A 49,505-nucleotide genomic window follows, 5' to 3' on the forward strand; every position below is an offset into this window, starting at 1 on the left:
GCTATTTGTGCTTGGCAAATCAGATACTGAAGTATACAACAACAAACAGGCAAGGATACAGAGAATACAAAAGCGATGGGAAAAAATGTGCAGACTGTCCATATTTATCCCAATGTACGCAAAGCAAAAATCATGTAAAAGTAGTGACTCGACATATATGGGAAGAGTATATGGAGATTTGCGAAGATATTAGACATAGCCGAAGTATGAAAGATATCTATGGACAAAGGAAAGAAACCATAGAGAGAATCTTTGGAACTACCAAAGAGCACCATGCAATGAGATATACTAATTTAGTAGGGAAAGAGAAAATGTCCATGAAAGTTGGACTAACCTTTGCGTGTCTGAACATGAAAAAATTGGTTAAACTTCTTGAATACAGGAAGCATATGGGGCAGAAAGTCCCTCATCGCACTCCGTTTTTGGTTAAATTGCGTAAAGTGATTTGGGGAAAACATATCTTTTTAGAAGGGATACTATGAGCATAGAAAAAGCTCAAACCTTGCACTGTGGTCTGAGCTTTTATCTACAGTCTGAGAAATAGTGATAATGTGTTGGTTTGGAAACAAAGTAACTTTTATGTGATGAGGAGGAAAAAGATGAAGAAGCGTTTAAACTTTATGCTGATATTTGGACTTGCTGGTATTTTAATTTTTTCTACTACAGTCATGGGATATGCGGCGGATGCGGTACAGTTTGATCAAAATTCACAGATGAAAGATGAAGCGTATTGGAATGAGATTAAGGAATTGAAAGTTAAAGCTGAAAGTTATGTAGACTCTGTGGTTTCACCAGCTAGAGTGGGAGGACATAAAAGTTTAACCATACCTACTAAAAAGCAGATAAATTACTATTATTGCGGACCTGCTTCGCTTCGTATGGTACTGTTGTATCATGGTATTGACCAAACGCAATCGTATATTGCTGGAAAAATAGGAACAACGGAGGCTGGATCAGATGTTGCCCCGATGAGAACTTACTTAAATAGCCAAGTTGGAAGTGGGACATATACTTATGTCAATGTTTCGGAGCTGGCTTTTTCGGATGGGTTAGTATATAGCATTGACAAAAGAAAACCGCTGATTTGTATGATTCAAACAAGTAAACTCGAATATTATAAAGGGCATAAGTCAGTTCATTTTGTTGTTGCAAAAGGCTATGACTGGGATATGAATGGTTCGGCCAGCTACTCGACAGTGACTCTTAACGACCCGAACAATAACAACGATTATTATGGAGAGAGGACTTGCAAATGGACAGAGATGAGCCAGGCGCTTAATGCAAGTAATGGATGGTATATAATGGCAAAATAATTCTTAACAGCATTTCACAATGCTGGGGGAGGAAACATGAAGACCTACCAAAAGGCGGTGACTTTATTACTTCTAATTGTGCTAGTTTTATCCAGCTATGGTTGTAAGGAAACGCTAAATAAGCCTGAAAAGGATATGCTGACCTTGAAGTATAAATTGACAGAGGATGAAGAACTGGAACCCTTTTATGTTTCAGACACAAAAGTATATGCTGCGGTAAATAAACTTGAACCTTCTAGTATGTCAGCACCAAGCTTTGGCGCTACGACGGAGAGATTTATTGTTTATGATCTTCTGGCCGAAAAGGAAGAGACATGTTATGATCTGGGTGAGGATGATGTCTACATCTATCATGCGATGCCATTTGAAAATGGTATTATTTATGCAGTGTATACACCGCTGGGGCCGGAGGCGTCGTTGGATGAAAGGATTCAATGGCACATCAAATATATCTCGGATGAGGGGAGCAAGGTTCTTGACTCCGGTCGCTGCAGCAGTATGTTTGATATGCTGCCCGGATTTACTATGTTAGATGGAGAAGTGTACTATCTGTATGAAGATTTTGATGAAAAAACCGGATATGGTTTCGGAATCAACAAAGCTGATTTGGACAATCCGAAAACCGTGGTGCGGGAAACAGATTACAGCCTCTCGGAAACCGAATTTTACTCCAATGGGACTGATTGGGCGATACATGTTGACGGAAAGCTTTTAATCGGTAATGTGAAGGGAATTTACAGGGAGTACGATTTGCCGGAAAAAATGTCGGACTTTGGAATCTGTAAAGATTACCTGTTCTGCTGCACCACATCAGATGGGAATAAGTGGACAGCAAGGAGCATCTCGTTGGAAACAGGTGAAGAGTATACAGCAGAAATCGGAATGCCTCTTTATCGGATTTGCAGCATGAGCGGGGATGAACTTTCTTGCATAAGCACGGGTTTTAGTATGTATGTTTTTCGTCCAGGCGAGGAATTTGAAATACTACCTGTAGAAGATACACTGGAGATTATTGAAAATAGGGAGTATGTCCGGTATTATCCATATGGTGAAACAAAAACGCTGGCACAGCTTAATGAAACAAAGTTCTGCAGGATAACCTGGTAGCCGCAAGGGTGTGCGGTCAGAAGTGCAAAACCACAGGGAACCAGTTTGGCGAGCCACCGTGCACTAGCCTGCAGATAGCACGTCCTAAACTCGTCAGACTGACGCAAAAACAAAAATTGTGGAAAGTGCACAAAAAAATACAAAAAAGTTGTGAAAAAGCACTTGATTTATCTAAGAACCTGTGTTAGAGTAATAACATCAGAGTTTATGAAAGGAAACAAAAGTTATGAGAAACTTCATCTTTGCAGCTGCATATTACTTTTATTACTTTTTCTTTACTAACAAGGAAGAGTCGGTTGTGCTGCACAGAAAAGTTTTGAGTAATTGCTATAATTAAATCCTAAAATAATGACAAATTACTTGAGAAACTCCGCAGTCTACTGGCTGGCGGAGTTTTTCGCATTTTAAAAAGATTAACCCAACTAGAATAAAAACATAACGGAGGTAAGAAAGAAATGATTACAGTACTGAAGCCGGGCACCGGTGATGAACAGAGAGAGCAGCTGATACAATGGTTTGAAGAGCAGGGTGTGCAGGTGCATTCCTATATCGGAGAAAATCAGATGGCAGTGCTTGGGCTCATCGGTGATACACATGATATTGATGTGGAAATGCTGGAGCTTCTGGACATCGTAGAAAAGGTTGCGCGGATTTCAGATCCGTTTAAAAGTGCAAATAGACAATTTCACCCGGAGGATTCAGTCATCGACGTCATGGGTGCTAAATGCGGCGGCGGACATTTTGCAGTCATTGCAGGTCCTTGCTCTGTAGAAAATCCGGAGCAGATCAAGGAAGTTGCAGAGGGTGTAAAGGCAGCGGGCGCCACCATGCTGCGCGGCGGAGCTTTTAAGCCTAGAACTTCTCCATACGATTTCCAAGGCATGAAAGCAGAAGGTATCGAACTTCTGCTGGAAGCGAAGAAAGCAACAGGTCTTCCAATTGTAACAGAAATTATGAACGCCAACCATCTTCCGCTCTTCGAAGAGGTAGATGTCATTCAGGTCGGCGCTAGAAATATGCAGAACTTTGAACTGTTAAAGGAACTGGGAAAAACCAGAAAGACCATTTTGCTCAAGAGGGGGCTTGCAAATACGATCAAAGAGCTGCTCATGAGTGCAGAGTACATCATGGCAGGCGGAAATGAAAATATCATTCTCTGCGAAAGAGGTGTGAGGACCTTTGAAACCTACACCAGAAATACTCTTGATTTATCGGCAGTACCGGTGCTGCACAATTTGACCCACCTTCCGGTAGTCATCGACCCAAGTCATGCAACCGGTCATGCAAACTTAGTAAAGCCGATGGCACTTGCAGCGACAGCTTGCGGTGCTGACGGACTGATGATAGAGGTTCACAACAATCCGGCGAAAGCTCTTTGCGATGGACCGCAGTCCTTGACACCGGCACAGTTTGCAGATGTGATGGAAACCGTAAATAAAATCAGAGGGGTTATTTAAATGAAAATTGGAATTGTGGGACTGGGGCTCATCGGAGGCTCTCTTGCAAAGGCATATAAGAAAGCCGGTGCAACAGTTTTCGGCTTTGATAAAGATAGACTGATTACTGCCTTTGCAAAGCTGGCAGAAGCCATCGATGATGAACTCAGTGAAGATAGATTTGAAGAATGCGATTTGATATTGGTGGCAATTCCACCGGTACCGGCAGCAGCGTGGCTTTCTGAAAATGCACCGAAGCTGCCAAAGACAGCCCTGGTCATTGACTGTTGCGGAACAAAACGAAATATCTGCGAGGAAGGCTTTAAACTGGCGAAAGAATACGGCTTTACCTATGCAGGAGGTCACCCTATGGCAGGAAATCAGTTCGGCGGCTTTAAAAACAGCAGAGCGGATCTTTATGAAGGTGCTATCTTTGCGCTGGTTCCGCCTGACCACAACGACATTCACTTTATGGAGCGAGCAAAGAAACTGATTTTGCCGGCAGGATTTACAAAGCTTGTTATCACTTCGGCAGAAGAACATGACAAGATGATTGCCTTTACATCGCAGATGGCACACGTGGTATCCAATGCGTTTATCAAAAGTGATACAGCACTGGAAATGGGTGTGGCAGTGTCTGCGGGAAGCTATAGAGACTTTACAAGAGTTGCTTATCTTGACGCGGAGATGTGGACAGAACTGTTTTTAGAAAACAGAGACAACTTGAAATATGAATTAGATGTTCTCATCGCAGAACTTTCCAAATACAGCAAGGCCCTTTCTGATTGTGATGAGCAGGAAATGCTCAGACTTTTGAAAGAGGGCAGAGATAGAAAGGTAGAGGTAGAGAAAAAATGCAGTTAGAGGAGGTTGGCTATCAGGCCAAAACCGTAGTAAAAGGAAACAGCATTGTCGTTGTTACAGACGAAAACGTAGAAAAGCTTTATTTAAATCGATGCATGCAAAGTCTCAAATGCGAAGGCTTTGATGTATATAGCTTTGTGGTTCCTCCGGGAGAGGAATCCAAAAGCGGGATGCAGTATCTGGAACTAATGAATGCACTTGCAGAAATACCGCTGACTAGGACCGATGCCCTGGTAGCACTGGGAGGCGGCGTTGTGGGCGATCTTGCGGGATTCGCAGCGGCTACATATCTGAGAGGCATTCCAGTCATTCAGGTACCTACAACCCTCCTTGCGGCAGTTGACTCTTCCATTGGCGGCAAGACGGCAATCAATATACCTGCTGGTAAAAATCTTGTCGGTGCATTTCACAGACCAGCCCTAATCTTGCGGGATGCGAGCCTTTTGGAGAGCCTGCCGAAAACAATCTACCAAGACGGTATGGCAGAGGTCATTAAGTACGGAGTTTTAGCGGATTCTGATTTGTTCAACCTGCTCTGTGACAAAGCGGCGGCTTCTTCGCAGATGAACGAAATCATCGACCGCTGCGCGGAAATCAAAACCCGCATTGTGGAAGAAGACGAGTTCGATACAGGGGTCAGACAGCTGCTGAACTTCGGCCATACCATTGGTCACGCCATTGAAAAGGCGGCGGATTTTACCGTCAGTCACGGAAAAGCCGTTGCAAAAGGCATGACCATGATTGCAGAGATTTCAAAAAAGCAGGGCTGGTGCAGCGAAGAAACTGCAGACCGCATTGTAGAAATTTTAAATCTCTATGAGTTTGACCTTTCTATTGCGCAATCGAAAGATGTGCTTTATGATATAATGAAGACAGACAAAAAAAGGAAAGGCGGCTATATTGACTTAGTTGTGCCGGAAGAAATCGGCTGTTGCCGTCTTCAGAGAGTAACCATAGAAGAACTGGGAGAAATTTTATGAGGGAGATTACGGCTATTGCCTCAAAGTCTGACGCGCACAGAGCTATGATCTGTGCAGCGTTGTCGCAGCTGACATCGGGCAGAACCTGTCAGATCCACGTAGACAGTGGATCTAAAGATATCGAGGCAACAGCTGCTTGCTTATCTGCATTCCTTGCAGGAGAAGAAACCATGCACTGCGGCGAAAGCGGTTCCACCCTCAGATTTCTATTGCCAGTGATGGGGGCACTGGGACATAGGGCTTCTTTTTACGGGGAAGGACGTCTTCCGGAAAGACCGCTGTCTCCTCTTTATGAAGAGTTGACAGCTCACGGTTGCGTTTTAAGTCCAAAGGGAAGCAGACCACTTGTCATTAGCGGAAAACTTAAGGCAGGAACCTATACCATGCCGGGCAATGTATCCAGCCAATATATCAGCGGACTTTTGTTCGCACTGCCGCTTCTTACGGGAGACAGTAAAATTCTGCTCGAAGGAAAGTTGGAATCACGCGGATATGTGGATATGACTCTGCAGGTAATTAGAAAATTTGGCATACAAATAGAAGAAAGCGATACAGGATTTACAGTTCCCGGCGGTCAAACGTATCAAGCACCGCAAAGTTATGTGGTGGAAGGCGATTGGTCTAACAGCTGCTTTTTCCTAGTGGCAGGCGCGCTGGCAGAAGGCGGTATTTGCGTCAAAGGGCTTTCCCAGCAGTCACTGCAGGGCGATAAGAAGATTCTCGATTTGCTGAAAAATTTTGGCGCAGAGGTTTGCCAGAGAGAAAGTGAAGTCGTTGTAAAGCCAGGAAAACTTAGGGGCATTACCATAGATGCGTCTCAGATTCCCGATATGGTGCCGATACTGGCGGTGTTGGCATGTGCGGCGGAAGGCAGAACCGTCATTGAAAATGCAGGCAGACTGCGAATCAAAGAAAGCGATCGCCTTACCACTGTGTCGCAGGTTTTAAATGGTCTCGGTGCAAAGGTTAAGGAACTTCCGGAAGGTCTTATCATAGAGGGGCTTGCGGGAGAGCAGATGAGTGGCGGAACTGCAGATGGTGCAAATGACCACAGAATCGTCATGATGGCAGCTATTTCCTCGCTTCTTTGCAAAGAGCCGGTTATCATTACCGGTGCGGAGGCGGTAAGCAAGTCCTATCCGGATTTTTTCTGGGATTTAAAGAAACTAGAGCTTGATGGAAACGTCAGGATTTAGAAATAGATCAGTTATTGTTTGTAGGGAGAAAGGAAAAGACATGTCTTCTTCTTATGGAAATCATGTAAAAATTACTATTTTCGGACAGTCCCATTCTGCGGCCATCGGCGTAACCATTGAGGGACTTCCGGCAGGTTTTTCCATCGACATGGAAAAGCTTCAAGTCTTTATGAACCGGCGTGCCCCTGGACGGAGCAAATACAGTACGCCCCGAAAAGAGGCCGATATGCCGGCATTTTTAAGCGGTCTTGTAGGAAATACTACCTGCGGCGCACCGCTGACAGCGATGATAGAAAATACCAATACCAGGTCAGGGGATTACGACAATATCAGAGATATTCCAAGACCAGGTCATGCAGATTATACAGCACACGTAAAATACGGCGGTTTTGAAGATGTCAGCGGAGGCGGGCATTTTTCAGGACGTCTGACTGCGCCTCTTTGCATTGCAGGCGGCATTATGAAGCAGATTCTGGAAAAAGAAGGAATCGAGATTTCCGCTAAAATTAAAGAAATCGGCGGAAACGCCGTGCAGCCTACCAAGGCAATCGAAGAGGCTATGGAGCGAGGCGACTCTGTAGGCGGCATTATCGAATGCACCATCACCGGCGTTCCTGCAGGCGTTGGAGAGCCGATGTTTGACGGACTGGAAAACAAAATTGCCCAGGCGGTCTTCGGAATCCCTGCTGTCAAGGGAATTGAGTTTGGCAGGGGATTTGAGGCGGCAAAAATCTGCGGCAGTGAAAATAACGATGCGTTTTATTTTGAAGGTGATACGGTGAAGACGAAGACCAATAATCACGGCGGTATTCTGGGTGGAATCAGCTCTGGCATGCCAATCGTTTTTCGTGTTGCAGTCAAGCCGACTCCTTCCATATCTACAGAGCAGCACAGTATCAGCTACGAAAAGGGCGAGAATGCGATGCTAAAAGTAGAGGGAAGACACGACCCTTGTATCGTGCCAAGAGCAGTGCCGTGTGTAGAAGCAGCGGCAGCTGTTGCAATTTATGAATTATATCAATATCGATACCGATACTATGAGAAATAAAGGAGATTGAAAAAAATGAGTATGGACGACTATAGAAGCAAAATTGATGCGATTGACGAAGAAATCGTAAAAAAACTGGAAGAGCGAATGAGAGTGGCGGAAGAAATCGCACGTTACAAGAAAAATAATGAACTTCCGGTGCTGGATGCTATGAGAGAAAGAGAAAAAATTGACAAACTTACAGATTTAGCCTCAGAAGATATGGCATCTTACACCAGAGTGTTATATAATACAATTATGGAGATGAGCAAAGATCACCAGAGAAAGATTACCCAGAAGGAATCACCTCTGGCAAAATCTATCGCTGATGCACTGGAAAACACACCTAAGGTATTTCCTGCAAAGGCCAGCGTAGCTTGCCAGGGAGTGACCGGCGCTTATTCTCAGGAGGCCTGCGAGAGACTGTTTAAAATGCCGAAGATTATGTATGTGAAGAATTTCAACGGTGTATTTGCAGCTATCGATAAGGGGCTGTGCCAGTACGGCATTCTGCCTGTCGAAAACAGTACGGCAGGTTCAGTGAACCAGATTTACGATTTGATGATGAAGTACAACTTCTACATTGTCAGAAGTATCAAGCTGAAGATCGACCATAGTCTTTTAGCCAAGAGAGGAACAAAGAAAGAGGACATCAAGGAGATTTTTTCTCATGAACAGGCAATTATGCAGTGTGATGACTATCTGAAACATTTCCCTCACGCAAAGATTACCATTTGCGAAAATACTGCAGAAGCGGCTAAGATGGTAGCCGAATCCGACAGAACGGACGTTGCTGCGCTGGCGGCCTATGAGTGTGGACAGCTTTACAGCTTGGAGTGTCTGGAAGAAGGAGTACAGGATAATGGAAACAACTATACCAGATTTATCTGCATCAGCAAGAATTTAGAGATTTATCCCGGCGCTGACAAGACGAGTCTGAAACTGGTGGTTTCCCATAAACCGGGTTCTTTGTACAATGTACTGGCTAGATTTAATGCACTTGGTATTCAGATTTTTAAACTGGAGAGTCGTCCGATTCCAGAAAGAGATTTCGACTACATGTTCTATTTTGACATCGTATCCGAGGTTTACTCTGAGGAATTTGTCAGACTGATGAACCAGCTTGAAGATCTGACACAGGAGTTCAAGTACTTAGGAAGTTATATGGAGATTTAACATGAAAAAATTTGGACTGATTGGCGGAAAGCTGGGGCACAGCTATTCGCCGCTGATTCACAGTAAGTTTGGGGACTATACCTTTGAACTTTGCGAGACGAAACCAGAGGATTTGGAAAACATGCTGCATGATGAAAGCTACGGCGGCTTCAATGTGACTATTCCGTATAAGAAAGTAGCCATGGAGATGTGCGATGAACTTTCCGATACGGCAAAAGCCGTCGGTTGTGTCAACACAGTGATCCGAGATGAAGAAGGAAGACTGCATGGCTATAATACAGACTATTTTGGGTTCAAGTATATGCTTGAAAAGAACAAAATCGAAGTGAAAGGCATGAAGTGTCTGGTTCTTGGAAGCGGCGGGGCGTCTCTGACCGCAAGAGCAGTCCTAAAGGATTTGAACGCTGCTGAAATTCTCATAATTTCACGCAGTGGTGAACATAATTATGAGAATATCAGTCAGCATTTTGATGCGGAAATTATTGTCAACACAACGCCTGTAGGAATGTATCCGAACAACGGGAAATCACCGGTCAACTTAGATGATTTTAAAAACTGCTGCGGTGTTGTGGATGTGATATATAACCCTAACAGAACCAAGCTGGTGCTGGACGCCATAGAGAAATCTATTCCGGCAACCGGCGGGCTGGAAATGCTGGTAGCGCAGGGAAAGCAGGCCAGCGAGCTGTTCCAGCATAAAGAAATTGAAGACGAAGAAATCGACAGCGCGATTGATGAAGTTCGCAGCGAGACGATGAATATGATTCTAATCGGCATGCCGGGCGCAGGAAAGACCCTGATTGGCGGCGAAATCGCGAATAGAATGGGGCGTAAATTCGTGGATATCGATGATATGATTGTCGAACACGAAGGCATGTCTATTCCGGAAATTTTTGACCAGAAAGGCGAAGCATATTTCCGAAAGGTGGAAACTGAAATGCTGGAAAAGGCCTGTGTGCAGACCGGTCTTGTCATTGCGACCGGCGGCGGTGTTGTCAAGAAAAAAGTCAACTACAACATTTTGAAACAAAACGGAATCGTGATTTGGATTAAGCGCGACCTTGATAAATTGGAAACCGAAGGGAGACCTCTTTCGAAATCCATGCCGCTTGCGCAGATGTATGAGGAGCGAAAGGACGCTTATTCCTACTGGAGCGATTTTTACATCAATAATAATGAGGAGAGAGAATGATGAAGATTCTGGTAATCAATGGACCCAACATCAATATGCTGGGAATCAGAGAGCCGGAAATTTACGGAAAAGCGACTTACTCCGATTTGGTGGAATATGTTGAAAAGGCGGCTTCCCGGCTCAACGTGGAAGTCGCTTTTTTTCAGTCCAATCATGAAGGCTCCATGGTGGATGCTATTCAGGAGGCTTACGGTAAATTTGACGGCATTGTAATCAATCCGGCGGCGTACACCCACACCAGTGTGGCGCTGTTGGACGCCCTGAAGTCTGTAGGCATACCTGCTGTGGAGGTACACATTTCCGATGTGCGTCAGCGGGAGGATTTCAGGCAGGTGTCCTTTGTCAGGGCTGCCTGTGTTGCGACGGTCATGGGCAAGGGTTTTGACGGCTACGTAGAGGCTATGGAGGTACTGCGTGGAAAACAAAAAGAAAGTTAAGGCAAAGCTAGTGTCGACGCTGCCTTATATCGTTGGTATGATTTGCGGCGGCCTTTTGGGATATTTTGGCATGGAGATCTTTAGTGGTCATGGACTGGAGATTCCGCTTTTGATACTCAGCTTTGCAGTGATTGTGTATGTGCTTATCATCACTCACGAAGCGGGGCATCTGGTCTGCGGGCTGCTTTCTGGCTATAAGTTCGTATCTTTTCGGATCGGCAGTCTTATCTTTGTCAAGCAAGAGGACAAAATCCTTCGCAAAAAGTTCAGTATTCCGGGAACCGGCGGTCAGTGTCTTTTGGATCCTCCTGACAAGGACGAGGATGGAGGATATCCGGCTGTTTTATACAATTTAGGCGGCGGTCTTTCCAATCTGTTGTTCAGTGCAGCAGGATTTATAGGTATGTCGCTGTGCCCACAGGAAACGACTGGGCGTATGATATGTTTGATACTGGGATTGATGGGGCTTTACTTTGCAGTAACCAATCTGGTTCCCCTAAAGGTGGGCGGTATTGCTAACGACGGCTATAATATCAAGACATTTCGCAGCGATAAAGAAAGTGCAGATGCGTTTTGGCGACAGATGAGGATTAATAAGCTGCAGCAGACGGACGGCAAGCGGCTTGCTGAAATGCCGGAAGAATATTTTGTAGTGCCGGAAGGGGATTTTTCGGGTAATCCTCTGGTAGAGGCCATTGCTTTCGCAGAAATGCAAAGGCGCATGGATGAGGGAAGATTTGATGAGGCACAGGCGGCAGGATACAAGTTATTCAGTTCACCAAAACTGCTGCCCTTCTATAAGAATTTTGTTCAAATGGAACTTCTTTTTTTTGAGCTCATCGGCCAATGTAGGAAAGAAGAAGTGGACAGGCTGTATACGAAACAGCTGAAAAAGTTTATGAAGTCAATAAAGGGGTATCCAAATACCCAAAGGACGCTTTATGCCTATGCAGTTCGGTTCAGCAAAGATGAAGAGGCGGCAAAGAAGGCGAAAGCGAATTTTGAGAAAGTCCTGAAGACTTACCCGACGCCGGGTGAAATCAGGACAGAACAGAAACTGATGGAGGTTGTGTAGATGAAAGTATATTGTTATCCAAAATGTTCCACCTGCAAGAAAGCTCTCGCGTGGCTTGATGAAAATGGTGCAGAGTATGAACTCTTTGATATTAAGACGCAGAATCCAGATTCGCAGCAGATTCGCAGCTGGTATGAGATGAGCGGTCTTCCGCTGAAAAAGTTTTTCAATACCAGTGGGATGATCTACAGGGAGATGGAACTTTCGAAAAAATTGCCGAATATGAGTGAAGAGGAGCAGATTATCCTGCTTGCCAGCGATGGTATGCTGGTAAAGCGTCCCCTTGTAATTGGAGAAAATTATGTGCTCACAGGCTTTAAGGAAGCGGAATGGGCAGAAAAGATACTTAAGTAATGATTGGAGGGTAAAAATGGATAGGGCACAGCAACTGCGGGAAATCAGGGAAGCGATTGATACAGGCAGACTGACTCTGCAGTACTTAAATCGCGCAAGAGATGAACTGAGTGCAGCCTCCGGCTTTGGAATTGCTGATATGTTGGGCTTTGACCTGATTGGAGGAATCGGCAAACACATGAAGATGGGGAGTGCAAAGCGGGAATTGGAATCAGCAAAACGGCAGGTAATGGTCTTTCAGAGAGAATTGAAAGACGTCAGTGGAATATTGGATTTCCAGATTGATATTGGAGGATTTCTAACTTTTGCCGATTTTTTCTTCGACGGAATTTTGGCAGATGTGTTTGTCCAGTCTAAGATCAGCCAGGCGAAGGAGCAGGTGGATCAGGCGATTTGGCAAGTGAACAGAATTATAGAGGATTTGCTGCGCATGGAGCAACAGGCTCTGTAAAAGGACATCAGGGGGACATATGATGGTATATTTGAAAAACTTCAAACTGCCGGAAATGATAGCGGAAGAACTTTTTCTTAACGATATAAGGCAGACTTGTTATGACAGTTTTTACCCCTTTGGCATTTTTCCGCAGAAGGGGTTTTCTGCTGTAGATTTTGAACCGATTACCATATTTTATGGCAGCAATGGTTCGGGTAAGACGACCTTGCTCAATGTTATCGCTGAAGCCATAGGCGCACAGCGCAGCGCACCTTATAACAATAGCAGTTTTTTTGCGGATTTTTCCAGAATGTGTCAAGCAGAGTGGGAGTCTTACTATCAGGACAGCACCATTATCACCAGTGATGATGTTTTTGACTATCTCTTTGATCTGCGAGCCCTTAACCATGGTGTGGACACAAAACGAGAAGATCTGATGGAGGCATACAGACAGCTGCGGTGTGAGAAATTTCAGCTGAAAAGTCTTGACGACTATGAGAAACTGAAACAGGTTAATTCCGCTCGGAGAAATACAAAGTCGGAGTTTATCAGGCAGAATATGCCGGGAAATGCCCGTGGGCGTTCCAATGGAGAAAGTGCATTTATGTACTTTACAGAAAAGATAGAGGCAAACCAAATTTATCTTTTGGACGAGCCAGAAAACAGTTTGTCGGCAGCATATCAGCAGGAACTGACTGGATTTATTGAAGATTCAGCCAGGTTCTTTAATTGTCAGTTTATTATAGCGAGCCATTCGCCCTTTATTTTGGCGACCAAACAGAGCAAGATCTATGATCTTGATGCTCTGCCAGTTACTGAGCGCAGATGGACTGAACTTGAGAATGTACGCAGATATTTCGAGTTTTTTAAGTCCCATGAAGAAGAGCTATTAGCAGAAACTTGACAACGACTTCCTGCGGGTGTAGAATAAAAATGATTTTTGATGAAAAAGAATGAAGCGAAGGAAGAGTTTGATATAGCGCTCCATCGCTTCTTACCATTCAAAAGTCTATTAACTTAAGAAAGAAGTAAGAACTTACCAAAACGAAAAAGGGAGGCAAACCAAATGAAACATTACAACAAGAAGCTTTTAGCTCGCATGTTGTGTCTGTTTTTCGTTTTCTCAGCATTCGGTGGTGGCTTGCTTTCTTCCGGAAAATGGCTGGGGGGGGGGTCAGTCCTATGCGACTGAGGCACCTTTAACTGAAGCCGAGCACGAAGTGCAGCCGGAAGGCAGTGAAATACCGGATGAAAATGTTGATGCAGAGGGCGGCATTGTAGATGGCGCCGATGTTGACGTTGACAAAGAAACGGAAGATGTAGATGTGGCAGAAGTGGGTGAAGAGGAAGAAAATCAGACTGAGAGCGGTAAACGCATGGTTGCATTTTCTGATGACGGCATTGATCCACAGTCAAATGACACTGGTGCATTTAATGTAACCGGCGGTACATATGGCGTGGATTATGAGTATAAAGAAACTGTATATAATACGCAGGGATATGGAAATGCAGAAAACACTGCTGATCAGTATGTGCCTACAGTAGGTAGTGTAGTGCCGCGAACATTTCAGGCACTTGTTATTAAAAAAGGCACACCATTGACGATATCCACTAGTGGTACGTCAAATGCAGGGATTTTTATTGAGGCAGGTGTGCATGCGGATTTAACCTTTGCAGGTGTAGATATTAATGCATACTATCCGGTAAATATCGTGACAAATAAAGAGGATTTGAGTAATCCGACTTCTTTGCATTTGACCCTTGCCGATGGCAGTACGAATAGGCTCACTTGTAATAATAGCAATGGAAATATTCAGTCTCCGGGTATTCGCTGCGGAGAAGGTTCTAAATTGACCATTGACGATAGTCGTAGAAATGTAGATCAGAATGGACAATTTGTAGCGCCGAAAGATGGCAAAGTATCCAGAGATGCAGTTCTTGCTGATGGCACTGTGGTTAAGGCAGGCGATCGATTGACAATGCTGGATAGTGCCAATCCAGGTACTTTAGAAGTCAACGGCGGCCTTCGCGCATCAGCAATTGGAGGCGGTCCGATTGAAAACAGTGGAGATATGACCTTTAACGGCGGCGAGATTAAAGCATATGCCAACGGTCCGACAGAAAGCCGATATGGAGCGGGATGCGGCATCGGCGGCGGGCATGCCGGTGGTAGTACAGTGACTACGTTTAACGGCGGAGACATTGATGCAAAGGGTTCTTTTCATGGCGCGGGCGTTGGTGGCGGCTGCACCTATATAGGTGGGATGTCCAATGGAGCAGAAACCACCTATGCGTTTACAGATGCGATTTTATGTGAAACACCGAAGAGTACCATTGCTGGTGATATCAATATCAACGGTGGATTCCTCAAATCGGAGGGATTTGAGCATAGTAATGCGTTTGGTCAGGGATGCTCTGGAACCAATACTGGCAAGACCATTACGATTACTGGGGGCACATTGTTGCCGAAATCGCAGGCAGGCTGGTATGATATCGGTGGAGCAGGCGGTGACGTGGTTGTTACCGGCGGTTCGATTCGATTATCTGCACCGGGAAAATTCCAATGTAATGGTGGTACGGCTTATGGAGACTTAACGAAGAAAACAAGGGTCTTTGTAACAACTGTGAACTTATCTGGCGAAAAGATTAAGCACGAAATGGCAGATGGTACGACAAAGGAAGAGCTTATCGAAAATCATGCGATTACAGATTGGGAGTTATCGATTGGTGGTCAAAAATACGAATATGGTGCACCGTCTTTCTTTGATAACGGCAAACTATATCTATGGCTCCCATACGAATTTCAGGGAAAACCGGTTGCAGGGCAGGAAGTAAAAGTAAGCTTGAAGCCTGTAACAGTAGATGAAAATGGTAATGAAATCGTAATGGAGATAGAACCGCTTTTCATTAGTTCCGTTAAACCTACGGAGGATCCTAATGCAGCAGCACCTTTGAAACGATATGTAGACTTTGAATTGCCAGATGAATATAGTCAGGAGAAGATGACCAAAGATTACGATGGCTTACCGTTTAATGCCATTGACGTATCAACGATTGAAAACGAAATCACAGATGCTTCTGGTAATGTCATCGATACGAAGATCGGACTTTATACCGGAGAAATAGACAATAAATATTTAGATAATCCTTCAAAGGTGTCGTATAAGGCGCAGCGTTATGATAAACAGAATGGGAAACCGATTGAGCAAGAACAGCTGCTTGGAAATAAGCTGCCGGAAGACGCAGGTATTTTGAAATTTACGATGACCTCGACCCAATATTCTGACGGTACGCTTGCAGGCTATGAGAACTTTGCACAAAGTTACTGGGGGCATCGTGCAACAGGCTGGGCAATTATCAATAAGATTCCATCAGAAATTGCAGACGCGACTTATGATATCGAATATGGAGAAGACCCGGCTACCCATGAAACCATTGTAACGAAGATGACCTTTAAAGCCAAGGCAAAACAGGGGGCAGCAAAGAGAAAACCTACCTGCAAAGCGCCAGATGGATATATTCAGTTTTATGTCAACGGTGTAAAAGTTGGAGAGCCGATTAAAGCGAATGCAAAAACAGCAACGGAAGAAATCAACGGAGAAGAGTATGCATATGGCGTGATTGATAAAGTGATTTCTTTTAATACAGGTGCTTATCCAGCTATTCCGAAACTGGAATCCGGCAAGTTTGTAGTAGAAGCAAAATATACAGAAGGTTATAACTACGAAGAATCTTATTCTCTTGTCAAACCGGAAGAAAAGCCGGGTACACCAGGTGGCTCTGATACAGATGAGCCGACCAACTTCCCATTTGTAAATCCGCCAACTCCAGTGATTCCAAGTGCTGGCAGTGACCCGGATCATCCGGATGAAGAGCCGAAGGGAACTATCCTGGAGCCAGGTGAGATCGAGAGAATCGAAGACGATGGTGATATTTTTAGATTGCATGGAAAAGTCAATGACAAAGTAAACCGGAAGACGGAAAAAGGTAAGACCGTTTTGAAGACTGAGTTGGTAAAATTTTTCAACGATAGGTATGTATTTATCGGCATTGACGGGCGTTTGCTGAAAGATGAAAAAGGAAATCCTTTAAAAGTTGCAGACGTTACAATTAGGGATGCAGATGGCAATGAAATTCAAGAGATTGATTTGTCTAAGCCTGGGAAATATGTAGTTACTACAACTGTTACCGATGCACAGGGAAACAAGACGACGATTAATCTGGCGTACAATGTAATAAAGCCGATTATTCAGGATCCTGATCTTAATAAGGATACCAATGACGATGGAATTCCAGACATCAATATTGATACGGATGACGATGGACTCCCTGATATTAACATTGATACCGATGGCGATGATAAGCCGGATATCAATATTGATACCGATGATGATGGTAAACCGGACGTCGACATTGATACCGATGGAGACGGCAAACCAGATATCAATAAAGACACCGATGGAGATGGCAAACCGGATGTAGATATTGACACCAACGGAGACGGCAAACCGGATATCAATAAAGATACTGACGGAGACGGCAAACCGGATTTAGACATCGACACCAACGGAGATGGCAAACCGGATGTGAACGTTGATACCGATGGCGATGGAAAGCCAGATATTAACAAAGATACCGATGGAGACGGTAAACCGGATTTGGATATTGACACCAACGGAGATGGTAAACCGGATGTAAATGTAGATACCAATGGCGATGGAAAGCCAGACATTAACATCGATAAGGATGGGGACGGAAAGCCAGACATCAACATCGATAAAGATGGAGACGGAAAGCCAGACATCAACATTGATAAAGATGGGGACGGCAAACCGGACATTAACATCGATAAGGATGGAGACGGAAAGCCAGACATCAACATCGATAAAGATGGAGACGGAAAGCCAGACATCAACATCGATAAGGATGGAGATGGCAAACCGGATATCAACATTGACACCAATGGAGATGGCAAACCGGATATCAACATCGATATTGATGGAGACGGTATTCCAGATATCAACATTGACACCGATGGAGATGGCATCCCAGATTTGAACGTGGATACGGATGGAGATGGTAAACCGGATGTCAATATCGACACTGATGGAGATGGCAAGCCAGATAAAAATATCAAATCTCCAGAAGATATTAAGAACATTATCAAGGAACAGAATCCTGAAACAGACGAGCTACCTTGGTGGATTCCAAGAACTGGAGATACAGCTAATATGCTGCTCTGGGTTGCAGGACTTGCTGCTGCAGTGCTGGCACTTTGCGGCATGGTATTTGGAATCAGAAGAAAAAACGGTGTAAAATAAATCATTTATAACCTAAAGCTGCTGCACAGAAGTTGTGCGGCAGCTTTTTAAATGAAGAAAAACTACTTGACCTGTCGTAGTAGTTGTGCTATGATTGGAACATAAAAGTACTACGACAGACGTAATACTGGAAAGGAGGTCTGCCAGGTGATTAGCAGTGATGTGATTCGGGGCTATAATGATACCATGATTTTGTATCTTTTACGAGAGGCACCCTCTTATGGCTATGAGATTTCCAAACGGATTAAGGAACTGACCGAGGAGAAATATATTATCAAAGAAACTACCCTTTATTCGGCATTTACCAGGCTTGAGAGGAACGGCTATGTAGAAGTTTTTGCAGGAAACAGCGCTAGCGGAGGAAAGCCCCGCACCTACTACCGCATTACAGAAGAAGGCAGAGCTTATTACAACGAAAAATGTCGGGAATGGCAGGTTACTAAAGAGGTTGTGGAGAAATTTATAATAGAGGAGGATGTGTAGTGGAAATTATTTTGAATTATTTAGAGAGCATGTTTGCTGAACTTGCGGATACAGGTGAAGTCAGAAGGGTAAAGCAAGAAATGGCTTTTATGATGGAGGAAAAATATACAGCATTGAAAGCTGAAGGTAAAAGTGAAAATGAAGCGATAGGCACAGTTATTGCAGAATTTGGCAGTGTAGATGAGCTGATTTGTGAGCTGGGCATTGATAAAAGCAAGAAGTCGCAGGAAAGTTGTTATTCGCATACTGAGGGAACATTTTCCGGGCGCAGAGTAACGAAAGAGGAGTGCAGAACTTATATTGCTTCCATGGAACGCTTGTCTCAGGGAATCGGGGCAGGAGTTATGCTAATCTTAGTATCTCTGATTTTTCCTGTCATGGGAGAAGAAATTTTCGGAGAGGAAAGAGGCAGCGCGCTGGGTGTGGTACTGATGTTTGTTCTGATTGCGGCTGCCGTAGTGCTGTTTATTATAAATGGTGTAGCTATGAGCAGGTTTGATTATCTGAAGAAAGAGAACCTTTCCTTAGATGAAAGTGCGATTCGTATGCTGGAGGATATGCAGCAGAAAGACAGACCGCAGTTTGCATCGAAAATTGCTGTCGGCGTACTCCTCTGTATTCTTTCTGTGATTCCGGTAATTCTCAACGAGTCGGTGCTTCACTTAGCAGAGAATATTCCGCCGTGCATTTTGTTTGTTATGGTTGGCAGCGGTGTTTACCTGCTTATTACTACAGGCGTTCCTTATGGCTGCTATAATGTGCTGATGCAGAGAGAAGACTATTCGCCGCAAATGAAAAAAGGGATGCGAAAAGGGGAGGACTTTGCAAACAGAATCGGCGGAATTTACTGGCCGTGTATTGTACTGATTTATCTAGTCTATAGTCTTCTCACCCACGATTGGGGCAGAAGCTGGATTATATGGCCGGCGGCGGGACTGTTTTTTGTAGTCATTATAGCTACTTACAGTGCTTTTTGTTCTGGCAAGGATAAGGACTTCTAAAAAGGCGACCATAGGGAGCACAGATGGAACAGGCTGCAAAAAAGAGAAGCAGCAGAATCAGTACGGTGCCAGAAAGGAGCCTGATGGAAACCTTTCCTAAAAACTCCAGAGTCATGAGAGCGTGGGAGGAACTAAAGGCGATTACCACAGAAGCTGCAAAGATGCCGATATCTGCAGGAAGAAAATTTCTGCCACAGATGGCGGTATAGCTGTAAAAACATAATACGATGAATACGATCCCTGCAAGAAGCCCTATGGTTTTAGCAGGGATAAAATTTTGCGTAAACTGACCGTAATGAACGTACTCATTGAGGCTCCAAAGCAGAAACGGAGTCAGCAAAAGCTTTAAATGTTCGAAGACGCTTTCGTTTGTTGGAGCAAGAAAGGAAATCAGCAGACTGCGACCGGACCACTCATAGGTAAAGTGGAGAAGTACACCCAGTCCGAAGGTAAAAAATATCCCGTAAATTTCAATCAAAATCAGTCACCTCTTTTTTATTATGTAGGAAATATCCATTTTTCGATATTTCCGGAATATCAAGAAAGTCTACCTATGGATAGAATCGGCGCAGCCGACTTTCTTATTATATATTTGATTTTATGCTGGGATTGGTATAAAATAGAAGGCAAATATGTTTATTAAAGGAGTGAAATTATGTCGGAGTATAAATTCAATACAAGCTGTATTCACAGCGGATATAAGGCAGAGAGTGGGAAACCGCAAGTATTGCCGATTGTCCAGAATAGCACTTACAGATACTATGATGCAGAAGATGTGGCTAAGCTTTTTGATTTAGAAAGTGCAGACTTTATGTATACCAGACTGGGAAGTCCAACCGTTAATGCGCTGGAAGAAAAGATGGCAGCGCTGGAGGGTGGAACCGCGGGTATTGCAACTAGTGCAGGACAGGCTGCAAACCTGATTACCATGCTGAATATTTGTGAAGCAGGCGATCATATTATCGCATGCGGAAATATTTATGGAGGCACATTTAACCTGTTTAACGTTACTTTGAGAAAGATGGGGATTGAAACTACTTTCATCGATTACAACCTTTCCAAGGAAGAAATCGTAGCACAGGCAAAGCCTAATACTAAGGCAATTTTTGGCGAATCTTTAGGAAATCCTGCATTGACCGTTCTAGATATTGAAAAGTTTGCTGAGGCTGCTGGCGAGGTTGGCGTGCCTCTCGTGGTGGATAATACTCTGGCATCTCCATACCTGTGTCAGCCATTGAAGCATGGTGCAAATTTTGTAACCCACTCTACAACCAAGTGGGCAGACGGACATGCAACCAGTGTAGGGGGCATGGTAATTGAAGGCGGTAATTTCGACTGGAATAAATATGCAGACAAGTATCCTGGCATGGTAGAACCGGATGAGAGCTATCACGGTTTGAAATACTTTGAGAAGTTTGGAAATCAGGCATTTTGTGTAAAGCTGAGAGCGCAGATGCTTAGAGATTTGGGCTGCACTATGGCACCTATGAATGCGTTTCTTACCTTCCAGGGACTGGATACTCTGCATCTTCGAATGGACAGACACAGCAGCAACGCTTTAGCTCTGGCACAGTTCCTTAAGAATCATCCAATGGTTGATTGGGTGAAATATCCGGGGCTGCCTGGTGATGAGGATTATGAAAGAGCACAGAAATATTTGCCAAAAGGTGCCAGCGGCGTACTTGCTTTTGGCGCAAAGGGCGGCAAGGCCGGCGGTGAAGAGGTGTTGAAAAATTTAAAACTGGCAAGTATCGTGGTGCATGTAGGCGATATTAGAACCAGTGTGCTGCATCCTGCGTCCACGACCCACAGACAGCTTAGCGAAGAAGATCAGCTGGCTGGCGGTATCAAACCAGAGCTGATTCGTGTATCTGTAGGCTGCGAAGATATCGAGGATATCATTGCAGACTTTGATCAGGCGTTGAATGCACTGAAATAATGTTGACAGCTGACGGGCTTTAGTACCGAATATTGATTTTTGAAAAAAAGGTATCAAAAGTGTGATAAAAATTCAAGTGAATCTTAAAAATAGCGGCAAATTGTCGCTATTTTTTTGTGAAGAAGGGTAGCAATTTGTCTGGATATAGGATATAATGGATAAAATGTAATAATTTGTAACATAGCTTGAGCAAATTGTGAAATTTTGTTGTGATTTTGGCTAAAGAATTAGTACCTTATTTCAAAAAATCTTAAATAGGTACGAAAGGACAATATGGAAGACATTAGAGGAATCATTGAAAATGAAAAACGTCTGCAGGAAATGCAGAAACAGACTTTTGAGCATCGACTACGTAAGCTGCCGAAGGGAAAGCTGGTAATGAAAAATGGCTACTACTATAAGAGAGACTATAATGCTAATGGGAGAGAGGAATTTTATATCCCAGGCAGCAAGCAGCTTTTAATTGACCAGTTAAAGGAGCGAGGCTACCTTGAGAAAAGCATTAGACAGATTGAGACGAATCTTTTAGCAATGGAGCGCTTACTTGAAAAATATCAGAATTATGATCCGCTTTCAGTTTTGCCTAAGTTAGGTAAAGCATATCAGATGCTGCCGGAGGAATGTTATGCTCTGTGCGGAATATCATCTCCGGAAAACTTTGAGAATGAAAATCAGGAAAGAAACTTCTATTTGCAGGAACATTTGAAAATGACAACAATCAAGGGTCATAAGGTCAGGTCGAAGTCCGAATTGGATATAGCTAATCAGCTGTTTTTGAATCAGATTACTTATCGCTATGAGCCACAGATTCTGATTGGTGGGAAAGTTTTTTATCCAGATTTTGAGATTTTGAAAGTACCAGAACAGAAAATATTTTATTGGGAGCATTTAGGTATGATGGGTCAGCCGGAATACCGTGAACATGCAGAGTACAAACTTGAAGAGTATCGTAAGGCGGGAATCGTGCCATGGAAAAATCTTATAATTACGTATGATGATGAGAACGGCGGATTGGACTCGAAAACTATATCAAAAATTATAGACGTTTTTTTGAAATCATAGTAAAATAGAAGCAATAAGGAGGTAGCAGCATGGACTATCAGCGGGCATAAAAAGATCGGATGGAGGCATATTATCAGATTACTGCTTCCTATCGTGCAACTACGATACACGCTGCAAAGGCGGCAAGAGGACCGGAGCTATGTGCGGGCAGGTGCAGCTTGAGAACTGAAAAAACTAGAAGCCGCATATAAAGAGTACTTCGCAGACGATTTTGCCTGTCAGTAAAGAAATCATAAGACTTCCTAGCCAGATACATATGGCACCGGGAAGTCTTTGTTGTTTTACCAGAAGGACTGCGGAGTTAAAGCAAGGCACAGAAAAGGTCATCATTACCACGCAGCTCAAAAGCTGGGCAGCGCTGAATATGCCGCTTCCTGCAAGGGAGAGTAAAGATGCTGCACCGAAATCCCGTTTTAGAATGTTTAAAAGCAGCAAAGATGCAGCTTCGGAAGGCAAGTGAAACACATTCTCAAGTATTGGTGCACAGAGAGAAGATAATGCATCTAAGGTGCCGAAGTAAAGAAGAATACTGATAATAACACTGCCAGCGCAGAATGCTGGTGCGGTATCAGATACTGATCGAAAGGCTTCTCTTAGGATTTGCAGAATAGAAAAGTTTCCGTTTGCGCTTTCCGGCTTTACCATGGTATCTGTCAGTGGAAACAGCATCCCCAGCCCTAAGTATAAAACCCCGGCGAACAGAACAAAAAACAGAAAAAACACTAAAAAGACTCGTAAGGTAACCATGGATGCAAAGGCGGCAAGGAGGGTAAGCTGGGCAGAACATGGAACCAGCAAAATGAGGATCAGTGCCATGCGGCTGCGGCTTTTGGAATCGGTCAATGGTGTCAGCGCAGCTAAGGCACAAGTGGTGCAGCCCAGTCCTATAAATCCGTAGAAAAGTTGATTGATCAGAGGAGAAGTGGTTTTAAGAAATGGGATTTTGGGGAGAATCTGTCCTAGTATTCCAAGAAATACCATGACGGGAAATAGAACTAGAAGCAGATATCTGGGGGTGAGGGTGAAAAGTCCGAATTCACCGAAAAAAATACAGTCTAAAAGTGATAGGAGATTACACATTTCTACTTTTGAATCCTTTCAAAAAATGGTATACTATATATGTATGAGTAAAAGAAACTTTAATGAAAGAAAGAGGTAAGGCAAAATGATGGATATCGCATTGGTGATACTGGGCGTTATCATTCTGATCCTTCTCATTGCAGTGCTGGGCAAGTTTTCGGCGGTGCAGAAAGAAATCAAGGAATCCAGAGTGGAGACCATTCAATACATAAATAATTCTTTTAAGAACTTTGGGGATATGGTGAGTGGAAATCAGAAAGAGGTAACTCAAATGCAGGACAAGCGTCTTGCGGAGCTGAGTGAGAGATTTCGCTATATGACCATGGAAAATGAGCAGAAGCTGGAAAATATTCGCAGCACCATGTCGCAGAAAATTGGTGAGCTTACGGAAGATAATAACAAGCAACTTGAGCAAATGCGCCAGACTGTAGATGAGAAGCTGCAGAAAACTTTAGAGGATCGCATTGGGCAGTCCTTTAAGCTGGTCAGCGAGAGACTGGAGCAGGTTTATAAAGGTCTCGGCGAAATGCAGACTCTGGCAACGGGGGTAGGCGATTTGAAGAAGGTTCTTTCCAATGTAAAGACTAGAGGAATTCTCGGTGAAATTCAGCTGGGAGCCATTTTGGAACAGATATTGTCACCTGATCAGTATGAGGAAAATGTGACGACCAGAAGCACTGGCTCTGAGCGTGTCGAATATGCAGTGAAGCTGCCGGGTGAGGACGATAGAACTGTTTACCTCCCTATCGATGCAAAATTTCCTGCAGATGCATATGCAAAGCTGGTTGACGCATATGATGAGGGAGACAGTGCAGCCATCGAAGCAGCAGGAAAGAACTTGGAACGTATTATCAAATCCGAAGCAAAGGATATTCGTGATAAATACGTAGAACCGCCAAATACAACGGACTTTGGCATTATGTTCCTGCCTTTTGAGGGACTTTATGCGGAAGTGGTGCGGCGCGGACTTGTGGAGACGCTGCAGAGAGACTATAAGGTCAATATCGCAGGTCCGACTACCATGGCAGCGCTGCTCAACAGTCTGCAGATGGGCTTTAAGACTTTGGCAATCCAGAAACATTCCAGTGAGGTATGGGATATTTTGGGTGCTGTAAAAAATGAATTTGAAAAATTTGAAAGCGTTCTTGCGGCAGCGCAGAAAAAAATCAATCAGGCAAACGACGATCTTGACAAGCTGGTGGGCACTCGCTCGCGGATGATTCGCAGCAAGCTGCGCAAGGTGACGACCTTAAACGACGATGAATCTGCAGTTTTGCTTGATTTAGAGGAGAAATAAAAGGTGAAGATATTTGCAATTGCTGATTTACATTTGTCCATGGATGCACGCATTGAAAAACCGATGGATATTTTTGGAAGCAGATGGCAAAACCATGCAGAAAATGTGGCGAACCACTGGAATCGTCTTGTTACAAGAGAAGATGTGGTAATTCTACCGGGAGATATTTCCTGGGGACTCAGGCAGGAGGAAGCTATGGCTGACCTTGCGTGGATTCACCAGCTGCCGGGCAGAAAGGTGATTACCAAGGGAAACCACGATTTGTGGTGGACCTCTGTCAGCAAGCTGAATAAACTATTTGATGACATTACGTTCCTGCAGAACAAATGTTATATGGCTGGCAGCGTAGCAGTTTGTGGTAGCCGCGGATGGGTGTGCCCCGGAAGTGATGGCTTTTCCGCCCACGATAAAAAGATCTACGAAAGGGAACTGATTCGTCTTGGACTGTCTTTGGATGAAGCAAAGAGGCAGGGCGCAGAGCATATCGTTGCGGCTTTGCATTTTCCGCCTACTAACGACAAATTGCAGCCGTCAGGATTTACCGCTTTGATGGCAGAACATGGGGTGAAAACCTGTGTTTATGGGCACCTTCATGGAAAGGACGCATTTAAAAACGGACTAAAAGGACGACTTGACGGTGTAGAATATAGATTGGTTTCTCTCGATTTTCTGGAGGGAAAACCGGAACTTATTTATCAGTCAGAAGAATAGAAAGCAGGTGATTAGGAAATGAGAAGAGTAATTTTGATGGTGACAGACAGTGTGGGTGTAGGGGCACTTCCTGATGCAGCCAGCTATGGAGATATGGGAGCAAATACCTTTGCCCATGCGGCGGCAAATACGCCCGGCTTTGCGGTGCCAAATCTGAAAAAACTGGGCTTTGGTAATATTGAAGGTGTCCTTGAAGGTGCGCTTAGGGAAGATGCACCCAAAGGCGCTTTCGGCAGACTGGCAGAGGTTTCTAAAGGAAAGGATACTATTACAGGTCATTGGGAAATTGCCGGAATTGAAACAAGGACACCCTTTAAGACTTATCCGGACGGATTTCCGAAGGCGTTTATGGATACTTTCGAGGAAAAAATCGGAATTTCCTGTCTGGGTAATTATCCGGCTTCCGGCACAGAAATTATCGAGACGTTAGGACCGGAGCATGAAGCCAGCGGCAAGCCTATCGTCTATACATCGGCTGACAGCGTTTTTCAGATTGCTGCAAATACGGCGGTGATTCCGTTGCCAAGGCTCTACGAAATTTGTCAGGCTGCGAGAGAACTTCTCACCGGAGAGTTTGCTTGTGGCAGAGTTATCGCAAGACCTTATGTAATGGAAGACGGAAAGCGGGTCAGGACCTCAGACAGAAAGGACTATGCCGTTTCACCGCCGCAGAAAACGCTCCTGGATTTTGTCAGTGAAGCGGGACAGAACGTTTATGCTGTCGGTAAAATCAGCGATATTTTCAACGGCAGCGGTGTTACCACCTCGATACATACAGAGAGCAATATGGACGGAGTGGATCAGACCATCAAGGCGCTGGCTGATGATTTTGGCGGTCTAATTTTTACAAACCTTGTGGATTTTGACTCTAAATTCGGTCACAGAAGAGACGCGGAAGGCTACGGCAGAGCGATTATGGAGTTTGACAGAAGACTTCCTGAAATCACAGCAGCTATGGGTGAGGACGATATTCTAATGATTTGTGCTGATCACGGCAACGATCCGGTACACGCTGGATGGGATCACACTAGAGAGTACATTCCGCTGGTGGTCTATGGAAAGCATGTCAAAGCAGGCACCGATTTAGGTACGCGCAAATCCTTTGCTGATATCGGGGCGAGCATTGCGGCATACTTAGGTGCTGAAAAAACTGCAATTGGAGAGAGCTTCTTAGAGGAGATTTTAAAATGAATATGAACGATATCATCGTAAAGAAACGGGACGGCGGTAAACTGACAACAGAGGAAATCGGATTTTTTGTCAAGGGCTATGCGCAGGGCGACATTCCTGATTATCAGGCGGCGGCACTTTTGATGGCGATTTATTTCCAGAAGATGGATAAGGAAGAGACCTTTGCGCTGACTGACGCTATGCGATATTCCGGCGATACGGTGGATTTGTCTGGAATTTTCGGCATCAAGGTAGATAAGCATTCCACCGGCGGCGTGGGAGATAAAACCACGCTGATTTGTGCGCCCCTTGCTGCAGCATGCGGCATTCCTATCGCAAAGATGAGCGGCAGAGGCCTTGGATTTACAGGTGGAACTGTGGATAAGCTGGAGGCCATTCCTGGATTTCAGACCACCCTTGAGCCAGCAGCTTTCCTGAAACAGGTCAATGAGGCGGGCATTGCCGTCATCGGTCAGACCGCCCATATCACGCCGGCTGATAAAAAAATCTATGCACTGCGGGATGTGACGGGCACGGTGGAAAATCTCAGCTTGATTGCCTCCAGCATTATGAGCAAAAAGCTTGCTGCAGGCAGCGATGCCATTGTACTAGATGTAAAATGTGGCAGCGGCGCTTTTATGGAAAATCAGGCGGCGGCAGAGGAGCTGGGCAGTCTGATGTGCGAAATCGGCAGCGCAGCGGGCAAGAAAACTGTAGCGGTAGTGACCGATATGAATCAGCCGCTGGGCCACGCTGTAGGAAACAGTTTGGAAGTCATCGAGGCCATCGAGACCCTTAAAGGCAATGGTCCTGCGGATATCACAGAACTTTCTCTGAAACTGGCAGGCGTGATGATTTTCCTCGGTGCAAGAGCAAAAACTGCGGCAGAAGGAGAAATGATGGCGAAACAGGCGCTGTACAGCGGGGCGGCATTGGCAAAGCTGAAAACGCTGATTACCAGACAGGGTGGAAATCCGGCGGTCATAGAGGACTACGATTTGCTTCCGTCGGCTGCGTACAGCATGGAACTCACTGCGCCTGAAGCTGGCTTTATTACGTCTATTGACGCCAGGGCAATTGGGCTTGCTTCGCAGCATACCGGCGCCGGCAGACAGTCGAAGGAAGATTCCGTGGATTTGGCGGCGGGCATTTACCTTCATTGCAAAGTTGGCGACAAGGCAGCCAAAGGAGAAGTTTTGGCTACCCTTTACGGCAGCAGTAAAGGAAAGCTGGCGGCTGCTGTAAAGGAAGCGGAGAAGGCTTTTGTGATAGGAAAAGAAAAACCGGAAAGACCGGAGCTAATAAAAGAAATTTTGGGACTGTAATACACAGTCTCTTTTTTATTGGAAATGAGTTGTACGGGCAGCAGTGCCTGCATAAGATAGAAGATGTGAGTAAAATGTGAAAACAATTTAAGAACAATTATACATATTCTATTGACAAACAAGATGAAAACAATTATACTTGTATACAGATAATCGAATGCGTTAATGCACAAAAGCGGATGAAGGAAAAAGGAGGTAGAAATATGATAGAGATATCGAGGAAATCTAATCTGTTGGAACAACCAACCTATAAATATGACTTGCAGGATATTCCGCAGCCCAATTTATATAGAGATATGTACAATTATTCTGAGGTGCCGAAGGTGGTGTTTAACCATAGGCGGGTGCCGATGAACATGCCCGAAGATATTTGGATTACAGATACTTCCTTTCGAGACGGACAGCAATCTATGGCTCCTTATACTGTAGAGCAGATTGTAGATCTATACAAATTGCTTTCCAGACTGGGCGGACCATATGGACTGATTCGTCAGTCTGAGTTTTTTATTTATACGAAAAAAGACCGCCAGGCAGTAGAAAAATGCATGGAACTGGATTTGAAATTCCCGGAAATCACTACATGGATTCGTGCGAAACGAGAGGATTTTCGTCTGGTAAAAGAACTGGGGATTAAGGAAACCGGAATTTTGGTATCCTGCAGTGATTACCACATTTTTAAGAAGATGAACATGACGAGAAGACAGGCGGTGGACTACTATCTTGAAACGATTCGAGAAGCCTTTGAGGAGGGTGTAGTGCCTAGATGTCACCTGGAGGATATCACCAGGGCAGATTTTTATGGCTTTGTAGTGCCTTTTGTCAATGAGATTATGAAGCTTTCCAGGGAGGCTGGCGTGCCGGTAAAAATCAGAGCCTGTGATACTATGGGTTATGGCGTTCCGTATAATGGAGCGGCGCTGCCAAGGAGTGTATCTGGAATTATTTACGGATTGCAGCAGTACTCCGGTGTTCCCAGCGAGATGCTGGAGTGGCACGGGCATAATGACTTTTATAAGTCTGTGGCGAATGCTTCTACAGCGTGGCTCTACGGTGCCTGCGCTGTAAACTGCTCTCTGCTGGGTATTGGAGAACGTACAGGAAATGTCCCGCTTGAGGCTATGGTCTTTGAATATGCCTCTCTGAAAGGTTCCATGGACGGTATGGATCCGACAGCAATTACTGAAATCGGAAGATATTTCAGAGATAAGATGGGATACAATATTCCACCGATGACGCCGTTTGTTGGTGAGAATTTCAATGTGACGAAGGCAGGCATTCATGCCGACGGGCTAATGAAGGACGAGGAAATTTACAATATCTTTGACACGAAGAAACTTCTTGGAAGAACGCCGGGGGTTGCGGTCAGCAAGACCAGCGGTCTTGCGGGCATTGCATACTGGATGAACGAGCATTACGGCCTTTGCGGCGAGGAGAAAATGTCCAAGGATACGCCTATTGTGCACACCCTGAAGGAATGGGTTGATGAGATGTATGCAGACGGACGAACCACCAGCTTATCTAACAAAGAGCTGGAAGATAAGGTTCGGGAATTAACGTCTGAGAGTGAACAGTAAGGAGGCTTACCATGATTGAATATAAGACTATTTCTCTTGCAAATCAGGTTTATGATAGATTAGAATACAACATTTTGAGCGGCACTTATGCGCCAGGGGAAATCATCAGTGAGACCAGACTTTCTGAGGAACTGGGTGTCAGCAGAACGCCAATCAGAGAGGCTATGGCAAAGCTGGCCCACGAGAAGCTGATTAAAGATTCTCCCCAGGGGACTGTAGTTGTAGGTGTGACAGAAAATGATGTCAAAGACTTGTTTGAAGTGAAACGCAGAATCGAAATCATCGCAACGAGAAGAGCGGCAGAGAATATCAGCGAAGAGGGGCTTGCAGCGCTGAAAGAAAATGTAGAGCAGCAGGAATTTTTTGCCCAGAAAGGTGACGTCATCAAGGTGAGGGACCTGGATACGGAGTTTCACGATATCCTTTATAGAGAATGCGGCAGTGTGACTTTTGAGACGATCCTGTCTCCAATCCATCACAAGATGATGAAGTTTAGACGGCTTTCTCTGGAAAAATCCCACAGGATTGTGGCGTCTGTAGCAGAGCACAAATCTCTTTATAATGCCATTGCAGATAAAGATGGTGATAAGATTGAAACTATTATGCTTTTGCATATTGACCACGCATACAACAATATCATGGAGGTGAACGAACAGTATGGGACTGACAATAGCACAGAAGATCATTAAAGAACATTTAATCAGCGGAGATATGACACCAGGCAGTGAAATAGCACTGAAAATAGACCAGACTCTGACGCAGGACGCAACTGGCACCATGGCTTATCTGGAATTTGAGACCATGGGCATTCCCAGAGTCAGAACGGAGCTTTCTGTTGCCTATATTGACCATAACACGTTGCAGTCTGGTTTTGAAAATGCTGACGATCATAGATTCATTCAGTCTATGGCAAAGAAGTACGGCTTGTACTTTTCAAGACCGGGCAACGGCATTTGTCATCAGGTGCACCTGGAGCGCTTTGGCAAACCGGGCAAGACTCTGATTGGATCTGACAGCCACACGCCGACAGGCGGAGGTATCGGCATGCTCGCCATGGGTGCGGGCGGCCTTGATGTGGCAGTTGCTATGGGCGGCGGCGCTTATTATATCACCATGCCAAAGATGTACAAGGTGAATTTGACCGGAAAGCTGAATCCTTTTGTGACTGCAAAGGATATTAGTCTGGAAATTCTGCGTATTCTGTCCGTAAAGGGCGGCGTAGGCGCCATCATTGAGTGGGCAGGTCCAGGCGTAGAAACTCTGTCTGTACCGGAAAGAGCTACTATTACCAATATGGGCACAGAACTAGGCGCAACCACATCTATCTTCCCGTCTGATGAGGTAACCCGCGCATTTTTGGCGGCGGAGGGCAGAGAAGAAGATTATATGCCTCTTTCCAGCGATTCTGACGCAGTGTACGACCGTATCATCGACATTAATTTGTCTGCGCTGCAGCCGATGATTGCATGTCCTCACAGTCCGGATAATGTAGTGCCGGTACATACTCTGAAAGGTACCAAGGTGGATCAGGTCTGCATTGGCTCCTGCACTAACTCTTCACTGTATGACATGCTGAAAGTGGCTGCTATGCTGAAAGGCAAGACTATCAAACCGGAGGTAAGTCTGTCTATTTCACCAGGCTCCAAGCAGGTGCTGACAATGTTGGCTGACTGCGGCGCTTTGTCGGATATTTTAGCCAGCGGTGCAAGAGTACTGGAGTGTGCCTGCGGACCATGTATCGGCATGGGATTTTCGCCAAATTCCGGCGGCGTATCTCTTAGAACTTTTAATAGAAACTTTGAAGGGCGTTCCGGCACAGCCGATGGAAAAGTATATCTGGTTTCTCCGGAAACCGCCGTTGCAGCGGCACTGACCGGCGAGATTACAGATCCTATGCTTCTTGGGGAGATGCCGGAAGTTGTTATGCCGGATGCCTTTAAAATTGATGATAGTGCGATTATTGCACCTGCACCAGTTGAGGAGGCAAAGGAACTTCCGATTCTACGAGGACCGAACATCAAGGCTTTTCCAAGCAGCAAACCTCAGGAGGACAGTCTGGAAGCAGAGTTGGTGCTTAAAGTTAGCGATAACATCACCACAGACCACATTATGCCGGCAGGCGCAAAGATTCTGCCGTACCGCTCCAACATTCCGCACCTGTCTCAGTACTGCTTCGGTGTGTGCGATGAAACCTTCCCGGAAAGAGCAAAGGCGGCGGGAGAGAGTATCATCGTAGGCGGAAACAACTATGGGCAGGGTTCTTCCAGAGAGCATGCTGCGCTGGTTCCACTTTATCTGGGGGTTCGCACTGTCATTACTAAGAGTTTTGCTCGAATTCACGCTGCGAATCTCATTAATGCCGGTATTATGCCGCTGACCTTTCAAAATCCTGAGGATTACGATAAAGTGTCTCAAGGGGATAAGCTGAAACTTTCGGATATCTATGCAGGTATGGACAGCGGAAAGATTACACTGACGAACCTGTCTACCGGTGAGGAAATTCCGCTGGAATGCAATTTTACACAGAGACAGAAAGAAATTCTAAAGGCAGGGAGCCTTTTGAAATACGTAGCAAAAGAGGGAAAATAAGATGGATACATATATTGAAAAAGCCTGCGAGCAGTTTCGTACACTGCTTTTGGAACAGCTTGCGCGAACAGAAAAAATGGAAACCAGCAGTGTACCTAAGGATTTTACGTCTATGGAGAAAATAACCATTGGCATTGTTGGTGGTGATGGAATAGGACCTATTATCATGGAGCAGGCAGATAGACTTCTGAACAAGGTGCTGGCTGAGGAAATCGCAGAAGGACGTATTGTGCTGAAAAAAATTGACGGCCTGACTATTGAGAACAGAATGGCTCTTGGAAAAGCTGTGCCGGAAGATGTCCTTGCAGAAATTAAATCCTGCGATGTGCTGCTCAAAGGACCGACTACTACACCAAAGGGCGGCACTTTGGAAAGTGCCAATGTTACTCTTCGCAGAGAATTAGATTTATATGCTAACGTTCGCCCAGTGCAAGTACCAGAAGAAGGGATTGACTGGATTTTCTACAGAGAAAATACGGAGGGCGAGTACGTTTTGGGAAGCCGGGGCGTTGAAGTGCCTGGCAAGCTTTCGATGGATTTTAAAGTAACTACAGAGCCTGGAACCCGCAGAATTGCAAAGGCTGCCTTTGAATATGCCAAGGCAAATGGAAAAGACCGTGTAGCAATTGTGACCAAGGCAAATATCATGAAAAAGACGGACGGCAATTTTACTAGAATATGTCATGAGGTGGCGGCAGAATATCCAGGCATCAAAGCGGACGACTGGTACATCGATATTATGACTGCTAACTTAGTGAACAAGGATATCAGAAATCAGTTTCAGGTATTTGTGCTGCCAAATCTTTACGGTGACATCATCACCGATGAAGCAGCAGAAATTCAAGGAGGCGTAGGTACTGCAGGAAGCGCAAATATGGGCGACCAATATGCTATGTTTGAAGCTATTCATGGCAGCGCACCGAGAATGATAGAGGAGGGTCTTGGCGATTATGCCAATCCGTCCAGTATTTTCAAGGCTGCAGAAATGATGATTCGGCACATCGGATTGACAGCTAAGGCAGACAGGCTGGCAGCCGTACTGGAAGAATGCAGCGAAAAAGAGAAGAAAGTAGTGGTAACTGGCTTTGCTTCTGGGGCTACCTGCAAAGAGTTTGCCGATTACGTCATGAGCAAGCTGTAAAATATCTTGCAAAATTCTTATAAACGTTTTAAAATATAGTGAAATAAAATAATGAAAATGACGAAACACGATATGGAGAAACGGAATGGAAGAATTAAAGCTATTTAAAGAGCAGCTAAAGAATATGCGTCCTGAGGGCTGGGACCAGATTCCGGATATTGATCTTTATATGGATCAGGTCATCAGCTATATGAGCAGGCAACATATCGGGCTTGAGCCTTTAGGCGATGAGAGTTTGACTGCAGCTATGATTAATAATTATGTGAAACATGGGCTGCTTCCAAGGGCAAAGGGAAAGCGGTACAGCAGAGAACATCTTGCCTATCTGACGGCAATCTGTCTTTTAAAACAGGTGCTCAGTGTCAGTGAGACGGGAGCCCTTTTGGAGAAGGAGATGGAGCACAGCGATATCCGAACATTTTACGACCAATATCTTGAGATTTTAGATGAAACTTTTACGGAGACAGCAAGCAGGCTTTGCGAAGAAGAAAGCAAGGAAAGTCTTGCTGAGCTGGCACTGACCATGGCGGTAGAAAGCTATGCAAAAATGCTGGCATGTAAAAAGATTCTGAAGGAGATTGCTCCTGCACCTGAAGCGAAAAAATAGTCACAAAAGAAGAATCCCTGACATAGTATAAAGTATCTTACTGTGAAAGGGGTTTTTCTTTTGAATAAAATGGAGCCTTATATTGGTATGCCGATTATTTTAGGCGAATCGGACCTTTGCGGCACTTGTGACTGCGATAAACCGGCTTGCGATGAAACGCCGCCGACGCCGCCGCAGGGACCTGTTGCGCCATCACCACAACCACCGCAGCCGTCAGAGCCGTCACAGCCATCGAGACCGCCGCAGACATCTGCATGTATGCCATGTCTGTACGATGACAGCTGTCAGAACTGCAGTGTGCAGCCGCCGCAGCAGAAAATGATGCTTGCTATGGCATATGTGCCTTGGCAGAGATGGCAGAATCCGTATGAATACGAAGAGGGTCTGAAGGCAGGAACGATTTTCCCTGACCTGAATTTACCGTTTCTGGGCGCACAGGGAGGTATGAGAAGATGACGAGAGAAGAAGCAATGAGACAGGTGCAGATGTATGACTTTGCACTGATTGATACAGGACTGTTCCTTGATACCCACCCGACCAACAGGGAAGCACTGGATTTTTATGCGAGTACAAGAATGCGGTATCTGCAGGCTGTGGAAGAGTATGAGCAGCAGTTTGGTCCTTTGACTGCGCAGGATACCAACACCGATAACGGCTGGGCATGGGTAGAAACACCTTGGCCGTGGGAAATGGAGGATTAGTATGTGGACTTATGAGAAGAAATTAGAATACCCTGTAAAAATCAAAAATCCAAATCCGGCCATGGCGAAGTTTATTATCAGCCAATATGGCGGACCCGATGGTGAAATCGCTGCGTCGCTCAGATATCTGTCCCAGCGTTACTCTATGCCGTACAGAAAAGTTGCAGCGGTGCTTACCGACATCGGCAGTGAAGAAATCGGGCATTATGAAATGGTAGCCACTATTGTGCATCAGCTGACCAAGAATATGACCATGGATCAGATAAAAGAAGCTGGATTTCAGGAATATTTCGTAGACCATACTTCTGGCGTTTATGCCCAGGCAGCGGCAGGATTCCCTTTTGATGCATTGTGCTTTGCATCAAAGGGTGATGCCATTACGGATTTACATGAAGATATGGCGGCAGAACAGAAAGCCAGAACAACTTATGACAATATCCTGAGAATGGTAGATGATCCTGACGTACTGGATCCAATTCGTTTCCTGCGCCAGAGAGAAATTGTACATTATCAGCGGTTCGGTGAAGCGCTGAGAATTGTTCAGGATAATCTGGATTCTAAAAATTTCTATGCAATTAATCCGGAGTTTGATTTGAGATAGGAAAGCTGTAAAAGTAAATATGTATTGAAACAGCGCACCCGGCGATAATTGGGTGCGCTGTTTAAGTATGAAAATCCAATGTTCTTGACATTTTACGCTCTTTAGGCATTTTATGCTCTTACTCTAGTTGCTGTAATTTTTGCTGTTGAATTTTACAGCAAAATAGTGTATGATGAAAGCGATGAAAGGAGCTGATTTATATGCCAAATATTAAACCGATTTCCGACTTGCGAAACTACAGTGAAGTACTGCGAGACGTTTCGGTTGGCGCGCCTGTTTTTCTTACCAAAAATGGCAGAGGCCGCTATGCGATTGTGGATATGCGGGACTTTGAAAAAATGCAGGCAACCATAGCTTTGATGAACGAGCTTGCGCGGGGTAAGAATTCGGGAGAGGAAAAGGGATGGCTTTCGGCCGATGATGTGAAAGCACATTTCAAGATGAGAGCAAATGGGAAATAAACTGCACTATTCACCAGAAGCATTGAAAGATCTTGATGAGATTTGGGATTATATCAGTTTTGATTTATGTAGCGTGGATGCGGCAGCAAAAACGGTTGATAAAATTATTAATAAAGTGAGTAGGTTAGAGGACTTTGCAGAAATTGGCGCATCTTTGTCATCTATCATTGATACAGAAAGTGAATACCGTTTTTTAGTAATCGGCATGTATTTAATCTTTTATCGCATTTCAGGGCAGGACATTTACATTGACCGTATTTTATATGCACGGCGGAATTATATGCGAATCCTATTTCCTGACGAAGAAAACTCAGACATGTGAAATACGTTAGATAGACTGAAACCACTGTACAACTTCAAAGCGGGAGAATGATGTAATAAAAAATACAAAACAGTATTGATGATTTTGATGAAACAGGTTATATTGTTTTAGAGGTCTGAGAGATTGACTATTTTATTTTACACGGAGGAAAAAACATGAAATTTGTAATTCAGCGTGTCACGGAGGCGGCGGTGACTATAGATAATCAGATAAAGGGAAAAATTGACAAAGGGTTTCTGGTGCTAATCGGCGTAGGGAAAGAAGATACCAAAGAAATTGCGGACAAGTACATCAAGAAACTACTGGGGCTTCGAATCTTCGAAGACGAAAACGGCAAGACCAATTTGTCTCTTGCCGATGTAGACGGTCAGCTTTTGCTCATATCCCAGTTCACCCTTTACGCAAACTGCAAAAAGGGCAACCGCCCCAGCTTTGTGGACGCCGGCGCACCGGCGGAAGCCGAAGCCCTTTACGACTACATTGTGGAAGAATGCAGAAAGGTCGTGCCGGTGGTGGAAACCGGAGAATTCGGCGCAGAGATGAAAGTATCCCTGCTCAACGACGGTCCTTTTACTATTATTCTTGACGAGGCGATTTTATAAGAGGTTCATTCGATTCAGGTGCGCCGGACAAACTGTCTTCTTTCTTTACAAGGAAGAAGACGGTGATGAAAAAAGAAAAGATCTGAGGCATATCACCAGATAGTTGTTTTCTGACTGTGGAAAAATGATGATTTATATGTTTTTTAGATAAATTGAAGCTAAGGGCTGCTTTTAATTCGCTGCGAAAATTTTGCGTATTTTAGGATTTTTTTATGTGAGACAAATGGTGATTTTCCATAACGCGAGAATTTATTTCAGGCGTTAGGCAGAATAGCAGAAGAAGTGAATAGAAATGGAGGGAGAAAGCATGACATTCAAACAATTATTTTTCCGGCTGTACGATAGAAAAATCACCTCCGGTGAGATGTCTTTCGGACAGACCGGTATCAGAAAAGACCAGTTTACAAAGCTCTGCACAGAAGACGGTTTTGTCTTTTCAAAAGAGGAGCTGACGGATATTTGCCGGAGAATGGGAGCTAGCGAAGAGGAAAGAGAGGCTCTTTTTGAAGCGGCAAGTCGGTTTTGGTAGAATTTTTTCTATCTTTTGGAGAATTTCGAGTAGTTGACTTAGTCCTATTGATTTTTTTGAAAAGTCATAGTACCATCACTTGTAGTTGATGAAGTCTAATAAAGAAACAGAGAGGAACAAGTGATGAAAAAGAAAATATTATCTGTGATTCTTTGCCTGGCAATGATTTGCTCTGCACTGGCTTTAACAGCGTGCGGAAGCGATGAAGGCGAGAAGATTGGTGAAGCAGAAGAAGTTGTAACCTTGAAGGTCGGCATGATTGGTAAGGACATTAAAACTGCTTGCATTATAATTGCAGAGGAGCTGGGATATTTTGACGAAGCCGGTATTGATGTGCAGTTTGAGAAGATTAATTCTCTGCCGGACGGTCTGACTGCTGTCAGCATGGATAAACTGGATATTTTACCGTTTGGTTCAATTCCTAGCTGTTCATTTATTTCTCAGGGTACTGATGTTGTTATCTTTGGCGGAACCATTTCTGAGGGCAGCGAAGGTATCGTAAAGGGTGACGAGAAGTATACAGAGCTTTCTCAGTTTGAAGGAAAGAAATTCGGCTGTTTCAGAATGGAAACCGGTCATATGATTATGAAAGGTCTTCTCAGAGAAGCAGGGGTTAATGCAGAGTTTATCTATTTGGATTCTTCCCAGTCTATCGTTGAAGCGGTGAACAAAGGTGAAGTGGATATTGGTATGGTAAACAGCGGTTACGGTTATGTTGCAGAACAGACCGGCGCACATATTGGTTTCCAGGTGGGTGACTTTGAAAGTGATTTCCCTTGCTGCAGACAGACTACATCAAGAACAGCAATCGAAACCAAGAGAGATGCGCTGGTAAGGTTTGAAATGGCTGCGCTGAGGGGATACGCCACTTTCTTAAACGATAAAGAAGCCAGCATTGAAGCATTGGTTAAATATTCCGGACAGGATGCCGCCTATGTAGAGGCGATTATGTACGGCACTGACGCATATAAGAATGCCATGAAGGTATCTCTTGATCCGAACAAGAAAAAAGTAGCTGATTTCTATGAAGTTATGAAAGCTAACGGTGATATCGATGCAAATACTCAGTACGATATCAACGATTACATCGATACGTCCATCTATGAGGACGCGTTGAAATACCTCATTGCCGAGGGTGAAAACAAAGACATCTATGAAACATTACTAGAAGAATTTGAGGCGAATAACTAATTATGATAAGATTTGAACACGTGGATTTTACTTATCCTGGGGGAGACAGTAAAGTGCTCAGCGATCTTTGCCTAGATATAAAAGACGGGGAGTTCCTCTGCGTAATCGGACACTCCGGATGTGGAAAGTCGACCCTGCTGCGTCTTGCAGCAGGGCTGGACCGGCCGCAGACAGGCAAAATTTATATAGATGAAAAAGAACTAGCCGGTCCGTCAGCGGACCGGACTATTGTCTTTCAGCAGTATTCTTTGTTTCCGTGGATGACAGTGAAGAAAAATGTTCTCTTTGCCATGAAAAAAACGGATCGTTTTTCTAAGGAAGAGATGGAGCAGAGAGCAGTCTATTTTCTGGAAAAGGCAGGGCTGGCAGATGCAGTAGATAAATACCCTTACCAGCTTTCTGGCGGCATGCGTCAGAGAACAGCCATTGCAAGAGCTCTGGCAATGGATTCACCTTTTCTGCTTTTAGACGAGCCTTTTGGGGCGCTGGATACCAAGATCAGAAAAGAGCTGCAGCAGCTTTTGCACCAGCTATGGGAAAACGGTGAGGAAAAAAAGACCGTCATTTTTGTGACCCATGATTTAGAGGAAGCTATGATTATGGCTAGCCGTATCGTGTTTATCAAAGATGGCAAAGTGGCGCAGGAAAAATACATCGACAGCCAGATCAACAGCTGCTGTTGTGACGAACTGGGACAGGTGGACTGTTTGAGCCTGAAAGCGGAGCTTGCGAGGTGGTACGAATGATAAAGAAAACACGCATGTCTATTGTTATCAGCCATCTGCTGCTTTTTGCGCTCATCGTAACGATATTACTTCCTGCCCAAAAGGCAACGGAAAGCTATGTTTCTTTTTTGTGCGCGGCGGCATTGATGGAGGGATATTATCTTTACAGGCTGGTCCGTTTTCCGAATAAGAGAGATTCGGCGTCGGACATTATTTCCATTTTATGGGCACTGTTTCTGATTTGGGAAATCATGGTGACTAAGTTGAATCTTTGTCATCCCGTATTGATTCCGGCACCAGAAAACGTGTTCCATGCTTTTCGGACGGACTATTTGGAAATAGGAGTAGGAATCCTTTCTTCTATGGAAATTCTTCTGCTCGGTGTGCTGGTAGGACTTGCCTGTGGCACGCTTTTGGGACTGATTTGCGGCTGGCATAAGCGGCTGAAAGAAGTGTTTTACCCAATTGCGAATGTGCTGGCACCGATTCCATCGGTAGTCTTTGCTCCTTATGTCATTGCACTTATGCCCAGCTTTCGCAGTGCCTCTGTGGTGGTTATTATTCTTGGAATTTTTTGGCCAACCTTTTTAAAGACGATTATTTCTGTGGAATCAATCGACAAAAATATTATCGATTCGGCGAGGTCATTGGAACTTAAAAGCTTTTCCATGATTTTCGAAATCCTGTTGCCTTACTCTATTCCGGGTATTGTCAAAGGACTTCGGGTCACCATGACGACAGCAGTGATGATGCTGACCTTTGCTGAGATGATGGGCTCCACTGTAGGAATGGGTTATTACATTGTAAATTATAACACTTACGGAAATTACACAAAGGTTATTGCCGGTATCATGGTGGTGGCTTTTGTGGTAACTTTGCTCTCTGCCTTGGTGACATGGATTCAGAAAAAAGTTGTCAGGTGGCAGAGCGTATAAGATTTGAAAAATGGTTAGAAAAAAAATCTGGACTTTTTGAAAAAAAGTCCGGATTTTTTTATTATATAACGACCATATAACAAAAAACTAACCGGCGATGTTTATAATAGAGGTATAAATTATAAGAAAAAAGTAAAGGAGCGACCAAAATGGTATTTAATAGTGGACTAAAAAAACTTTTTTGCGCTGCCGCCCTTTTGTTTATGTTTGTAATAGCGGGGACGGTTGTTTTCGCAGATGACAGTATTGAGGGACTCTATGGTTCTTATGATGCTTATGACCCATATGATTCTTATGGCAGTGTGGAATCACCGGGCGTTGTAACACCAGATCCAGAAGAACCGGGTGTAACGCCAGAGCAGCCAGATAAACCAACTGTAACGCCTGATCCAGAAGAACCAGGTGTTACACCAGAGCAGCCGGATGAACCAACTGTAACACCTGATCCAGAAAAACCGGGTGTAACGCCGGAACCGGAGCAGCCGAAGCCAGTGGAGCCGACTCCAGTGCCAACACCGGAGCAGCCTGGACCAAGTGAGCCGGGCACAACACCGGAACTTCCGGATTTAGATGATACAGATGGCGCGGATACGTCTGTAGATATTGATGATGAAGAGCCGCCTCTTGCAGGTTTACCGGAAGAAGAGCCACCGCTTGCAGATTTGCCGGAAGAAGAGCCGCCTCTTGCGGATACGCCAGATACGCCGGATGAGCCGATGACAGATATTTCCGATGCTGATGTACCCCTTTCTGACATTCCAACGACTGGAGACAACAGCAGCTTAATTTTGTGGGCAGGATTATTACTGTTTGCGACAGGTGGCGCTGCAGTAACAGCAGTAAGCCTGAAAAGAAAAAACAGAGTATAAAAGTCGAAGAACAATCAAAAGTGTGTAATTTAGATATTTAGCGGGTACAGCCGGGGATCTTACAAGAAGAGTAAGACGCCCGGCTGTATTCGTTAAGAGAGAAAGAAACACGAGGAAGAGGGAAAATAATTATCTTGAAAGCCATGTTGCCTTATGATAAAATATATTAGATTGAGGATTAGATTTGAGTTTTGGGATATTTTTTAGGCGCACTTATATGCAGTTTGTATAGAGGAAGAAAGAGTACGCTTTTTTTGCATGCATATTATAATTCAGGGAGGAGAAAAGATGGGCAATAGTTTAGAAGAAAAATGCAGCAGTTGGATGGAGCATGTAACTTTGCTCCTTTTGTTTCTCGCTTTCTTTATTCTGACCCTTTGTCAAACCGGCACTGTTTTAGTGATAGGACTTGTGGGTATCATTTTATGTATGACGGGTATGATGCAGCCTGCAGCGAAGGTAGATTTGTGGATCTTGCTGCCATTGATTTTTTATAATGTGATGAGTGCCTGTTCATCCTATGCGGTTTATGGGAATTTTGTTAAAGGGTTTGCATCGACTCAGTCGATTTTTCCAGTGATGCTTTTGCTGCTTTCATATTTATCCGCAGAAGAAAGAGTTCTTTTAAAACGACTCAGTGTGGTCTGGATGAGCATGATTGCGGCAATGGGAATCCTGCAGTTTGTGGCAGATGCATTGCAGGGGGACGCCGGCAGACTTGGTGGAGTCTTTGGGAATCCCAATGCGCTTGGGACATTTCTCATCATAGGCTGGTTTGCGGCTATCAGTTGTAAAGAGGACAAAAAAACTGATGAGGGGGGGTGGAACCGTGTCTTTTCTTACGCGGAACCGCTTCTGCTGATTGCCCTTGCGCTGACCCTTTCAATGGGATCTTTTCTGTCTATGGCAATCGGACTTTTGGTTATGATAGTCTTGCGGAGATACACCATGAATGAGATTGCCTCGCTTTTTGCCAGAGTTGGATTCGGTGTGGGAACAGGATTACTTCTTTATATCGCAGGGGACAAAACCAACGCGCCGTGGGTCTGTGCGGTCATGTTTATTTATTGTCTCATCGCCATAGTGATGTGGAGCCGATTAGAGCGGTTTTTAAATGAAAGTCCATTGACTTCGTTTTTTATGGTAGGCGTCGGCACATTGGGTGCACTGGGTGCAATTCTGTTAAGACCTAACGCTACTGCAACTTTTGCAGAACGGATTGGTATGATGCGAAATGGTTTAGGATATTTTTTTGTAAATCCTATCCTGGGTGTGGGACCGCAGCAGTGGCGGATTCTTAATCTGCAGGACAGCGATAAGTACTTTAACACCTGGCATATCCACAATATTTTTATTCATGTGGGCGTAGAGCTGGGGTTAGTGGCGCTGGCAATGCTGCTGATTATTGTACTGCGGCACTACAAGAAAAAAGAGAGTGCAGCACAGAGGAGCGGTTTCACAGCAGCGCTGGTGCACAGCTTTATGGATACGACATTCCTTTATGTGGCGGCGGTGCCGTTTGTTATGTTGACAACAGAGGATGATGAAGCGAAAAAGCAGGTAATCAGTGAAAAGGTAACAAGACTAATTTTTGGCAGTTTTGCGCTGTATTTTGCATATAATGTATATTGCTGTGTGGTATAGGGACTTAGAAGGAGCTCGATTTTCATGGGAAAAAAGAACATACAAATGAAAAATAAAAAGCGTTATACTGGCGAAAAGATGCTGCTTTTGGGATTTTGTGTCATGGCTTGTTTTGTATTGCTGATGGCGTATCGCTTCATGTCCAGCATTCCTGATACGGTAGGACGGGAACTTTCTGCAGCAGAAGAGCAGGAAGTAATTGGAAGAAACAGTTCAATGATTGATTATATCTGGCTGACTGCCAATGCGGATTTTCCGAGAGGCGAGAAAATACAAAAAATTACAATTCATCATATGGCGGGTAACTTTACACTGGAACAGGTAGGAAAAGATTTTTCTACCAGTGACCGAAAAGCCTCCTCTAACTATGCCATAGACAGCACCGGCAGAGTGGCGCTTTATGTAGAGGAAGGCAACCGTCCATGGAGCTCCAGCAGCAAGGAAAATGATGATATGGCAGTTACCATTGAGGTCGCTAATGATATCATTGGCGGTGATTGGCATGTCAGCGATGCCGCGTATGAGAAACTTATTGCGCTGTGTGCAGATATCTGCAGGCGTAATGGGATACAAAAGCTGGTGTATACTGGTGATGCTGCAGGGAACCTGACTTTGCACAAAATGTTTTCAAAAAAGACGGAGTGCCCGGGCGCATATCTGGAAAGCAAAATGGTCGACATTTCTGATGCGGTGAATCAAAAATTAAGCACATCAGATTCAAAATAGCTCTGGAAAATGGAAGCAATTCTTTTTTAGAGCAGTAATAAAATAATAATGAAAGAAGAGGAAGTGATAAAAAGATGCTTTTTAAAAGCAGTGTAAAAAAATTCTTTTGTTCTGCCGCCCTTCTATTTATGTTTATTTTAGCAGGGACGGTAGTGTTTGCAAACGAGAGTTTTGCAGACGTAAGTGGACCATATTCGCCGTATAATGAAGGCGGCAGTGATGTGAAAACATATGTTGTCACCTATGAAGACGGCGTGGAAGATGATGAAGTTTTTGAAACACAGGTATATCCGAACCTGAGTTTGGGAGAAGATACACCTAAATTTGACGGAACTCCGGTTCGCGACGGTTATACTTTTGTCGGATGGGACAAAGAAATCAGCGAAACTGTAACAGGGGATGTCACTTATGTAGCAGTCTGGGAACCTGTGAAGACAGTAAAACCGAGACCGCCGGTGATTACTTATACTGTAATTTATACCGATGGTGTAGACGGGGAAGATGTTTTTACAGATCAGATTAACTCAAATCTTTATTATGGGGAAACAACCCCGGAATTTAAAGATGGTATTCCAGAAAGGGAGGGATATGTCTTTGCCGGCTGGGATATTACAATCAGTGATACTGTGACGGGAAATGTGGTTTATACTGCAACATGGATTCCGAAGGAGCCAGTTGATATCGAGGACGAGGAACCACCGCTTTCTGAATATCCGCAGATACCAGATGAGGAACCACCGCTTGCTGATGTACCGGAAATGGAGCCGCCTTTAGCGGATGTGCCAGAGCTGGATCATTCTTCGGCAGGTGCTGTACCGCAGACTGGTGATGTACCACAGACTGGTGATGGCAGTGGACTGCCTCTTTGGATTGCAGGACTTCTGCTCGCAGGAAGCGGGCTGGCAGCAATGTCGGTCTGTCAAAGACGCAAGGGCAGAGAATAGCTGCAAGAGGGTGAAGAGATGTGCATAAAATGGAGAGAAATGTCGAGACTGTAAAGACGTGAACGGTGTAAAACAGAAAGAATACTGGGACGTATCGTTATTACAGTGTGAGAGACTGCAGTTTGGTTTAAACCGGGCTGCAGTCTCGTTTTAATTAGATTGTTTTGTGGTAAAGCAAAAAATAGAGAGTGTTGTTGGAAATATAACAGGAATCTAACCCGGAGAAATTTGCAGACGATCTGCAGCAGTCAGCAGCAACCCATACAGTATTTCTAACTACGGTAAACGCATGAAAAATATTATTAGCCATCTATACTGACAAAATGAGAGCAGCATGCAGGATTTTGTCAGCAAATCGTGAAGAACCCCATCTTAATACACCCGAAATCCTGACAGAGCTGACAAAATCAAAAATAATTGTCAGCTCTGTCAGGATTTTTGATAGAAACACAGACAAAACTGACAAAAATCTAAAAAACTGTCAGCTTTGTCTGTCCCAGAAAATCACTAAACGTTTTTCGTGTATTTGCCGTGTATTTCTAACAAAAAACACTGTACAAACCTGCGTTAAAATGCTATAGTAAACATGGATGGCATTCATGAACCGAAGCGATACCAATTTTTATCTAAAACAGGAAATGTCTTTGGACTGTATCCGCTTTGACGGAACGACACTGGAGGCAGAAGAGCTTAGCGCATATCTACTCCCCGAGAAAATCAGGAGGTGATAGGTATGAGAGCAGGTTTTATAGGAGCCGGAAAGGTCGGCTTCTCACTGGGAAAGTATCTGGCGGAGGGTGGTATATCCCTTAGCGGCTATTACAGCAGAAGCCCCGCGTCCGCCAAAGACGCAGCAGCCTTTACAGGCAGCAGATACTACGAAACTTTAGCAGATATTGTGAACGACAGTGATACCCTTTTCATTACAGTGCCCGACGGCTGTATCAGTGAGATTTGGGATGACATGCGCAGTCTGCCTATTGAAGATAAGAATATTTGTCATTGCAGCGGTTCGATTCCATCGACCGTTTTTTTTAATGCGGAGGATAGGGGGGCCTTCAGGTATTCCATTCATCCTCTTTATGCAATCAGCAGCAAGTACGAATCCTACAAAGAACTTCCAAAAGCATATTTTGCTATTGAAGGAAGCCCGGCGAGGCTTGACGAGATGAGGCAGTGCTTTGAAACTCTTGGAAACAGGGTGGGAATCATCAGTCCAGAGGGGAAAACCCTTTACCATGCAGCGGCAGTCATGGTCAGCAATCAGATGATTGCTCTTGCAGATATGGGAGCGCAGCTTTTACAGCGGTGCGGCTTTGAACGGGAAGACGCAGAGAATGCGTTAGCGCCTTTGATACTGGGCAATGCGCAGGCGGTGACCTCGTTCGGGGCGGAAAAAGCCCTAACAGGACCTTGCGAGCGAGGAGATGACAAAACCGTGGCGGCGCATATAAAGGCGCTTAAAGCGGCAGAATCTTTAGACGAGGAGATTTTGCCGGCCTATAGAACGCTGTCGGTAAGACTTGTTAAGATTGCAGAACGAAAAAATCCGAGTAGAGATTACAGGAAATTGAAAAAGGAGTTAGAACAATGAAAAACACGGTGGCAACATTAAAGCAGCAGAAACTGGACGGAGATAAAATCACTATGCTGACAGCATACGATTATTCTACCGCAAAACTGATGGATGAGGTCGGTGTAAATACTATTTTGGTAGGAGATTCCCTGGGCATGACTATGCTGGGATATGAGGACACACTGTCTGTAACCATGGAGGATATGATACACCACACTGCGGCGGTTGCAAGAGGAACTAAGAACGCACTGGTAGTTGGGGACATGCCTTTTATGAGTTACCAGACTTCCGTCTATGATGCAGTGGTTAATGCCGGCAGACTGATGAAAGAAGGCAGATGTCAGGCTGTAAAGCTGGAAGGCGGCGCAGCGGTTTGCCCGCAGATTAAGGCTATTGTAGAGGCATCTATTCCAGTGGTTGCCCATATCGGTTTGACCCCGCAGTCTGTCAATGCTTTTGGCGGATTTAAGGTGCAGGGAAAGAGCGAAGAGGCAGCAAAGAAGCTGATTGAAGAGGCGAAGGCTGTTGAAGAAGCAGGCGCTTTTGCAGTAGTGCTGGAATGCGTTCCGGGTAAGCTGGCAAAGATTATCAGTGAGACTATTTCTATTCCGACCATCGGTATTGGCGCAGGAAATGGCTGTGACGGACAGGTTCTTGTATATCAGGATATGCTGGCAATTTTCTCCGACTTTAAGCCAAAGTTTGTAAAGCGTTTTGCTGATGTTGGCGCAGCTATGAGGGAAGGCATTGCAGGCTATATCGAAGAAGTCAAGGCAGGTACGTTCCCGGCGGAAGAACATACTTTTAAAATTTCTGATGATGTAATAAATAAATTGTACTAAAAAATAGGGAGCAAAGAGAATGAAAATCGTAAAAACCATAGAAGAAGTCAGAACGGCCGTCAAGGCTTGGAAAGCAGAGGGGCTTACCGTAGGACTGGTGCCTACCATGGGCTTTCTCCATGAAGGGCACGAAAGTTTAATTCTTCGTGCGGCAGCAGAAAACGATAGAGTTGTTGTCAGCGATTTTATCAATCCGACTCAGTTCGGACCAGGCGAAGATTTGGAAAGCTATCCGAGAGATTTGAATAGAGACGCAGCCTTGTGCGAAAACGCAGGAGCAGCCCTTTTGTTCAATCCGGAACCTTCCGAAATGTATGCGGACGACGCCTGCACCTTTGTGGACATGCGCGCCCTCACAGGAGAGCTTTGTGGAAAGTCCAGACCGATTCATTTCAGCGGCGTGTGCACGGTGGTTTCCAAACTTTTCAACATCGTGACGCCGGATAGAGCATACTTCGGACAGAAGGATGCGCAGCAGCTTTCCGTTATTCGCCGCATGGTGCGCGATTTGAACTTTGGCATTGAAATTGTCGGCTGCCCGATTATTCGTGAAGCGGACGGTCTTGCAAAGAGTTCCAGAAATACTTATCTGAACGCGGAAGAACGCAAGGCGGCACTGGTGCTTTCACGGGCGGTAAAGCTGGGAAGCGAAATGGCAGAGAGCGGTGAGAAATCTGCTGACGCTATCGTTTCCGCCATGAAAAAGGTCATCGAGGCAGAACCTATGGCAAAGATTGACTATGTACAGGCTGTAGACGCAGTTTCTGTGGAACCGATTACTGAGATGAAGCCGCCGGTGCTGGTAGCTATGGCAGTCTATATAGGAAAGACCAGACTCATCGACAACTTTATTTACGAAGGCTAAGGGGGAAAATCATGTACATCGAGATGTTAAAAGGAAAAATTCATCGTGCAACGGTGACGCAGGCTGAACTTGACTATGTGGGCAGCATTACTGTGGATGTAGAGCTTCTTAAAGCTTCCGGCATTTTGGAATACGAAAAAGTGCAGATTGTGGACATCAACAACGGGGCGCGTTTTGAGACTTATACCATTGCAGGGGAAGCAGGAAGCGGTATTATCTGTCTTAATGGCGCAGCAGCTCGCTGCGTGCAGAAAGGAGATAAGGTCATCATCATGGCGTATGCACAGATGACGCCGGAAGAGGCATCGGAAAATCCGCCGAGCGTAATCTTCGTGGACGATGAGAATAAAATCAGTCGTGTCAGCCGCTATGAAAAACATGGCAGGCTGGAAGATATGGAATAAGGTTGTAGCCGCAGCTCTTTGCGAGGGAAGATTCTTGCAGAGGGCTGTTTTATTGTCTGAGGATAACAATGTTTGCGGGCGCGCATCTGAAGCTTTCCTTATTACGGTAAGCTAATAGAGGGTAAAGCGGCAACCTGCGAAGAAGATGGAATTCTTGCACACTACACTTGCAGCGCTTGTCATGTGAATTTTGATGAAGACTACAAAGAAATGAACGGCGTAGTAATTGAAAAGCTGGGACATAAGGCAGTAGCTGATGAAGCTGTGGAAGCAACCTGTGCTGCAACTGGATTAACTGAAGGCAGTCACTGTGAGGTTTGCGGTCTTGTATTAAAAGCGCAGAAGATAGTTCCGAAAACTGAAGCGCATACACCGGTTGATATAGAAGAAACAGCTGCAACTTGTGTAAAGGATGGAAAGACAGCTGGGAGTAAGTGCAGTGTGTGTGATAAAGTTTTGATTGAGTCCGAGGTTGTGCCGGCGACAGGTAAGCACATTTATGAAAATGGAATATGCAGGGAGCAAAGATTAAGCTGACTTCCAAGCTGACGAAGCTGAACGGAAAGAAGGCAATTAAGGTGACGTGGACTGTTCCAAAGAACATCGAGGACATTGGTTTGGACGGATATGAAGTATATAAATCCACCAAGAGATACTCTGGATTTGGAAAGACTCCATATTTCAAGACAACAACAAAGAAAAACTATATCAATAACAAGGAACTGAAGAAAGGCAGAACTTACTACTACAAGGTAAGGGGCTATAAAGTGGTTGGAGATCAGAAGATTTACACCCCTTGGTCAACAAAAGCCTGGAGAAGGATTTAATTGATGTAGAGTTCATATGCAAAAAGACGACCTTTACAGGTTGTCTTTTTGCGCATTATAGTGAGAAAGGAAGACATTTATGCAGAATTTTGACGTTTTGCAAGGTCTGTTTTGGAGTGTTACATATATACTGATAATTGTATATAACGTAAAAAATCGGAATACGAATATACCGCCAATCGCAATATTTATAAACTTTGCTTGGGAGATAAACGCTTTGCTCCAAGATATTACAGTTGAAGGAACGGCTAGTTTTATACACGTTGCATGGTGTGGGCTAGATGCTGCAATCGTGGGGTCCTACCTACTATTATGTAAGCCTGTATACTTTAAGAAGATTTTTTTAATGCCAATTTTTCTCTTGGGACTATTGTCATTTACGGTGGCGTTTAGACACCCAAATGGAATGTTGATAACTTCTTTTTTTATTGATTTTACTATGGAAATGGAGTATCTATTATATAGTTTCAGCAGCCGCAGCAAACAAATGAAAGTAGATATAACTGCACTATCTATAGGAGTGACAAAACTAATCGGAGATTTATGTGCTTGGATATTCTATAGGGAGTATCATTTGTTTGTAAATTTGATTGGGGTAATGATTCTGATGATTAATTATATATATCTTAGACGAATTTTACATCTCAAATGCTGTAAAAAACAACAATAAACGAATCTGTTTTTTCTATAATAGAATAGTCGCCAGGGAAGAATGTGTCCTTATTCGATTTCGGTGTTGGGGAAAATTAAATTATCAAAACTAATTATAAAATCGGTCAATTGCCAAGGTGAATTCCAGTTTGCCTAAGTAAATGTCAGGTACGCAAGAATGGAGGATGTAAAAAGCTATG

The 49,505-nt window shown here is 44.5% G+C and carries 52 protein-coding genes (1 of these 52 only partly in view); 50 read left to right on the top strand and 2 right to left on the bottom strand.

The window, feature by feature from the left end:
- The 18 genes from D1151_RS09190 to D1151_RS09275 all read left to right on the top strand — a co-directional run.
- A protein-coding gene (locus D1151_RS09190) for an IS1182 family transposase (RefSeq protein WP_243150979.1) crosses the window boundary here: on the top strand, positions 1-482 show its end. Its footprint begins 952 nt before the window's first position; only the last 482 of its 1,434 coding nucleotides appear in the window; its start codon lies off the left edge, out of view; the stop codon is at positions 480-482.
- Positions 483-599: 117 nt separating this feature from the next.
- Positions 600-1,313, top strand: a complete 714-nt coding sequence (locus D1151_RS09195; RefSeq protein WP_161908703.1) for a C39 family peptidase — start codon at positions 600-602, stop codon at positions 1,311-1,313.
- Positions 1,314-1,349: 36 nt separating this feature from the next.
- Positions 1,350-2,420, top strand: a complete 1,071-nt coding sequence (locus tag D1151_RS09200) for a hypothetical protein (RefSeq protein ID WP_160200681.1) — start codon at positions 1,350-1,352, stop codon at positions 2,418-2,420.
- Between the two features lie 455 nt (positions 2,421-2,875).
- Complete coding sequence (gene aroF, locus D1151_RS09205; RefSeq protein ID WP_160200680.1) at positions 2,876-3,877, top strand: 3-deoxy-7-phosphoheptulonate synthase; 1,002 nt, start codon at positions 2,876-2,878, stop codon at positions 3,875-3,877.
- Positions 3,878-4,720, top strand: coding sequence for a prephenate dehydrogenase (locus D1151_RS09210; RefSeq protein WP_161908704.1), 843 nt, complete (start codon positions 3,878-3,880; stop codon positions 4,718-4,720).
- Positions 4,711-5,700, top strand: coding sequence for a 3-dehydroquinate synthase (gene aroB, locus D1151_RS09215; protein ID WP_161908705.1), 990 nt, complete (start codon positions 4,711-4,713; stop codon positions 5,698-5,700). Before D1151_RS09210 ends, aroB begins: the two co-directional genes overlap by 10 nt.
- Positions 5,697-6,896, top strand: a complete 1,200-nt coding sequence (gene aroA / locus D1151_RS09220) for a 3-phosphoshikimate 1-carboxyvinyltransferase (protein ID WP_161908706.1) — start codon at positions 5,697-5,699, stop codon at positions 6,894-6,896. Before aroB ends, aroA begins: the two co-directional genes overlap by 4 nt.
- Before the next feature lie 40 nt (positions 6,897-6,936).
- Entirely contained in the window at positions 6,937-7,944 is a 1,008-nt protein-coding gene (locus tag D1151_RS09225) for a chorismate synthase (protein WP_160200676.1), read from the top strand.
- A 15-nt stretch (positions 7,945-7,959) separates the two neighbouring features.
- Positions 7,960-9,099, top strand: a complete 1,140-nt coding sequence (locus D1151_RS09230; RefSeq protein ID WP_243150978.1) for a bifunctional chorismate mutase/prephenate dehydratase — start codon at positions 7,960-7,962, stop codon at positions 9,097-9,099.
- A gap of 1 nt (position 9,100) precedes the next feature.
- A complete protein-coding gene (locus D1151_RS09235) occupies positions 9,101-10,291 on the top strand; it encodes a shikimate kinase (RefSeq protein ID WP_161908707.1) in 1,191 nt (396 codons plus the stop codon).
- Positions 10,288-10,728, top strand: coding sequence for a type II 3-dehydroquinate dehydratase (aroQ, locus tag D1151_RS09240; RefSeq protein WP_161908708.1), 441 nt, complete (start codon positions 10,288-10,290; stop codon positions 10,726-10,728). The genes D1151_RS09235 and aroQ overlap by 4 nt, the downstream gene beginning before the upstream one ends.
- Positions 10,706-11,803, top strand: coding sequence for a M50 family metallopeptidase (locus tag D1151_RS09245; protein WP_161908709.1), 1,098 nt, complete (start codon positions 10,706-10,708; stop codon positions 11,801-11,803). Before aroQ ends, D1151_RS09245 begins: the two co-directional genes overlap by 23 nt.
- On the top strand, positions 11,804-12,157 hold the full coding sequence (locus D1151_RS09250; protein ID WP_161908710.1) for an arsenate reductase family protein: 354 nt from the start codon (positions 11,804-11,806) through the stop codon (positions 12,155-12,157).
- Positions 12,158-12,173: 16 nt separating this feature from the next.
- Positions 12,174-12,608, top strand: a complete 435-nt coding sequence (locus tag D1151_RS09255) for a hypothetical protein (RefSeq protein WP_161908711.1) — start codon at positions 12,174-12,176, stop codon at positions 12,606-12,608.
- Positions 12,609-12,630: 22 nt separating this feature from the next.
- The gene (locus D1151_RS09260) at positions 12,631-13,494 is read left to right on the top strand and encodes an AAA family ATPase (protein ID WP_161908712.1); all 864 of its coding nucleotides are present in this window, start codon (positions 12,631-12,633) and stop codon (positions 13,492-13,494) included.
- Positions 13,495-13,726: 232 nt separating this feature from the next.
- A complete protein-coding gene (locus D1151_RS09265; RefSeq protein WP_161908713.1) occupies positions 13,727-17,911 on the top strand; it encodes a hypothetical protein in 4,185 nt (1,394 codons plus the stop codon).
- A 147-nt stretch (positions 17,912-18,058) separates the two neighbouring features.
- Positions 18,059-18,394: a PadR family transcriptional regulator gene (locus tag D1151_RS09270; protein WP_330588321.1), complete on the top strand. Its 336-nt coding sequence runs from the start codon at positions 18,059-18,061 to the stop codon at positions 18,392-18,394.
- On the top strand, positions 18,394-19,395 hold the full coding sequence (locus D1151_RS09275; RefSeq protein WP_161908714.1) for a permease prefix domain 1-containing protein: 1,002 nt from the start codon (positions 18,394-18,396) through the stop codon (positions 19,393-19,395). Before D1151_RS09270 ends, D1151_RS09275 begins: the two co-directional genes overlap by 1 nt.
- Here D1151_RS09275 and D1151_RS09280 read toward each other — a convergent pair.
- Positions 19,352-19,873 carry a DUF6512 family protein gene (locus D1151_RS09280; protein WP_160200668.1) on the bottom strand — a complete coding sequence of 174 codons (522 nt, stop codon included), beginning with the start codon at positions 19,871-19,873 and terminating at the stop codon, positions 19,352-19,354. The genes D1151_RS09275 and D1151_RS09280 overlap by 44 nt on opposite strands.
- A gap of 177 nt (positions 19,874-20,050) precedes the next feature.
- Here D1151_RS09280 and D1151_RS09285 point away from each other — a divergent pair, with 177 nt between their 5' ends.
- Both D1151_RS09285 and D1151_RS09290 read left to right on the top strand, forming a co-directional pair.
- Positions 20,051-21,334, top strand: a complete 1,284-nt coding sequence (locus D1151_RS09285; protein ID WP_161908715.1) for an O-acetylhomoserine aminocarboxypropyltransferase/cysteine synthase family protein — start codon at positions 20,051-20,053, stop codon at positions 21,332-21,334.
- A gap of 273 nt (positions 21,335-21,607) precedes the next feature.
- Complete coding sequence (locus D1151_RS09290) at positions 21,608-22,396, top strand: hypothetical protein (protein WP_161908716.1); 789 nt, start codon at positions 21,608-21,610, stop codon at positions 22,394-22,396.
- 174 nt (positions 22,397-22,570) lie between these two features.
- Here D1151_RS09290 and D1151_RS09295 read toward each other — a convergent pair whose 3' ends face one another.
- Positions 22,571-23,476: a nucleoside recognition domain-containing protein gene (locus tag D1151_RS09295; RefSeq protein WP_161908717.1), complete on the bottom strand. Its 906-nt coding sequence runs from the start codon at positions 23,474-23,476 to the stop codon at positions 22,571-22,573.
- Between the two features lie 85 nt (positions 23,477-23,561).
- On the opposite strand from D1151_RS09295, the gene D1151_RS09300 reads away from it, so the two are divergent.
- From D1151_RS09300 to D1151_RS09445, 30 genes are all read left to right on the top strand, one after another.
- A complete protein-coding gene (locus tag D1151_RS09300) occupies positions 23,562-24,773 on the top strand; it encodes a DNA recombination protein RmuC (protein WP_160200663.1) in 1,212 nt (403 codons plus the stop codon).
- A gap of 3 nt (positions 24,774-24,776) precedes the next feature.
- Positions 24,777-25,484: a metallophosphoesterase gene (locus tag D1151_RS09305; protein WP_161908718.1), complete on the top strand. Its 708-nt coding sequence runs from the start codon at positions 24,777-24,779 to the stop codon at positions 25,482-25,484.
- 18 nt (positions 25,485-25,502) lie between these two features.
- The gene (locus D1151_RS09310) at positions 25,503-26,675 is read left to right on the top strand and encodes a phosphopentomutase (RefSeq protein WP_161908719.1); all 1,173 of its coding nucleotides are present in this window, start codon (positions 25,503-25,505) and stop codon (positions 26,673-26,675) included.
- The gene (locus D1151_RS09315; RefSeq protein WP_161908720.1) at positions 26,672-27,979 is read left to right on the top strand and encodes a pyrimidine-nucleoside phosphorylase; all 1,308 of its coding nucleotides are present in this window, start codon (positions 26,672-26,674) and stop codon (positions 27,977-27,979) included. The genes D1151_RS09310 and D1151_RS09315 overlap by 4 nt, the downstream gene beginning before the upstream one ends.
- A 203-nt stretch (positions 27,980-28,182) precedes the next feature.
- Complete coding sequence (locus tag D1151_RS09320) at positions 28,183-29,553, top strand: 2-isopropylmalate synthase (protein WP_160200659.1); 1,371 nt, start codon at positions 28,183-28,185, stop codon at positions 29,551-29,553.
- Positions 29,554-29,564: 11 nt separating this feature from the next.
- Positions 29,565-30,242, top strand: coding sequence for a GntR family transcriptional regulator (locus D1151_RS09325; RefSeq protein WP_160200658.1), 678 nt, complete (start codon positions 29,565-29,567; stop codon positions 30,240-30,242).
- The gene (locus D1151_RS09330; RefSeq protein WP_160200657.1) at positions 30,211-32,142 is read left to right on the top strand and encodes an aconitate hydratase; all 1,932 of its coding nucleotides are present in this window, start codon (positions 30,211-30,213) and stop codon (positions 32,140-32,142) included. Before D1151_RS09325 ends, D1151_RS09330 begins: the two co-directional genes overlap by 32 nt.
- Before the next feature lies 1 nt (position 32,143).
- Entirely contained in the window at positions 32,144-33,283 is a 1,140-nt protein-coding gene (locus D1151_RS09335) for an isocitrate/isopropylmalate family dehydrogenase (protein WP_161908721.1), read from the top strand.
- Positions 33,284-33,368: 85 nt separating this feature from the next.
- The gene (locus D1151_RS09340) at positions 33,369-33,890 is read left to right on the top strand and encodes a DUF1836 domain-containing protein (protein WP_160200655.1); all 522 of its coding nucleotides are present in this window, start codon (positions 33,369-33,371) and stop codon (positions 33,888-33,890) included.
- Positions 33,891-33,959: 69 nt separating this feature from the next.
- The gene (locus D1151_RS16895) at positions 33,960-34,346 is read left to right on the top strand and encodes a spore coat associated protein CotJA (RefSeq protein WP_243150976.1); all 387 of its coding nucleotides are present in this window, start codon (positions 33,960-33,962) and stop codon (positions 34,344-34,346) included.
- Positions 34,343-34,591, top strand: a complete 249-nt coding sequence (locus tag D1151_RS09350; protein WP_160200654.1) for a spore coat protein CotJB — start codon at positions 34,343-34,345, stop codon at positions 34,589-34,591. The genes D1151_RS16895 and D1151_RS09350 overlap by 4 nt, the downstream gene beginning before the upstream one ends.
- A gap of 1 nt (position 34,592) precedes the next feature.
- Positions 34,593-35,192: a manganese catalase family protein gene (locus tag D1151_RS09355; protein WP_161908722.1), complete on the top strand. Its 600-nt coding sequence runs from the start codon at positions 34,593-34,595 to the stop codon at positions 35,190-35,192.
- Positions 35,193-35,392: 200 nt separating this feature from the next.
- Positions 35,393-35,653 (top strand): type II toxin-antitoxin system prevent-host-death family antitoxin, encoded by a 261-nt coding sequence (locus D1151_RS09360; RefSeq protein WP_160200649.1) that lies wholly within the window; start codon positions 35,393-35,395, stop codon positions 35,651-35,653.
- Entirely contained in the window at positions 35,643-35,975 is a 333-nt protein-coding gene (locus D1151_RS09365) for a type II toxin-antitoxin system RelE/ParE family toxin (RefSeq protein ID WP_160200648.1), read from the top strand. The genes D1151_RS09360 and D1151_RS09365 overlap by 11 nt, the downstream gene beginning before the upstream one ends.
- Positions 35,976-36,130: 155 nt before the next feature.
- Positions 36,131-36,577, top strand: coding sequence for a D-aminoacyl-tRNA deacylase (dtd, locus tag D1151_RS09370; RefSeq protein WP_160200647.1), 447 nt, complete (start codon positions 36,131-36,133; stop codon positions 36,575-36,577).
- Positions 36,578-36,884: 307 nt separating this feature from the next.
- Positions 36,885-37,106: a hypothetical protein gene (locus D1151_RS09375; protein ID WP_160200646.1), complete on the top strand. Its 222-nt coding sequence runs from the start codon at positions 36,885-36,887 to the stop codon at positions 37,104-37,106.
- Positions 37,107-37,229: 123 nt separating this feature from the next.
- The gene (locus D1151_RS09380) at positions 37,230-38,297 is read left to right on the top strand and encodes an ABC transporter substrate-binding protein (protein ID WP_161908723.1); all 1,068 of its coding nucleotides are present in this window, start codon (positions 37,230-37,232) and stop codon (positions 38,295-38,297) included.
- Positions 38,298-38,299: 2 nt separating this feature from the next.
- Positions 38,300-39,043 (top strand): ABC transporter ATP-binding protein, encoded by a 744-nt coding sequence (locus D1151_RS09385; protein ID WP_161908724.1) that lies wholly within the window; start codon positions 38,300-38,302, stop codon positions 39,041-39,043.
- Entirely contained in the window at positions 39,040-39,957 is a 918-nt protein-coding gene (locus tag D1151_RS09390; RefSeq protein ID WP_161908725.1) for an ABC transporter permease, read from the top strand. Before D1151_RS09385 ends, D1151_RS09390 begins: the two co-directional genes overlap by 4 nt.
- Before the next feature lie 149 nt (positions 39,958-40,106).
- The gene (locus D1151_RS09395) at positions 40,107-40,826 is read left to right on the top strand and encodes a hypothetical protein (RefSeq protein WP_161908726.1); all 720 of its coding nucleotides are present in this window, start codon (positions 40,107-40,109) and stop codon (positions 40,824-40,826) included.
- A 288-nt stretch (positions 40,827-41,114) separates the two neighbouring features.
- A complete protein-coding gene (locus tag D1151_RS09400; protein WP_161908727.1) occupies positions 41,115-42,470 on the top strand; it encodes an O-antigen ligase in 1,356 nt (451 codons plus the stop codon).
- A 24-nt stretch (positions 42,471-42,494) separates the two neighbouring features.
- A complete protein-coding gene (locus D1151_RS09405) occupies positions 42,495-43,196 on the top strand; it encodes a peptidoglycan recognition family protein (RefSeq protein WP_161908728.1) in 702 nt (233 codons plus the stop codon).
- Positions 43,197-43,270: 74 nt separating this feature from the next.
- Positions 43,271-44,140, top strand: a complete 870-nt coding sequence (locus D1151_RS09410; RefSeq protein ID WP_207708621.1) for an InlB B-repeat-containing protein — start codon at positions 43,271-43,273, stop codon at positions 44,138-44,140.
- Between the two features lie 733 nt (positions 44,141-44,873).
- Positions 44,874-45,734 (top strand): Rossmann-like and DUF2520 domain-containing protein, encoded by an 861-nt coding sequence (locus D1151_RS09415; protein WP_161908730.1) that lies wholly within the window; start codon positions 44,874-44,876, stop codon positions 45,732-45,734.
- A complete protein-coding gene (gene panB / locus D1151_RS09420; protein ID WP_160200637.1) occupies positions 45,731-46,558 on the top strand; it encodes a 3-methyl-2-oxobutanoate hydroxymethyltransferase in 828 nt (275 codons plus the stop codon). The genes D1151_RS09415 and panB overlap by 4 nt, the downstream gene beginning before the upstream one ends.
- A gap of 19 nt (positions 46,559-46,577) precedes the next feature.
- Positions 46,578-47,423, top strand: a complete 846-nt coding sequence (gene panC / locus D1151_RS09425; RefSeq protein WP_161908731.1) for a pantoate--beta-alanine ligase — start codon at positions 46,578-46,580, stop codon at positions 47,421-47,423.
- A gap of 11 nt (positions 47,424-47,434) precedes the next feature.
- Positions 47,435-47,827, top strand: a complete 393-nt coding sequence (gene panD / locus D1151_RS09430) for an aspartate 1-decarboxylase (RefSeq protein WP_160200635.1) — start codon at positions 47,435-47,437, stop codon at positions 47,825-47,827.
- A 183-nt stretch (positions 47,828-48,010) separates the two neighbouring features.
- A complete protein-coding gene (locus D1151_RS09435; RefSeq protein ID WP_161908732.1) occupies positions 48,011-48,364 on the top strand; it encodes a hypothetical protein in 354 nt (117 codons plus the stop codon).
- Complete coding sequence (locus tag D1151_RS09440; RefSeq protein WP_160200633.1) at positions 48,340-48,654, top strand: hypothetical protein; 315 nt, start codon at positions 48,340-48,342, stop codon at positions 48,652-48,654. Before D1151_RS09435 ends, D1151_RS09440 begins: the two co-directional genes overlap by 25 nt.
- Positions 48,655-48,733: 79 nt before the next feature.
- Entirely contained in the window at positions 48,734-49,324 is a 591-nt protein-coding gene (locus D1151_RS09445; RefSeq protein ID WP_161908733.1) for a hypothetical protein, read from the top strand.
- The last annotated feature ends 181 nt before the right edge of the window (positions 49,325-49,505 follow it).

This window comes from Emergencia sp. 1XD21-10, from assembly GCF_009936045.1.
Taxonomy (GTDB): Bacteria; Bacillota; Clostridia; order Peptostreptococcales; family Anaerovoracaceae; genus Senimuribacter; species Senimuribacter intestinalis.

Excerpts from the sequence above, each read along its gene's own strand:
- D1151_RS09195 (WP_161908703.1), top strand. The coding sequence starts at position 600 with ATGAAGAAGCGTTTAAACTTTATGCTGATATTTGGACTTGCTGGTATT.
- D1151_RS09200 (WP_160200681.1), top strand. The coding sequence starts at position 1,350 with ATGAAGACCTACCAAAAGGCGGTGACTTTATTACTTCTAATTGTGCTA.
- aroF (WP_160200680.1), top strand. The coding sequence starts at position 2,876 with ATGATTACAGTACTGAAGCCGGGCACCGGTGATGAACAGAGAGAGCAG.
- D1151_RS09210 (WP_161908704.1), top strand. The coding sequence starts at position 3,878 with ATGAAAATTGGAATTGTGGGACTGGGGCTCATCGGAGGCTCTCTTGCA.
- aroB (WP_161908705.1), top strand. The coding sequence starts at position 4,711 with ATGCAGTTAGAGGAGGTTGGCTATCAGGCCAAAACCGTAGTAAAAGGA.
- aroA (WP_161908706.1), top strand. The coding sequence starts at position 5,697 with ATGAGGGAGATTACGGCTATTGCCTCAAAGTCTGACGCGCACAGAGCT.
- D1151_RS09225 (WP_160200676.1), top strand. The coding sequence starts at position 6,937 with ATGTCTTCTTCTTATGGAAATCATGTAAAAATTACTATTTTCGGACAG.
- D1151_RS09230 (WP_243150978.1), top strand. The coding sequence starts at position 7,960 with ATGAGTATGGACGACTATAGAAGCAAAATTGATGCGATTGACGAAGAA.
- D1151_RS09235 (WP_161908707.1), top strand. The coding sequence starts at position 9,101 with ATGAAAAAATTTGGACTGATTGGCGGAAAGCTGGGGCACAGCTATTCG.
- aroQ (WP_161908708.1), top strand. The coding sequence starts at position 10,288 with ATGATGAAGATTCTGGTAATCAATGGACCCAACATCAATATGCTGGGA.
- D1151_RS09250 (WP_161908710.1), top strand. The coding sequence starts at position 11,804 with ATGAAAGTATATTGTTATCCAAAATGTTCCACCTGCAAGAAAGCTCTC.
- D1151_RS09255 (WP_161908711.1), top strand. The coding sequence starts at position 12,174 with ATGGATAGGGCACAGCAACTGCGGGAAATCAGGGAAGCGATTGATACA.
- D1151_RS09260 (WP_161908712.1), top strand. The coding sequence starts at position 12,631 with ATGGTATATTTGAAAAACTTCAAACTGCCGGAAATGATAGCGGAAGAA.
- D1151_RS09285 (WP_161908715.1), top strand. The coding sequence starts at position 20,051 with ATGTCGGAGTATAAATTCAATACAAGCTGTATTCACAGCGGATATAAG.
- D1151_RS09290 (WP_161908716.1), top strand. The coding sequence starts at position 21,608 with ATGGAAGACATTAGAGGAATCATTGAAAATGAAAAACGTCTGCAGGAA.
- D1151_RS09295 (WP_161908717.1), bottom strand. The coding sequence starts at position 23,476 with ATGTGTAATCTCCTATCACTTTTAGACTGTATTTTTTTCGGTGAATTC.
- D1151_RS09300 (WP_160200663.1), top strand. The coding sequence starts at position 23,562 with ATGATGGATATCGCATTGGTGATACTGGGCGTTATCATTCTGATCCTT.
- D1151_RS09310 (WP_161908719.1), top strand. The coding sequence starts at position 25,503 with ATGAGAAGAGTAATTTTGATGGTGACAGACAGTGTGGGTGTAGGGGCA.
- D1151_RS09315 (WP_161908720.1), top strand. The coding sequence starts at position 26,672 with ATGAATATGAACGATATCATCGTAAAGAAACGGGACGGCGGTAAACTG.
- D1151_RS09320 (WP_160200659.1), top strand. The coding sequence starts at position 28,183 with ATGATAGAGATATCGAGGAAATCTAATCTGTTGGAACAACCAACCTAT.
- D1151_RS09325 (WP_160200658.1), top strand. The coding sequence starts at position 29,565 with ATGATTGAATATAAGACTATTTCTCTTGCAAATCAGGTTTATGATAGA.
- D1151_RS09330 (WP_160200657.1), top strand. The coding sequence starts at position 30,211 with ATGGGACTGACAATAGCACAGAAGATCATTAAAGAACATTTAATCAGC.
- D1151_RS09335 (WP_161908721.1), top strand. The coding sequence starts at position 32,144 with ATGGATACATATATTGAAAAAGCCTGCGAGCAGTTTCGTACACTGCTT.
- D1151_RS09340 (WP_160200655.1), top strand. The coding sequence starts at position 33,369 with ATGGAAGAATTAAAGCTATTTAAAGAGCAGCTAAAGAATATGCGTCCT.
- D1151_RS16895 (WP_243150976.1), top strand. The coding sequence starts at position 33,960 with ATGGAGCCTTATATTGGTATGCCGATTATTTTAGGCGAATCGGACCTT.
- D1151_RS09350 (WP_160200654.1), top strand. The coding sequence starts at position 34,343 with ATGACGAGAGAAGAAGCAATGAGACAGGTGCAGATGTATGACTTTGCA.
- D1151_RS09355 (WP_161908722.1), top strand. The coding sequence starts at position 34,593 with ATGTGGACTTATGAGAAGAAATTAGAATACCCTGTAAAAATCAAAAAT.
- D1151_RS09360 (WP_160200649.1), top strand. The coding sequence starts at position 35,393 with ATGCCAAATATTAAACCGATTTCCGACTTGCGAAACTACAGTGAAGTA.
- D1151_RS09365 (WP_160200648.1), top strand. The coding sequence starts at position 35,643 with ATGGGAAATAAACTGCACTATTCACCAGAAGCATTGAAAGATCTTGAT.
- dtd (WP_160200647.1), top strand. The coding sequence starts at position 36,131 with ATGAAATTTGTAATTCAGCGTGTCACGGAGGCGGCGGTGACTATAGAT.
- D1151_RS09375 (WP_160200646.1), top strand. The coding sequence starts at position 36,885 with ATGACATTCAAACAATTATTTTTCCGGCTGTACGATAGAAAAATCACC.
- D1151_RS09380 (WP_161908723.1), top strand. The coding sequence starts at position 37,230 with ATGAAAAAGAAAATATTATCTGTGATTCTTTGCCTGGCAATGATTTGC.
- D1151_RS09385 (WP_161908724.1), top strand. The coding sequence starts at position 38,300 with ATGATAAGATTTGAACACGTGGATTTTACTTATCCTGGGGGAGACAGT.
- D1151_RS09390 (WP_161908725.1), top strand. The coding sequence starts at position 39,040 with ATGATAAAGAAAACACGCATGTCTATTGTTATCAGCCATCTGCTGCTT.
- D1151_RS09395 (WP_161908726.1), top strand. The coding sequence starts at position 40,107 with ATGGTATTTAATAGTGGACTAAAAAAACTTTTTTGCGCTGCCGCCCTT.
- D1151_RS09400 (WP_161908727.1), top strand. The coding sequence starts at position 41,115 with ATGGGCAATAGTTTAGAAGAAAAATGCAGCAGTTGGATGGAGCATGTA.
- D1151_RS09405 (WP_161908728.1), top strand. The coding sequence starts at position 42,495 with ATGGGAAAAAAGAACATACAAATGAAAAATAAAAAGCGTTATACTGGC.
- D1151_RS09410 (WP_207708621.1), top strand. The coding sequence starts at position 43,271 with ATGCTTTTTAAAAGCAGTGTAAAAAAATTCTTTTGTTCTGCCGCCCTT.
- D1151_RS09415 (WP_161908730.1), top strand. The coding sequence starts at position 44,874 with ATGAGAGCAGGTTTTATAGGAGCCGGAAAGGTCGGCTTCTCACTGGGA.
- panB (WP_160200637.1), top strand. The coding sequence starts at position 45,731 with ATGAAAAACACGGTGGCAACATTAAAGCAGCAGAAACTGGACGGAGAT.
- panC (WP_161908731.1), top strand. The coding sequence starts at position 46,578 with ATGAAAATCGTAAAAACCATAGAAGAAGTCAGAACGGCCGTCAAGGCT.
- panD (WP_160200635.1), top strand. The coding sequence starts at position 47,435 with ATGTACATCGAGATGTTAAAAGGAAAAATTCATCGTGCAACGGTGACG.
- D1151_RS09440 (WP_160200633.1), top strand. The coding sequence starts at position 48,340 with ATGCAGGGAGCAAAGATTAAGCTGACTTCCAAGCTGACGAAGCTGAAC.
- D1151_RS09445 (WP_161908733.1), top strand. The coding sequence starts at position 48,734 with ATGCAGAATTTTGACGTTTTGCAAGGTCTGTTTTGGAGTGTTACATAT.